General features: G+C 65.7%; 40 protein-coding genes, 1 tRNA gene and 3 pseudogenes (1 of these 44 running past the window's edge). 19 read left to right on the top strand and 25 right to left on the bottom strand.

Annotated features, from left to right (window positions below; all coding sequences use genetic code 11):
* The 15 genes from urtA to BZL41_RS12205 form a co-directional block, all read right to left on the bottom strand.
* Positions 1-926: the 5' portion of an urea ABC transporter substrate-binding protein gene (gene urtA / locus BZL41_RS12275; RefSeq protein WP_095599563.1), read on the bottom strand. Its footprint begins 343 nt before the window's first position; the window shows 926 of its 1,269 coding nt (coding positions 1-926); its start codon is at positions 924-926; the stop codon falls past the left edge of the window.
* 250 nt (positions 927-1,176) lie between these two features.
* Positions 1,177-1,776, bottom strand: coding sequence for a MarC family protein (locus BZL41_RS12270; RefSeq protein ID WP_095599562.1), 600 nt, complete (start codon positions 1,774-1,776; stop codon positions 1,177-1,179).
* A gap of 21 nt (positions 1,777-1,797) precedes the next feature.
* Complete coding sequence (locus tag BZL41_RS12265; protein WP_095599561.1) at positions 1,798-4,569, bottom strand: hybrid sensor histidine kinase/response regulator; 2,772 nt, start codon at positions 4,567-4,569, stop codon at positions 1,798-1,800.
* 117 nt (positions 4,570-4,686) lie between these two features.
* A complete protein-coding gene (purD, locus tag BZL41_RS12260) occupies positions 4,687-5,976 on the bottom strand; it encodes a phosphoribosylamine--glycine ligase (RefSeq protein ID WP_095599560.1) in 1,290 nt (429 codons plus the stop codon).
* A gap of 103 nt (positions 5,977-6,079) precedes the next feature.
* A complete protein-coding gene (gene purH / locus BZL41_RS12255) occupies positions 6,080-7,687 on the bottom strand; it encodes a bifunctional phosphoribosylaminoimidazolecarboxamide formyltransferase/IMP cyclohydrolase (protein ID WP_095599559.1) in 1,608 nt (535 codons plus the stop codon).
* 96 nt (positions 7,688-7,783) lie between these two features.
* The gene (gene fis, locus BZL41_RS12250) at positions 7,784-8,104 is read right to left on the bottom strand and encodes a DNA-binding transcriptional regulator Fis (protein WP_084338814.1); all 321 of its coding nucleotides are present in this window, start codon (positions 8,102-8,104) and stop codon (positions 7,784-7,786) included.
* On the bottom strand, positions 8,101-9,093 hold the full coding sequence (gene dusB, locus BZL41_RS12245) for a tRNA dihydrouridine synthase DusB (RefSeq protein ID WP_095599558.1): 993 nt from the start codon (positions 9,091-9,093) through the stop codon (positions 8,101-8,103). Before dusB ends, fis begins: the two co-directional genes overlap by 4 nt.
* Before the next feature lie 229 nt (positions 9,094-9,322).
* Positions 9,323-10,708 (bottom strand): DUF3426 domain-containing protein, encoded by a 1,386-nt coding sequence (locus tag BZL41_RS12240; RefSeq protein ID WP_095599557.1) that lies wholly within the window; start codon positions 10,706-10,708, stop codon positions 9,323-9,325.
* 123 nt (positions 10,709-10,831) lie between these two features.
* Positions 10,832-11,710 (bottom strand): 50S ribosomal protein L11 methyltransferase, encoded by an 879-nt coding sequence (gene prmA, locus BZL41_RS12235; RefSeq protein ID WP_095599556.1) that lies wholly within the window; start codon positions 11,708-11,710, stop codon positions 10,832-10,834.
* Between the two features lie 126 nt (positions 11,711-11,836).
* Complete coding sequence (gene accC, locus BZL41_RS12230) at positions 11,837-13,186, bottom strand: acetyl-CoA carboxylase biotin carboxylase subunit (protein WP_095599555.1); 1,350 nt, start codon at positions 13,184-13,186, stop codon at positions 11,837-11,839.
* A 17-nt stretch (positions 13,187-13,203) separates the two neighbouring features.
* Positions 13,204-13,668 carry an acetyl-CoA carboxylase biotin carboxyl carrier protein gene (gene accB / locus BZL41_RS12225; protein WP_095599554.1) on the bottom strand — a complete coding sequence of 155 codons (465 nt, stop codon included), beginning with the start codon at positions 13,666-13,668 and terminating at the stop codon, positions 13,204-13,206.
* A gap of 98 nt (positions 13,669-13,766) precedes the next feature.
* Positions 13,767-14,210 (bottom strand): type II 3-dehydroquinate dehydratase, encoded by a 444-nt coding sequence (gene aroQ, locus BZL41_RS12220; protein ID WP_084338826.1) that lies wholly within the window; start codon positions 14,208-14,210, stop codon positions 13,767-13,769.
* 141 nt (positions 14,211-14,351) lie between these two features.
* Positions 14,352-16,133, bottom strand: a complete 1,782-nt coding sequence (locus tag BZL41_RS12215; protein WP_371916516.1) for a protein-disulfide reductase DsbD — start codon at positions 16,131-16,133, stop codon at positions 14,352-14,354.
* Positions 16,134-16,244: 111 nt separating this feature from the next.
* Positions 16,245-17,288, bottom strand: a complete 1,044-nt coding sequence (locus BZL41_RS29430; RefSeq protein WP_371916520.1) for a methyl-accepting chemotaxis protein — start codon at positions 17,286-17,288, stop codon at positions 16,245-16,247.
* 1,031 nt (positions 17,289-18,319) lie between these two features.
* Positions 18,320-19,936, bottom strand: a complete 1,617-nt coding sequence (locus BZL41_RS12205; RefSeq protein WP_095599551.1) for a PleD family two-component system response regulator — start codon at positions 19,934-19,936, stop codon at positions 18,320-18,322.
* A 266-nt stretch (positions 19,937-20,202) separates the two neighbouring features.
* Here BZL41_RS12205 and BZL41_RS12200 point away from each other — a divergent pair, with 266 nt between their 5' ends.
* The 6 genes from BZL41_RS12200 (at position 20,203) to speA (ending at position 27,850) form a co-directional block, all read left to right on the top strand.
* The gene (locus BZL41_RS12200; protein WP_095599550.1) at positions 20,203-21,270 is read left to right on the top strand and encodes a DUF2333 family protein; all 1,068 of its coding nucleotides are present in this window, start codon (positions 20,203-20,205) and stop codon (positions 21,268-21,270) included.
* Positions 21,270-21,803, top strand: a complete 534-nt coding sequence (locus BZL41_RS12195) for an NUDIX hydrolase (protein ID WP_095599549.1) — start codon at positions 21,270-21,272, stop codon at positions 21,801-21,803. Before BZL41_RS12200 ends, BZL41_RS12195 begins: the two co-directional genes overlap by 1 nt.
* A gap of 256 nt (positions 21,804-22,059) precedes the next feature.
* Complete coding sequence (locus BZL41_RS12190; protein WP_095599548.1) at positions 22,060-23,379, top strand: right-handed parallel beta-helix repeat-containing protein; 1,320 nt, start codon at positions 22,060-22,062, stop codon at positions 23,377-23,379.
* A 352-nt stretch (positions 23,380-23,731) separates the two neighbouring features.
* Positions 23,732-25,066 carry a hypothetical protein gene (locus BZL41_RS12185; RefSeq protein WP_095599547.1) on the top strand — a complete coding sequence of 445 codons (1,335 nt, stop codon included), beginning with the start codon at positions 23,732-23,734 and terminating at the stop codon, positions 25,064-25,066.
* Positions 25,067-25,373: 307 nt separating this feature from the next.
* Positions 25,374-25,745, top strand: coding sequence for a translation initiation factor Sui1 (locus BZL41_RS12180; RefSeq protein ID WP_095599546.1), 372 nt, complete (start codon positions 25,374-25,376; stop codon positions 25,743-25,745).
* 191 nt (positions 25,746-25,936) lie between these two features.
* Positions 25,937-27,850, top strand: coding sequence for an arginine decarboxylase (gene speA / locus BZL41_RS12175; RefSeq protein ID WP_095599545.1), 1,914 nt, complete (start codon positions 25,937-25,939; stop codon positions 27,848-27,850).
* Positions 27,851-28,041: 191 nt separating this feature from the next.
* Here the strand turns inward: speA and BZL41_RS12170 are convergent, their stop codons facing one another.
* Together BZL41_RS12170 and BZL41_RS12165 are read right to left on the bottom strand one after the other, a co-directional pair.
* Positions 28,042-28,497, bottom strand: coding sequence for a DUF2214 family protein (locus BZL41_RS12170; RefSeq protein WP_095599544.1), 456 nt, complete (start codon positions 28,495-28,497; stop codon positions 28,042-28,044).
* 120 nt (positions 28,498-28,617) lie between these two features.
* A complete protein-coding gene (locus BZL41_RS12165) occupies positions 28,618-29,958 on the bottom strand; it encodes an MATE family efflux transporter (RefSeq protein ID WP_095599543.1) in 1,341 nt (446 codons plus the stop codon).
* A gap of 191 nt (positions 29,959-30,149) precedes the next feature.
* Here BZL41_RS12165 and BZL41_RS12160 point away from each other — a divergent pair, with 191 nt between their 5' ends.
* Positions 30,150-35,054: an alpha-2-macroglobulin gene (locus BZL41_RS12160; protein ID WP_095599542.1), complete on the top strand. Its 4,905-nt coding sequence runs from the start codon at positions 30,150-30,152 to the stop codon at positions 35,052-35,054.
* A 117-nt stretch (positions 35,055-35,171) separates the two neighbouring features.
* Here BZL41_RS12160 and BZL41_RS12155 read toward each other — a convergent pair whose 3' ends face one another.
* Together BZL41_RS12155 and BZL41_RS12150 are read right to left on the bottom strand one after the other, a co-directional pair.
* Positions 35,172-35,465: a hypothetical protein gene (locus BZL41_RS12155; RefSeq protein WP_095599541.1), complete on the bottom strand. Its 294-nt coding sequence runs from the start codon at positions 35,463-35,465 to the stop codon at positions 35,172-35,174.
* Between the two features lie 196 nt (positions 35,466-35,661).
* Positions 35,662-36,315, bottom strand: coding sequence for a hypothetical protein (locus BZL41_RS12150; protein ID WP_095599540.1), 654 nt, complete (start codon positions 36,313-36,315; stop codon positions 35,662-35,664).
* A gap of 179 nt (positions 36,316-36,494) precedes the next feature.
* On the opposite strand from BZL41_RS12150, the gene pbpC reads away from it, so the two are divergent.
* The 4 genes and pseudogenes from pbpC to BZL41_RS29420 all read left to right on the top strand — a co-directional run bounded on the left by pbpC (position 36,495) and on the right by BZL41_RS29420 (position 41,784).
* Positions 36,495-38,834 (top strand): peptidoglycan glycosyltransferase PbpC, encoded by a 2,340-nt coding sequence (gene pbpC / locus BZL41_RS12145; protein ID WP_256578146.1) that lies wholly within the window; start codon positions 36,495-36,497, stop codon positions 38,832-38,834.
* A gap of 100 nt (positions 38,835-38,934) precedes the next feature.
* Complete coding sequence (locus BZL41_RS12140; protein WP_095599539.1) at positions 38,935-39,705, top strand: ABC transporter substrate-binding protein; 771 nt, start codon at positions 38,935-38,937, stop codon at positions 39,703-39,705.
* 147 nt (positions 39,706-39,852) lie between these two features.
* Positions 39,853-40,920: pseudogene (locus tag BZL41_RS29425) on the top strand (cache domain-containing protein); the annotation flags it as partial.
* 126 nt (positions 40,921-41,046) lie between these two features.
* Positions 41,047-41,784, top strand: a complete 738-nt coding sequence (locus BZL41_RS29420) for a methyl-accepting chemotaxis protein (protein WP_371916518.1) — start codon at positions 41,047-41,049, stop codon at positions 41,782-41,784.
* A 229-nt stretch (positions 41,785-42,013) separates the two neighbouring features.
* Here the strand turns inward: BZL41_RS29420 and BZL41_RS12130 are convergent, their stop codons facing one another.
* From BZL41_RS12130 to BZL41_RS12120, 3 genes are all read right to left on the bottom strand, one after another.
* Positions 42,014-43,147 carry a GGDEF domain-containing protein gene (locus BZL41_RS12130; RefSeq protein ID WP_095599537.1) on the bottom strand — a complete coding sequence of 378 codons (1,134 nt, stop codon included), beginning with the start codon at positions 43,145-43,147 and terminating at the stop codon, positions 42,014-42,016.
* A gap of 146 nt (positions 43,148-43,293) precedes the next feature.
* Positions 43,294-44,139: a universal stress protein gene (locus BZL41_RS12125; RefSeq protein ID WP_095599536.1), complete on the bottom strand. Its 846-nt coding sequence runs from the start codon at positions 44,137-44,139 to the stop codon at positions 43,294-43,296.
* Between the two features lie 11 nt (positions 44,140-44,150).
* Positions 44,151-45,638: a SulP family inorganic anion transporter gene (locus BZL41_RS12120; protein WP_095599535.1), complete on the bottom strand. Its 1,488-nt coding sequence runs from the start codon at positions 45,636-45,638 to the stop codon at positions 44,151-44,153.
* Between the two features lie 355 nt (positions 45,639-45,993).
* On the opposite strand from BZL41_RS12120, the gene BZL41_RS12115 reads away from it, so the two are divergent.
* Positions 45,994-46,971, top strand: coding sequence for an SdiA-regulated domain-containing protein (locus tag BZL41_RS12115; protein WP_095599534.1), 978 nt, complete (start codon positions 45,994-45,996; stop codon positions 46,969-46,971).
* On the opposite strand, the pseudogene BZL41_RS12110 reads toward BZL41_RS12115, so the two are convergent.
* Positions 46,930-47,181, bottom strand: a pseudogene (locus BZL41_RS12110) (DMT family transporter); the annotation flags it as partial. The gene BZL41_RS12115 and the pseudogene BZL41_RS12110 overlap by 42 nt on opposite strands.
* Before the next feature lie 139 nt (positions 47,182-47,320).
* On the opposite strand from BZL41_RS12110, the gene fdnG reads away from it, so the two are divergent.
* From fdnG to BZL41_RS12070, 7 genes are all read left to right on the top strand, one after another.
* Positions 47,321-50,395, top strand: a complete 3,075-nt coding sequence (fdnG, locus tag BZL41_RS12100) for a formate dehydrogenase-N subunit alpha (RefSeq protein WP_143518074.1) — start codon at positions 47,321-47,323, stop codon at positions 50,393-50,395.
* 1 nt (position 50,396) lies between these two features.
* Positions 50,397-51,320 carry a formate dehydrogenase subunit beta gene (gene fdxH, locus BZL41_RS12095; RefSeq protein WP_095599532.1) on the top strand — a complete coding sequence of 308 codons (924 nt, stop codon included), beginning with the start codon at positions 50,397-50,399 and terminating at the stop codon, positions 51,318-51,320.
* Positions 51,321-51,488: 168 nt separating this feature from the next.
* Positions 51,489-52,112 carry a formate dehydrogenase subunit gamma gene (locus BZL41_RS12090; protein ID WP_095599531.1) on the top strand — a complete coding sequence of 208 codons (624 nt, stop codon included), beginning with the start codon at positions 51,489-51,491 and terminating at the stop codon, positions 52,110-52,112.
* 96 nt (positions 52,113-52,208) lie between these two features.
* Positions 52,209-53,129 (top strand): formate dehydrogenase accessory protein FdhE, encoded by a 921-nt coding sequence (fdhE, locus tag BZL41_RS12085; RefSeq protein ID WP_095599530.1) that lies wholly within the window; start codon positions 52,209-52,211, stop codon positions 53,127-53,129.
* The gene (gene selA / locus BZL41_RS12080; protein WP_095599529.1) at positions 53,126-54,532 is read left to right on the top strand and encodes an L-seryl-tRNA(Sec) selenium transferase; all 1,407 of its coding nucleotides are present in this window, start codon (positions 53,126-53,128) and stop codon (positions 54,530-54,532) included. The genes fdhE and selA overlap by 4 nt, the downstream gene beginning before the upstream one ends.
* A complete protein-coding gene (gene selB / locus BZL41_RS12075) occupies positions 54,529-56,442 on the top strand; it encodes a selenocysteine-specific translation elongation factor (protein ID WP_095599528.1) in 1,914 nt (637 codons plus the stop codon). The genes selA and selB overlap by 4 nt, the downstream gene beginning before the upstream one ends.
* An 18-nt stretch (positions 56,443-56,460) precedes the next feature.
* Positions 56,461-56,556 (top strand) — tRNA-Sec (locus tag BZL41_RS12070).
* Between the two features lie 26 nt (positions 56,557-56,582).
* Here BZL41_RS12070 and BZL41_RS12065 read toward each other — a convergent pair.
* Both BZL41_RS12065 and BZL41_RS12060 read right to left on the bottom strand, forming a co-directional pair.
* Positions 56,583-56,854, bottom strand: a pseudogene (locus BZL41_RS12065) (type II toxin-antitoxin system RelE/ParE family toxin).
* Positions 56,855-56,907: 53 nt separating this feature from the next.
* Positions 56,908-57,144: a type II toxin-antitoxin system ParD family antitoxin gene (locus BZL41_RS12060; protein ID WP_095599527.1), complete on the bottom strand. Its 237-nt coding sequence runs from the start codon at positions 57,142-57,144 to the stop codon at positions 56,908-56,910.
* Between the last annotated feature and the right edge of the window lie 527 nt (positions 57,145-57,671).

The raw sequence follows: 57,671 nt of genomic DNA, 5'->3' as shown, positions 1-57,671 counted from the left end.
TTGGCCTTGGCGTAGGCCTTCCACTTGTCGACGAATGCGGTGTTGACCGGGTTTTCCACCGACTGGAAGTAGTTCCAGGCAGCCAGGTGGCCGACCAGCGGCTTGGTGTCGATGCCGCGCAGTTCCTCTTCGCCCACGGAGAAGGCCACTACCGGCACGTCGGTGGCTTCCAGGCCCTGGTTGGCCAGCTCCTTGTAGAAGGGCACGTTGGAGTCGCCGTTGACGGTGGAGATCACCGCGGTCTTGCCGCCGGCGGAGAATTTCTTGATGTTGGCGACGATGGTCTGGTAGTCGCTGTGGCCGAAAGGGGTGTAGACCTCTTCGATGTCCTTCTCCGCCACGCCCTTGGAGATCAGGAAGGCGCGCAGGATTTTGTTGGTGGTGCGCGGGTAGACGTAGTCGGTGCCGAGCAGGAAGAAACGCTTGGCGCCGCCGCCGTCTTCGCTCATCAGGTACTCGACGGCCGGGATGGCCTGCTGGTTCGGTGCCGCGCCGGTATAGAAGACGTTCGGTGAGAGTTCTTCGCCTTCGTACTGCACCGGGTAGAACAGCAGCCCGTTGAGTTCTTCGTAGACCGGCAGCACGGACTTGCGCGATACCGAGGTCCAGCAGCCGAAGGTCACTGCCACCTTGTCCTGGGTCAGCAACTGGCGCGCCTTTTCGGCGAACAGCGGCCAGTTGGAGGCCGGGTCGACCACCACCGGTTCGAGTTGCTTGCCGAGCACGCCGCCCTTCGCGTTGATCTCGTCAATGGTCATCAGCGCCATGTCCTTGAGCGAGGTCTCGGAGATGGCCATGGTGCCCGACAGCGAGTGCAGGATGCCGACCTTGATGGTCTCGGCAGCCTGGATGCTGTACGGGAACAGGCCGCTGAGCAGCAGAGCGCTGACGGCCAGGGTGGATTTCAGAAGGGGACGGCGTTTCATGTGGCGGGCTCCAATCCATGCGCATCTTTTAGGGTGAGACCCTGCGGGTCACAGAGCCAATGGCAGCATCCGTGCCAAGCGATGCAAACGCCCGAGTTCAAGGGATTTGCGAAGAAGTGCAGGGAGCGTCTGCGAAATGCATCGCACTCGTTTGGTGCGAAGCGGGGGCGTGCGTCCGGTTGCCGCCAGCGGTTTGCCCTCGTTTGGGGCGTGGCCGTGCTGGCGGATGGCGATCGCGGAAACGGGAGGATCAGGGCGTGGCGAGGTAGTTCTTCACCCCGGTGAAGATGATCTGTGCGGCGAGGGCGCAGACGAACAGGCCCATCAGGCGGCTGACGATCTGCAGGCCCTGGTCGCCGAGCAGGCGTTCGAAGCGGTTTGACAGGTACAGCACCAGTCCGACGGTGACGCTGGCCAGGAGGATCGCCAGCACGGCGAGCAGCTTGTCGTCCCAGTGCGGCTGGCTGGCGCCCATCACCAGCAGCGCACCGATGGTGCCGGGGCCGACGGTGAGAGGGATAGTCAGCGGCACGATGGTAACGTCCTGCTGGACGTTGTCGCTCTGCACGGCGGACTTACCCTGGGCCATGCCCAGCGCGGAAATGAACAGCACGCTGCCGGCGCCGATGCGGAAGGCGTCGATGGTGATACCGAACAGCACGAAGATGTGCCGGCCGAACAGGTAGAGCAGGACGCTGGCGACCAGTACGCCGAGGGCGACCTTCCAGGCCAGTCGCTTGCGCTCCTTCACCGTGTAGCCGCGGCTGAGGCCGATGAAGCAGGACAGCACGAAGAACGGGCTGTAGAGCACCAGTAGTCTCAGGTAAAGGCTGAACAACTCGGAAAGCATAAAGGGCTCTTGTAAGGGGCGTCAGGGCAGCACGTGTTGGCGGCGCAATTCCTTTTCCGTCACCCAATGCTCGATGAGTTCGCGCAACTGCGACAGTTCCACCGGCTTGGCCATGTGGCCATCCATGCCGACCTGGCGGGCGCGCTCCTTGTGTTCGGCGAGGATATGCGCGGTGAGCGCCACCACCGGTGTGCGCGGGCGCTGCTCGCGGATTTCCCATTCCCGCAGTTGCTCGGTGGCAGAGAAGCCGTCGAGCACGGGCATTTCGCAGTCCATCAGCACCAGGTCGTACTGTTTGGCCTTCATCGCGCTGAGGGCTTCTTCGCCGTTGCTGGCGGTATCCGGCTGCAGGTTGAGCTTGCTCAGCATGCCGCGGATGACCTTGGTGGAGATGGTGTTGTCTTCGGCGACCAGGATGCGGAAGTCGCTGGGCACGGCGAGCGGCTCGCTGACCGGTGTCGGCGGCAGGCGCGTGCCGGCGCCTTTCTTGCGCTGGGCCAGTTCGTCGGCGAGGGTGGTCTTGAGCGTGTAGCCGGCCACCGGCTTGGCTAGGATGCGTTTGATGCCGGCGTTGCGGGCGATGATCTTGCTCGGCGCGTTGCTGATGCCGGTGAGCATGATCACCAGGATGTCATGGCTGAGGTTGGGGTCTTCCTTGATCTTCGCCGCCAGCTGCATGCCGGACATGCCGGGCATTTCCTGGTCGAGCAGGACCACGTCGAAGTATTCGCGCAGGTGCGCCTTGGTTCGCAGCAGGGCCAGCGCCTCCTTGCCGGACGGAACGGCGCTGACCGCCAGGCCCCAGGCGCTGCACTGCTGTACCAGCACCTTGCGACAGGTGTCGTTGTCGTCAACCACCAGAAGACGGGCGCCTTGCAGGGTGCTGTCCAGGTCGGTGACCGGCTGCTCCAGGCGCTCGGCGTCCAGCGGCAGGGTCAGCCAGAGGGTGTTGCCCTGTGTGCCGCCGCTCTGGATGCCGAACTGCCCGTCCATCAGGCCTACCAGTTGGCGGGCGATGATCAGGCCGAGGCGGCCGCCGAGCTTGGTGGCGGAGAGGAAATCCTTGCTGTGCAGCTCGGCGTTCAGCAGCGCTTCGCGTTCGCTGGCTTCCAGCGGTCGGCCGCTGTCCTGAACGGCGATGCGCAGGCGCGGGCTGTCGCCGCTACTGTCCAAGGCCACCACCAGCAGGATTTCGCCTTCGTCGGTCTGCTTGAAGGCATTGTCCAGCAGGCTCAGAAGGGTCTGGCGCAGGCGTGTCGGATCGCCGCTGATCACCCGTGGGACCTGCGGCTGCATGAAGCTGATTAGCTCCACCTTCTGCTGCTCGGCCTTGGCGCGGAAGATGTCGAGGCAGTCCTCGACCAGGGCGTTGAGGTCGAACTGGACGTCGTCCAGCTCGATCTGCCCGGACTCCAGCTTGGATATGTCGAGAATCTCGTTGATCAGGGTGAGCAGCTCGTTGCCGGCGCTGTGGATGGTCTGTACGTAGTCGCGCTGCTTGGCCGACAGCGGGGTACCCAGCAACAGCTCGGTCATGCCCAGCACGCCGTTCATCGGGGTGCGGATTTCATGACTGATCTTGGCGAGGAATTCGGCCTTGGCCTTCAGTTCGGCCGAACTGGCCGCCAGGGCGCGGCTGGCGGTGAACTTGTCCTGGACGATGCGCCGCTGGCGTTCCGCCAGAGCCAGGCTGAGCATCATGCCGCTGACCGTGGAAACGGCCAGCAGGCCATAGACCAGCCAATCCGACTTCACTTGCCAGTAGCCGAACAGCGCCGGCAGGGTGCCAATGAAGGCGAAGCAGAAGATCAGTACGGCCAGGGTGAACAGCCGGGCCGGCCGGTAGCCATGGGCCCAGTGGTAGGCGGACACCAGCAGGATGGTAAGCCCGGCCAGGGCGGAGAGCAGGTAGACCAGTTGGTTGAATTGCAGGTCCGTGGCGATCAGCAGAATCAGACAGATCAGGCCGATCGCCACGATTTCGCCGATCAGCAGGCCGGTGAGCGGCGTATTGGAGCAGACCCGGCGGAAGAAACTGGCGGTGAAGGCCAGCGCGCCGAGCATTGCCAGCAGCATGGAGAGGTTGGCGATCTGCGGCTGGGCGGTCTGCCATTCGCCGAGCCAGGGTGTGCTGATGCCCAGCAGGCTGAGCGCGGTACTGAGGATGGCGAGCTGGGTGCCGGCCAGCCACAGGCTGCTCAGGGCGTGGGTGTAGACGAAGCGCAGCAGGTTATACAGGACCAGCATGACCAGGCCGCCGACCAGCAGGCCTATGAGCAGCGGACGGTTATCGTCGGCGGCCATCATCGCGGCGGATTGCAGACTGACGGTGGGGCGCAGGGCATGTTCCGATGCCAGACGCAGATAGATATCCAGCGGCTCGTGGGCGATGGGCAGCGGCAGCAGGAAATCGCGGCTGGGCAGTGGGCGGTCGGCGAAGGGCAGGCGCGCGCCGGTGCGGGTATGGGTGAGCAGTTCGTCGCCGCGCATCACGTACAGGTCGAGATAGGCGAGGTAAGGCGCGAAGACCCGTATCAGTTGTTCGCTATCTTCCGGCTGCAGGCGATAGCGCAGCCAGAGGGCGTTGGGGCCGCCCGGGGTGTAGAGCTGGTCGAGTTCGACCGGAGTGAATTGCGAATGGTAGCGGGGGGAACGGATGTCGCCGAGCTGTAGCGTGGCGTCGTGGTCGATCAGCGCGAACCACTGCCCCTCCTGCGCCTGGGCAGGTAACTGACAGAGCAGGGTCAGCAGGAGGCTGACGAAGAGGGCTATGGCATTCCTGAGCCGACGCACGGCGAAGTCCCTTCGTGAGTAAGTGGCCCGATTATAGACAAGCGCCTGCTCCCGAGTAACGCACCGAAGTCAGACATAAGTCCGACTTCGACACGCTTTTTTCGCTTTTTCTGCGTTTTATTTCTCGCCACGCTCCCGGGCGATGGCACGATAGCCGATGTCCTTGCGATAGAAACTGCCGTTCCAGCGGATTTGCTCGGCCAGGCGGTAGGCCTGTTGCTGGGCGGACGACACGCTCGGGCCGATGGCGGTGGCGCACAGCACGCGGCCGCCAGCGGTGACGACCTGGCCGTCCTTCAGCGCGGTACCGGCGTGGAATACCTTGCCATCGATCCTGGCGGCGGCGTCCAGGCCCTCGATCACGTCACCCTTGGCATAGTCGCCCGGGTAGCCACCGGCGGCGATCACCACGCCCACTGTCGGACGCGGATCCCAGGTCGCCTCGACCTTATCCAGGGCCTTGGCCAGGGCGGCCTCGACCAGCAGCACCAGGGAGGATTCCAGACGCAGCATCACCGGTTGGGTTTCCGGGTCGCCGAAGCGGCAGTTGAACTCGATCACCTTGGGGGCGCCGGTCTTGTCGATCATCAGGCCGGCATAGAGGAATCCGGTGTAGACGTTGCCTTCCTCGGCCATGCCGCGCACGGTCGGCCAGATCACTTCGTCCATCACGCGCTGGTGTACGTCCGGAGTGACCACCGGGGCCGGGGAATAGGCACCCATGCCACCGGTGTTGGGGCCGCTATCGCCGTCGCCGACGCGCTTGTGATCCTGGCTGGTGGCCATCGGCAGGACGTTCTTGCCGTCGACCATGACGATGAAGCTGGCTTCCTCGCCTTCGAGGAACTCTTCGATCACCACCCGCGCCCCAGCGTCACCGAAGGCATTGCCGGAAAGCATGTCGCGCACGGCGGCTTCGGCTTCCTCGAGGGTCATGGCGACGATCACGCCCTTGCCCGCAGCCAGGCCGTCGGCCTTGATCACGATCGGTGCGCCCTGCTCGCGCAGATAGGCCAGTGCCGGCTCGACTTCGGTGAAGTTCCGGTAGGCGGCAGTGGGAATCTTGTGGCGGGCGAGGAAGTCCTTGGTGAAGGCCTTGGAGCCTTCCAGTTGGGCGGCGGCGGCGGTGGGGCCGAAGATCGCCAGGCCACGGCGGCGGAACAGGTCCACCACGCCGGCGACCAGCGGGGCCTCGGGGCCAACGATGGTCAGTTGCACGTTCTGCTCGGCGAAATCGGCCAGCTTGTCCAGCGCCAATACATCGATGGCGACGTTCTCGCACTTTGCCTCGGTGGCGGTACCGGCGTTGCCCGGCGCGACGAAGACCTTCTCGACGCGCGGGTCCTGGGCGACTTTCCAGGCCAGGGCGTGTTCACGGCCGCCGCTGCCGATGATCAATACGTTCATAAATCTCTCCTGCGGAGAGAGCGGCAAGCTTCAAGCCTCAAGCGACAAGTAAAAGCGGGTGGCTCTTGCTTGCAGCTCGAGGCTCGTGGCTTGCGGCTCGCTGTTAGTGGCGGAAGTGGCGCATACCCGTGAAGACCATGGCGATGCCGGCTTCGTCGGCGGCGGCGATGACTTCATTGTCGCGCATCGAGCCGCCCGGCTGGATCACCGCAGTGATACCGGCCGCCGCAGCGTTGTCGATGCCGTCGCGGAACGGGAAGAAGGCGTCGCTGGCCATCACCGCGCCTTTCACTTCCAGGCCGGCGTGCTCGGCCTTGATCGCGGCGATGCGGGCGGAATTCACGCGGCTCATCTGGCCGGCGCCGACACCGACGGTCTGGCGGTTCTTGGCGTAGACGATGGCATTGGATTTAACGAACTTGGCCACTTTCCAGGCGAACACCAGGTCATGGATTTCCTGCTCGGTGGGCGCGCGCTTGGTGACCACCTTGAGGTCGGACGCCTGGATCATGCCGATATCGCGGCTCTGCACCAGCAGGCCGCCGTTGACGCGCTTGAAGTCCCAGCCCGGTGCACGCTCGGCCGGCCACTCGCCGCACTCGAGCAGGCGTACGTTGGCCTTGGCGGCGACTACGTCGCGAGCGGCCTGGGAGACCTTGGGCGCAATGATTACCTCGACGAACTGGCGCTCGACGATGGCCTTGGCGGTTTCGCCGTCCAGTTCGCGGTTGAAGGCGATGATGCCGCCGAATGCGGATTCGGTGTCGGTGGCGTAGGCCAGGTCATAGGCCTTGCGGATGCCGCCTTCGTCTTCCGGCACTACGGCGACGCCGCAGGGGTTGGCGTGCTTGACGATGACGCAGGCCGGCTTGACGAAGCTCTTCACGCATTCCAGGGCAGCGTCGGTATCGGCGACGTTATTGAAGGAAAGTTCCTTGCCCTGCAGCTGGCGCGCGGTGGCGACGCTGGCCTCGGCCGGCTTGCTCTCGACGTAGAAGGCCGCGCTCTGGTGCGGGTTTTCGCCGTAGCGCATCTCCTGGGCCTTGATGAACTGGCTGTTGAAGGTGCGCGGGAAGGCGCCGCGGCTCTCGGTGGAGAGGGTGTCGCGACCCTGGTCGATGGTGCCCAGGTAGTTGGCGATCATGCCGTCGTACGCGGCGGTGTGCTCGAAGGCCTTCAGCGCCAGGTCGAAGCGCTGGGCGTAGGTCAGGCCGCCGGCCTTGAGGTTCTCGACGATACCGTCGTAGTCGCCGGCGTTGACCACGATGGCGACGTCCTTGTGGTTCTTCGCCGCGGAACGGACCATGGTCGGGCCGCCGATGTCGATGTTCTCGATGGCGGTGGGCAGGTCGCAATCGGGCTTGGCCACGGTGGCTTCGAAGGGGTAGAGGTTGACCGCCACCAGATCGATCGGCTTGATGCCGTGCTGCTCCATCACCGCTCCGTCGAGGTCGCGACGGCCGAGGATGCCGCCATGGATCTTCGGATGCAGCGTCTTGACCCGACCGTCCATCATTTCCGGGAAGCCGGTGTAGTCGGCGACTTCCACCGCGGCGATGCCGTTGTCCTTGAGCAGCTTGTAGGTCCCGCCGGTGGACAGGATTTCAACCCCGAGCGCGACGAGTTCGCGGGCGAAGTCAAGGATACCGGTCTTGTCGGAAACGCTGATCAGTGCGCGGCGGACGGGAAGGCGGGTGGTCTGGTCGGTCATAACGATTCCATCAGGTTTTTTTAGCTGCAAGCTACAAGTTGCAAGCTACAAGAAGAAAACGCCTCGACTTGAGGCCTGTGGCTTGCAACTCGAGGCTTAGAGAAGGTCGTACTGCTTGAGCTTCTTGCGCAGCGTGCCGCGGTTGAGGCCGAGCAGTTCGGAAGCCTTGGTCTGGTTACCTTTCACATAGTTCATGACGGTTTCCAGCAAGGGGGCTTCCACTTCGGAAAGCACCAGGTTGTAGACGTCGGTGACGGAGGCCCCTTCGAGGTGGGCGAAATAGTTGCGCAGCGCCTTCTCCACGCTGCCGCGCAGGGTCTGGCCCTCTTCGCTCGGCGTGGTCAGGTGCTGTTTCAGGTTGACGTTGTCGCTCACGGGTGCGGTTCCACTCACTAAAGTCTCGGTCATCGTCGTCATGCGGCCACCTCTTCTCCGTTCTGACGTTCGGCGAAGTACTGCCGAACGTTGGCGCATTGCGCGTCCGTATTGTCCAAACGATTGAAATGGGCGCGAAACTCCCTGGCGCCCGGCAGAGTTGCGAGATACCAGCCGACGTGCTTGCGGGCGATGCGTACGCCCATTTCCTCGCCATAGAAGGCGTGAAGCGCGGCCAAGTGCTCAAGCAGAATGCGTTCCACCTCGGTCAACGACGGCGGCGGCAGTTCGTTGCCGGTCGCCAGGTAATGCTCGATCTCGCGGAAGATCCACGGCTGCCCCTGGGCAGCCCGGCCGATCAACAGCGCATCGGCGCCGGTGCGTTCGAGCACCGTGCGGGCCTTGCGCGGCGAGTCGATGTCGCCATTGGCGAACACCGGCATCGACACCGCCTGCTTGATCTCGGCAATGGTGTCGTACTCGGCTTCGCCGGTGTACAGATCTGCGCGGGTACGGCCATGCACGGCCAGCGCGGCGATCCCGGCCTGCTCGGCGATCTTTGCCACGCGCAGGCCGTTCTTGTTCTGTCGGTCCCAGCCGGTGCGGATCTTCAGGGTCACCGGCACGTCCACCGCGGCGACCACTGCCTGAAGAATCGCATCGACCAGGCTTTCGTCTTTCATCAGGGCGGAGCCGGCGGCCTTGTTGCAGACCTTCTTGGCCGGACAGCCCATGTTGATATCGATGATCTGGGCGCCCAGCTCGACATTACGCCGGGCCGCTTCCGCGAGCATCTGCGGGTCACCTCCGGCGATCTGCACCGAGCGTGGCTCCGGGTCCCCTTCGTGCAGTAGGCGCAGGCGCGACTTGCGGCTGTTCCACAGGCGTACGTCGCTGGTGACCATCTCGGACACGACCAGGCCGGCGCCGAGGCGACGGCACAGCAGACGAAACGGTCTGTCGGTGACGCCTGCCATCGGGGCGAGGATCAACCGGTTGGGCAACGTGTAAGGGCCGATGCGTACCGCCATGTGTCTTCCCTGCTTGGAGACTGCGCTCAGGTTCGATCGGGGGACTATGAAAAAGGGTGGGCATGATACCCGCTCTCGATGACCGGATAAAGGCTGTTTTGTATATATTCTGAACAGTCTTTGCGCTGTTTTTGTATATATTCTGAACAGCTGTCGGCTTATCGCCAGCGGTTCGCTGGTGCTTAATAAATGGCGGAAATGATGGGGCTCGAAAGGCCGGACGAACGGCCTACTCGGGCGAGTGGAAGCTGAGGCTGTAGTTCACGGCCTTGGCACCCGGATCGAGGATATCCAGGGAAATGTGAATGGGCGTCTGCGGCGGCATTTCCGTCTGTCCGGCCAGCTCGCCGCCCAAGTATTCGCTCGGCTTGAACTGGCGACTGGCCAGGAGTTGACCGTTGAGGTCGGCGAAGCGCAGCTCCAGTAGCGGGAACGGCTGGGCGAAAGGCGCCCGATTGTAGAGGATGGCATCCACTACCAATGCGCCGGCGAATTGCGGATGGCTGCGGACCACCAGGTTGCTGCTCTTGACCTGGGCGATGTCCACTTTGGACGGCAGTGTGCAGCCGAGTTCCGGGCAGAGCTGCTCGAACCAGGGGCGGTAGCGGTCCTGGCGCGCCAGTTCGTCGAAGTGATACCAGATGTATTGCCCACTGAGTGCGAGCAGGGCCAGCAGGTTCAGCACACCCCAGCCGATCCAGCGACCCCAGGGTTTCTTCGGTCGTTGCCAGTCCAGTTGCAGCGGTTCGTCGGCCAGGTCGTAGAGGCTGTCGTCGCGCAACGCCGGCTCCTGGCGGGAGGGTTGCTGAGGTGCTTCGGGCTCGTCGTCATCCGTAGTGGGCGCTTCGGCGGTCACGTCGTCGAAGCCATAGAAATCGCCCAGCGGATCGTCGTCGCGGTCGGCCTTCAGTTTCAGGTCAACCCGTTCTTCGTCGTCCTCATTGGCGGGCAGCCTGGAAATCGAAGGTTCACTGCGTGGTTTGGCGCTCGCCGGAATCTCGGGGATTTCCTCGGACGCTGCGGCTACGGCCGGAGCGGAGAACTTCGGCGGCAACGAGGCTGGCGGTGGTGTCAGGCTGGCGGGGCGGCTCGGTGGCTCCTCGTTGAGCAGGGCTTCGGCCCAGGACTCATCGTGCCGGTTCGGCGTTTCTTCCTGGGGTTTCAGCAGGCTTTCCCCGGGCTTCGGCGCCTTTTCCAAGGCGAGGAACTCCTTCGACAGCAGCGCCTGCTCTTCCCGTTCCAGCTTCGCCAGTTCTTCGTCCAGGTCGAGACTGTCCAGGTCGAGGTCGTCGTGAATCCACAGTGTATCGCTGGCCGGCTTTCCGGCCGGAGGCGTCGGTAGCGGTCGAGGCGGTACAGCAGCCGGCGCTGCCTGGGCCGGTTGCGCCGGGGCTGGCGATGCCGTGACCGGCGGCGCAGAGGGCTTGGCGGGCGGCATGGGAGGTTGCGCCGGTTGTGCGGCGGCTGGTTGCGCGCCGAGCAGATGCCGGGCGGCATTGAAGACATGCAGACAGGCACCGCACCGTACTGCGCCATGGGCTGCGCCGAGCTGCGCGCGGTTGACGCGGAAGCTGGTCTGGCAATGGGGGCATTGGGTGACGAAGGTTTCGGTCATGCAAGGGTCCGGCGGCCGGCGGTCCGGCGAAAACAAGCGGCTAGTCTAACGCAAGCGCTCGCGGCTGCGGCAGTGGGGCTGCGGCGGAACTTGCCCGGCGTCACCGAAACGCCGGGCGGGGGTTCAACGGCGGCGTCCGCTGATGCGGACCCAGCCGTCCTTTTCTGCGGTCGGATCGAGTTCGAAGGCGTCCTGGTAGGCGGCGCGGACCTCGTCCGCCTGTTCGGCGAGTACGCCGGACAGCGCCAGGAGGCCACCGGGCCTGACCAGTCGGGTGATCTGCGGTGCCAGCGAAACCAGCGGGCCGGCGAGGATATTGGCGACCACCACGTCGGCCTGTTCGGTCGGCAGCGCTTCCGGCAGGTAGAGCGGGAAGCGTGCAGGGGCGATGCCATTACGCTCGGCATTGTCCCGCGAGGCCTCCAAGGCCTGGGGATCGATATCGGTGCCCACGGCGCGTTCGGCGCCGAGAAGCAGGGCGGCGATGGCGAGGATGCCCGAGCCGCAGCCGAAGTCCAGTAACTGGCGACCCGTGAGGTCCTGGCCATCCAGCCATTCCAGGCAGAGTGCGGTGGTCGGGTGGGTGCCGGTGCCGAAGGCCAGGCCCGGATCGAGCAGCAGGTTGACCGCATCGGGTTCCGGTGCGGCGTGCCAGCTCGGGACGATCCAAAGGCGGCGGCCGAAGCGCATTGGTTGGAAGTTGTCCATCCAACTGCGCTCCCAGTCCTGGTCTTCGATGCGTTCGATCTGGTGCTCCGGCAGCGGGCCGCCGGTGAGCAGCTCGAGGTGGGCGACCAGATTGGCAGGGTCCACATCGGCCTCGAACAGGGCGAGCAGATGGGTATGGGACCAGAGCGGCGTAGTGCCCAGGTCCGGTTCGAAGATCGGCTGGTCCTCTGCATCCATGAACGTCACCGACACGGCGCCGACGCCGAGCAGGGAATCTTCGTAGGTTTCGGCCTGTTCAGGGGTGATGGCGAGGCGGACTTGTAGCCACGGCATGGGAGGCTCCCTTTGGGGCAGCTTCAAGCTCTAAGCTGCAAGAAAAAAGAAGGAGCGGCCGAGGCCGCTCCCTTGAGGTGCATATCGTACAGCTTGCTGCTTGAAGCTGGCAGCTTGCCGCTCGATTTAGTGCTTATCCATACCCAGTTTCTTTTCCAGGTAGTGGATGTTGATGCCGCCTTTGCAGAAGCCCTTGTCGCGGACCAGGTCGCGGTGCAGCGGGATGTTGGTCTTGATCCCGTCCACCACGATCTCTTCCAGGGCGTTGCGCATGCGCGCCAGGGCCTCGTCACGGCTGGAGCCGTAGGCGATCAGCTTGCCGATCAGCGAGTCGTAGTTCGGCGGTACCGCGTAGCCGCTGTACAGGTGCGAGTCGACACGGATGCCGTTGCCGCCCGGTGCATGGAAGTACTGCACCTTGCCGGGGCAGGGCATGAAGTTGTCCGGGTCTTCCGCATTGATCCGGCACTCCAGCGCATGGCCGCGGATGACCACATCTTCCTGGCGGATCGACAGCTTCTCGCCGCCGGCGATGCGCAGCATCTCCTTGACGATGTCGATGCCGGTGACCATTTCGGTGACCGGGTGTTCCACCTGGACGCGGGTGTTCATCTCGATGAAGTAGAAACGGCCGTCTTCGTAGAGGAACTCGAAGGTGCCGGCGCCGCGGTAGCCGATCTCGACACAGGCGCGAACGCAGCGGTCGAGCACTTCGGCGCGTGCGCCTTCGTCGATATCCGGTGCCGGGGCTTCTTCCAGGACCTTCTGGTGACGGCGTTGCAGCGAGCAATCACGGTCGCCCAGGTGGATGGCGTTGCCCTGGCCGTCGGCCAGTACCTGGACTTCCACGTGACGCGGGTTCACCAGGAATTTTTCCAGGTAGACCATGCCGTTGCCGAACGCGGCCTCGGCCTCGGTGCGGGTCAGTCGCGCCGACTTGATCAGGTCCTCTTCCTTGTACACCACGCGCATGCCGCGACCGCCGCCGCCGCCGGCGGCCTTGATGATCACCGGGTAGCCGACCTCGCGGGCGATGGCCAGGGCGGTTTCCTCGTCTTCCGGCAGCGGGCCGTCGGAGCCCGGTACGGTGGGGACGCCGGCCTTCTTCATCGCGTCCTTGGCCGATACCTTGTCGCCCATCAGGCGGATCACGTCGGCGGTCGGGCCGACGAAGGCGAAGCCGGAGCGCTCGATCTGCTCGGCGAAGTCGGCGTTCTCGGCGAGGAAGCCGTAGCCCGGGTGGACCGCGGTCGCGCCGGTCACTTCGGCAGCAGCGATGATCGCCGGAATGTTCAGGTAGGACTGGGCGGCGGAGGCCGGCCCGATGCAGACGGTTTCGTCGGCCAGCGACAGGTGCATCAGTTCGCGGTCCGCCGTGGAGTGCACCGCCACCGTCTTGATGCCCAGCTCCTTGCAGGCGCGAAGGATGCGCAGGGCGATCTCGCCGCGGTTGGCGATCAGGACTTTTTCCAACATCGCAGGCTCTCCGCGGTTCAAACGATGGTGAACAGCGGCTGGTCGTATTCCACCGGCTGACCGTTTTCCACCAGGATGGATTCGATGACGCCGCTGGCTTCGGCCTCGATGTGGTTCATCATCTTCATGGCTTCGACGATGCAGAGGATGTCGCCTTTCTTGACGCTCTGGCCGATCTCGACGAAGGACGCGGCAGTCGGGGACGGTGAGCGGTAGAAAGTGCCGACCATCGGCGAGCGGACCACGTGGCCATTCAGCTTGGGCGCGGCCGGGGCAGCGGCTTCGGCGGCCGGGGCAGGCGCTGCCGCAGGGGCGGCGGCCATGGCGACCGGGGCGGGTGCGGCAGCGTAGACCTGCTGCGGAGCGACGGTCTTGCCGTGGCGGCTGATGCGCACGGACTCTTCGCCCTCGCGAATCTCCAGCTCGTCGATACCGGACTCTTCCAGCAGTTCGATCAGTTTCTTGACTTTACGGATATCCATTAAGGGTCGACTCCCAAGTGTGGTCAGGGGGTTCCGGCCGTTTCCCGACGCCTTCGCGTCTGTTTCCCGCCTTGCGTGCTTGGCGCTCGCGAGTGCGTTCAGGACGTGGCCAGTTGTTCCAGTGCCGCCTCCAGGGCCAGGCGATAGCCGGTGGCGCCGAGGCCGCAGATCACCCCTACCGCAACATCGGAGAAGTAGGAGTGATGACGAAAAGGTTCACGCTTATGCACGTTGGACAGGTGCACTTCGATGAATGGGATGCTCACCGCCAGCAGCGCGTCACGTAATGCGACGCTGGTATGTGTGAATGCGGCGGGATTGATCAGGATAAAGTCGACACCCTCGCCCCTGGCGGCATGAATGCGCTCGATCAGTTCGTACTCGGCATTGCTCTGCAGGTAGAGCAGGTGGTGGCCGGCCTCGCGGGCGCGGCGCTCCAGATCCTGGTTGATCTGGTCGAGGGTGACGGCGCCGTAGACGCCCGGCTCGCGGGTGCCGAGAAGATTCAGATTGGGGCCATGCAGGACCAGTAGGGTAGCCATGGTCGGTTACTTAATCCTTGTGCGGGTTCGCGGCTGGCGAGGACTATGCCGGAAAAGCGGAGTGACTGTCCAGTCATGGCTCGTTTGCAGTAAATGCCGGCACATTAGCCGGCATTTACTGCAGAAATATGAGAGAGGGCTTCAGCGCAGCGCTTTGCTGCGTTGCAGGCGTTCGGCGAAGTTCGCCGCATCGATTTCCCCGATTACCCGCAGCTCGGCGATTTCGTCGCCATTGCCGGCGAAGAAGAGAATGGCCGGAGGGCCGAACAGCCGGTAGCGATCGAGCAGGGCGCGCTGGGCCGGGTTGCTCTCGGTCATGTCGAAGCGGACGAGGCGGAAGGCGCCGAGTTGGCTGGTCACTTCCGGGGCGGTCAGGACTTCGCGCTCGATCACTTTGCAACTGATGCACCAGTCCGCATACCAGTCGAGCAGCAGCGGCTGGCCGGCCGCCTTGGCCTCGGCCAGGGCGGCATCCAGCTCGGTGGGTTGGGTGACGGTGCGCCATTCGCCGGCGCTGCTGGCCGTTAGAGCACTGCCGGCGAGCGGAGCACGGCCGAGCGGGCGCAGGGGATCGGACTGGCCTTGCAGCGCCCCGACCCAACTGGCCAGGGCGTAGACAAGCAGGGCGAGGCCGGCGAGCTGGGCGAGCTTCTGCCGGTGCGTCTTCGGCGTGAATTCCAGGGCGCCGAGCCAGAGCGCCACGCCGGCGGCGAGCAGGCCCCACAGAGCCAGAGTCAGCGGGCCCGGCAGCACCCGTTCTAGCAGCCACACGGCGACGGCGAGCAGCAGGACGCCGAAGGCGTTGCGCACCGACACCATCCAGATGCCGGATTTCGGCAGCAGTGCGCCTCCGCCCAGGGCGAACAGCACCAACGGGGTACCCATGCCGAGGCCGAGGGCGAACAACTTCAGCCCGCCGCCGAGCGCATCGCCGCTGGCGCTGATATAGAGCAGGGCACCGGCCAGCGGGGCGGACACGCAGGGGGAGACCAGCAGGCTGGACAGTACGCCGAGCAGCGCAGCGCCCCATAGCGAGCCGCCGCGGGTGTTGCCGGCCAAGCGATCGAGCGGCGCACTGATGAAATGCGGCAGGCGCATTTCAAAGACGCCGAACATGGCCAGGGCGAACAGACCGAAGAAGGCGGCGAAGGGTACCAGTACCCAGGGCGATTGCAGGCGTGCCTGGAGATTGAGTTCGGCCCCGAACACGCCCATCAGCGCGCCGAGCAGGGCGAAGCAGGCCGCCATCGGCAGCACGTAGGCCAGCGACAGGGCGAGGCCGCGCAGGCCGCCGATCTGTCCGCGCAGCACCACGCCGGAGAGGATCGGCAGCATAGGCAGGACACAGGGGGTAAAGGTCAGGCCGAGGCCGGCGAGGAAGAACAGCGCCAGGGCCTTCCAGTCCAGATCGCGGGGTTGGCTGGCGGCTTCGCTGGCGCTTGGGGCTGGGGCGCCGCTCGGAAGGTCGCCGATGGCGATGCGTTCGGTTTCCGGTGGATAGCAGAGCCCCTTGTCGGCGCAGCCCTGGTAGGTGACTTCCAGGGCGAAAGGTCGCTGCTGCGGGTTGTCCACCGGCAGGTCGATGTCCAACACACCGTAGTAGACCTCGACGTCGCCGAAGTAGTCATCGGTCTTGGCTTCGCCGGCCGGCAACCGGGGTTGGCCCAGGGCGATGTCCGCCGGGTCGGCGCGGAAGGCGAAACGGTGCCGGTAGAGGTAATAGCCTTCGGCGGCGACGAAGCGCAGTTTCACCGACTCGGGGCCGCTCTCCACCAGGCTCAGGCGGAAGGCTTCACGCACCGGCAGGAAGTCGCTGCTGTTATTCAGCGGTGCGCCGAGAGTGGAGCTGGGGCGGCTGTCGAAGAGGCCCGCGGCGGCGGGGAGGGCGACCAGGAACAGCAACAGGGTCAGCAGGCGGGGCATGGGCATCTCGCTAAACCGTAACCCGCGCATGATAGCGGAGTGAGGCGCTTGGCTGCAGGTCCGGGCTGTAAACGGGATTGTCCGAATGTCGACTGTGTCTGCCGCTACCTGTTAAACACGAAACGCCTGGACGGCGGTATGCAGCCGGCCGCCCAGTTCGAGCAGTTGTTCGCCTTGGTGTCGACCTTCGCCGATGCGCTGCAGGTTGTCGCTGCCGAGGCTGTGGATGCGCTCGCTGTGATCGCGGATCTCACTCACCGCGCCGCTCTGCTGGGCGGTGGCTTCGGCGATTCGCTCGGCCATGCTGGCGATGGTACGGATCGCCTCGACCACTTCCACCAGTGCGCCATCGGCGGCTTCGGCCTGGCGGGCGGTGTCCTGTGCATGTTCGACCTGGGCGCGCATGGCCTCCACCGACTGGCGGGCGGCCTGTTGCAGGCGGGCGATCAGTTGCTGAATTTCCTCGGTGGCGCCGGTGGTGCGCTGGGCCAGGGAACGGACTTCCTCGGCGACCACGGCGAAGCCGCGTCCCTGCTCGCCGGCACGGGCGGCCTCGATGGCGGCGTTCAGTGCCAGCAGGTTGGTCTGCTCGGCGATGGCGCGGATCACGGTCAGTACGTTGCCGATGGTGGCGGTTTCCTCGGCCAGGCGTTCGATGGCCTGGGCATTGTCCTGGACTTCGCTGACCAGCCCGTGCAGACCCGCCAGGCTCTGGTCGATGACCGTCTGCCCCTGTTCCACCGAGCGCCCGGCCTGGCGGCTGGCGTCGGCGGCTTGGCTAGCATCGTTGGCAACCTGCTGGATGGTGGCCTCCAGTTCGCCCAGGGCGTCGCGGATCAGCGCGGTGTCGCCCGCCTGGCGTTCGGCGCCGCTGTGCAGGCCGCTGCTCAGCCCGGCCAGGGTGCGGCTGCTGCCGGCAACCTGCTCGGCATGCCGGCGGATGGTGCCGACCAGATCGACCAGATAGGCGCGCAGGTGATTGAGAGAGTCTTCGATGTCGCGCAGTTCGCGGGTGCGTGCGTCGAGGCGGATATCCGTCGCGAAATCGCCGGCGGCCCAGGCCGACAATGCTGGAACCAGGCGCCCGAGGACACGGGTCAGGCGGCGCTGGATGGTGTCGATGGTCAGGGCGATGAGCAGGATCAGCACGATCATCAGCCCCTGGATCAGGCGAACCTCGCCCTGGATGCGGCCATGTTCGGCCCGCACAGCGGGCTCCAGCGCGGCCAGGGCCTGCTGCAGGGCGGCCAGTTTCTGGCGCGTGGTATTGGCCAGTTCGGCGCGGTGCTGGACCAGTTCCCGGGTGCGGGCCAGCTCGCCCGGATAGCGCTTGATCAGGCTGTTCAGCTCGCGCTTGAGGGCGATCCCCCGGTCTTCGGCCTGCTGTTCCTCGGTCTCGCTGTCCAGGCCGAGCAGTGCGGCGAACGCGTTGCCATCGGAGGAGTTCAGCTCTTCCACGCCGAGCAGGGGCAGGGCGTCCAGGCGTTCGGCCTGGAGTTGGAGGGCAGCGAGTTCCCGCTCGACATCCGCCGCCAGTTCGGTGCGCCCGCTGGCCACCAGCTTGTCGCGGGCATGGGCAAGGCGCTGCAAGTGCCGGGCGATCTGGAACAGCGGAAGGCGATAGTCGGCGGTAGCTGCTTGAGTGCTGCTGTCGGCGTACTGGGCCAGTTGATCGAGGAGCCCGCCGATTTCCCGCTCCGCCTGCAATAGCAGGCCCTGCGGATCGCCGGCCAGTTTCCCGGCGGCCAGCAGATCGCTGGCGACGAAGTCGCGCAGTTCGCTAAAGGTCGGCCGCAGCGAATCGGCCAACGGCTCCGGCAGGCTATCCAACTCCCGTTCCAGTTCATCGATGGCCTGGCTGGCGGCGCTATGGCGCAGGGCATCGCCGCTGGCGAGGTAGTCGTGGATGCTTTGCGCCACGTCGTTCTGGAATTGCTGCGACAGGCTCAGGTAGTTCGCCATCAACAGGTAGGGGCGCTCCAGAGCACGTTGCGACCACCAGAGGGTGGCGCCCAGGGCGAGGCAGACGGTGACCAGGAGCAGGGTGTTGAGGTTGGTGAGCAGCTTGAGGCGCATCTGGGCAATACCGGGGAGCGGCGGTAGCCAGACGTTATTGCGGTTTGGTTGCAGGATGATGACAAAAGTGGCGCAAGGCCACTATTTGGCCTTGCGAGTTGTCCCTGGTGTCAGCCGGAGAAGATCACCGTACGGTTCCGGCCGCCGTGCTTGGCTTGGTAGAGGGCTTGGTCGGCCTGCTTGGACAGCATCTTGCTGTCCACGCCCTCAGACCATTCGGCGACGCCGCAACTGAAGGTGCAGGCCAGGTCCTGCGGTTTGGCCGGGTAGTGGATTTCGGCGAACCGCTGGCGAATTTCTTCCAGCACCCGGAAGGCGGAGGCGGCGTCGGTGTCGGGCAGGATCACGGCGAATTCTTCACCGCCATAGCGGCCGATGTGGTCGGTCTTGCGCAGGCGCTGCTTGAGGAACAGGGCCAGGCTCTTGATCACCCGGTCGCCCATGGGATGCCCGTAGGTGTCGTTGACCCGCTTGAAATGGTCGATGTCGAGCATGGCGAAAGTCAGCGGCTGGCTGTCGCGGCGGGCACGGAAGGTGGCGTCCTCCAGCAGTTGCAGGGTATGGGTGTGGTTGTACAGACCGGTGAGGCTGTCGCGCACCATGCGGGCCTTCAGGTTGCGCGCGCGGGCGGCGCGGTTGCGTACGGTGGCGATCAGGTGGCGCGGCTTGATCGGCTTGGTCAGGAAGTCGTCGCCGCCCTCGCTCATGGCATCCAGTTGCTTGTCGAGATCGTCCTCGGCGGAGAGGTAGATGATCGGCACACTGACATAGCGGTCATTGTGGCGGATCACCTTGGCCAGCTCGGTGCCGTTGCACTCCGGCATGTACATGTCGAGGATGATCAGGTCGGGCTGGAAGTCGGCCAGGTGAGCCATTGCCTGGATCGGCTCGATGAGGGTGCGGGTGACGATGCCGGCACTGTTGAGCACACGCTCGGTATGGGTCGCCTGGGCCCGCGAGTCGTCGATGATCAGGACCTTGTACGGGTCGTATTGGGTGACGTGGGTCAGCTCCTCGATACGTTCGAGCAGGCTGGAGGCGTCCAGGGTCCCGGTGAAGAATTCCTCGCCTCCCGCACGCACTGCGGCGAGCCGGGTCGGGGTGTCGGTGTCCTCGTGGCTGAAGAACAGGATGGGCAGCTTCTGCTCCAGATCCTGCTGGATTTCCGCAGCCAACCGCAGCCCGCATCCGGCGCCGGAAAAATCGATTTCCATGACGATCGCCGCCGGATGGCGCTCGGCCATGGCGCTGCGAAAGGCGCTGGCATCGCCCAGTGCCTGCGCGTTGACGCCGAAGAACTCGAGCTGCTGGCCCAGGCGTTCGGCGCGCTCGACGTCCTGGAGCGCCAGATAGACCGGCTTGCGCAGCGGCGGCAGGAAGGTTTGTTCGAGACGGTCGCGGTGGCGCAGGCCGGTGCGCGACAGGCGCTGCATCAGCAGGTTGAGTTCGCTGATCAGCGCGCTAGTGATGCGCCCATGGTTGGCTTCGATGGCGTTCAGGCAGTGTGCGATGCCGTGGGCGAGCTGGGCGTGCCCGGCCTGCTCGAAACGCTCGGCATAGCGCAGCAGCCGTTCGTTGGCCTCGGCCAGTTCGGCCATGTGCGGGGCGGTCCATTCGCTCGACTGCAGCCGCTGCCAGACCTCCAGCACATGCCGCGCCTGATGGATCACGCGCTGGGCGAAATGATGCTTGAGGCGGTCGCGGCTGGGATCTTCTTGATCGATCATGGCCTGGCTTCGTGTAGGGGCCGTGGTTCGGCTTCTGATGGTGGCCTCATGCTATCACTTGTTCGCATGATCTGCGCATATCGATGTGTTATTGACGCCAGCGGTTCGGCGCCGTTCGTCGGCTGTTTCCCTGCCGCAGCCCGCTCTTAGTTTGCGGTGTCGCGCTGCGCCGACCGGCAGACTTCACTTATAGTGCAGCCTCTGGCCGCAACCCGTCCGCGGCGTTGCGGTCAGAACCCTGCCTGACTGATCGAAAGGACATTGCCATGCTGGACTGGAAGAACCGCGCCGGCCGTCTGCGCGACCGCGTCGACGACTCGGTGGATGATGTGCGCAGCTACTTCGGCGGTTTCTGGCTGAGTCGCGCCCTGGGGTTGCTGCTCGGTCTTTATCTGCTGATCACCCTGGTGCTCGGCTGGTACTGGAGCCAGGAGCCCGGTTTCTTCCCGGTCCAGCAGAATGCCCAGGCCGCGGCTGAGCGTGCGCAGCGGCAACTTGTGGGTGGCTACACCACGGTGGAAACCCTGAAGAAAGTCGCCAGCACCCTGCTGGACAAGCCGGGCGGCTACCTGTCCAACGACCTGGCGCCGCCCGGCCTCTGGCTGGACAACATGCCGAGTTGGGAATACGGCGTGCTGGTCCAGGTCCGCGACCTGTCGCGCGCGCTGCGCAAGGACTTCGCCCGCTCGCAGTCGCAGTCCACCGAGGACGCCGACCTGGCTCGCGCCGAGCCGCGTTTCAACTTCGACAACAAGAGCTGGGCGCTGCCCGCTTCCGAATCCGAATACCGCGAAGGGCTGCGGGCGCTGGATCGCTACCTGGCCAAGCTGGCCGACCCGAACCAGCCCAAGGCGCAGTTCTATACCCGTGCCGATAACCTCAACAACTGGCTGGGCGACGTCGCCACCCGTCTCGGCTCGCTGTCCCAGCGCCTGTCCGCCAGCGTCGGCCGGGTGCGTTTGAACACCGACGCGAAACCCGAGGAAGTGAAGCCCGGAGAAGTGCCGCGGGTGAGCGAAGAAACCGTGGAGACGCCCTGGCTGCAAATCGACAACGTGTTCTACGAGGCGCGTGGGCAGGCCTGGGCGCTGTCGCACCTGCTGCGCGCCATCGAGGTGGATTTCGCTGATGTGCTGGCGAAGAAGAACGCCACCATCAGTGTGCGCCAGATCATCCGTGAGCTGGAGGCGGCGCAGGAGCCGTTGTGGAGCCCGATGGTGCTGAACGGCAGCGGCTACGGCGTGCTGGCCAACCACTCGCTGGTGATGGCCAATTACATCTCCCGTGCCAACGCAGCGATCATCGACCTGCGCAACCTGCTCGAGCAGGGCTGATGAACGCCTGGAGCGAGCGCGAGGCGGCCCACCGGGCGGCCTCCGACGCCGAGCTTATCGCCTGGGTCGACGAACAGGACCGCCCGCTCGGCGGTTTGCCGCGCGCCGAGTTGCGCCAGCGGGGGCTGGTCGGCCGGGGCACCTTCATCCTCCTGTTCAACTCCGCCGGGCTGCTTTGCGTGCACCGGCGGACCCTCAGCAAAGCACTCTATCCCGGCTACTGGGACGTAGCCGCCGGCGGCATGGTGCTGGCGGGGGAGACGTACCTTGAGTCCGCCACCCGCGAGCTGGAAGAGGAGTTGGGCGTCAGCGGCGTCGAATTGCACGAGCACGGCCGCTTCTTCTTCGACCAGCCGGACAACCGCCTGTGGTGCGCGGTGTTCTCCGCGGTATCCGACCAACCCCTGGTCTTGCAGCCCGAGGAAGTGCTGGAGGCCCGTTTCACTGCTCCCCGCAATGTGCTCGTGGAAGCCTGTGACAAGCCCTTCTGCCCGGATTCCCTGGAGGCCCTGAGACGTTACCTCGGGGCGTAACCGCCGAGTCGGCAGGTTCTGGTACAAGCCCGCGCGCTCCATCTCTAGTGGGTCGCTGATCGTGGGTGACATGGTTTGCGCTCTGGGAAAGATCGCGGGTCGGTCTTCGGAGAATGGCGGCAATGTCACATCACGCTGGATTTCCCTTCCTTTAGTGTCCAAGGCGTACCGTTTGTCGGGGCTTCCTTTGCTCAGGGAAGTGTCATGGCCAGGGGGATATGCGGTCGCTTCTTTTTTATGGAGTTGGAAGTGAATCATGAGTCGATTTGAATCGTTGTCCCGTCGCTGGGGCGGTGCGGTCTGTGCACTGGGCGCCCTGGCTTTGCTGTCGCCGCTCGCGGCCATGGCGAAAAGCAATACGCCGGTGGGGTTCGGCTATCAGGTGACCGGTGGCGGCAATAACGCGACCGTCTACGAGGTTTCCACTGCGGAACAATTGGAAAAAGCGCTCTGCGACCCCAATAAGCTGTCCACCGATAAGCGAGTGTGCAAGGACACCACTCCGAAGATCATCAAGATCACCGGCATCATCGATTACAACGCCCCAGAACTTCGGCAGATGAAGACCGAGGGCGGGTGTTATTACTCCGACGAAAAAGTCTGTACCGCCAAGGGCGTACCGGCCGCGAAATGGGATCGTCTGGTTGCCACTACGGCTTCCTATAACGGCCATTGTGAAGGGCATACCGGGGTCAGCGTCACCTATAACCTGCTTGGCCTGAAACCATTGGCGGTCGGCTCGAATACCACGCTGATGGGCGTGGGCAAGAACTCGGGTATCAAGGGCCGGGGGCTGATCATCCGTAGCGCCAAGAACGTGATCGTGCGCAACCTGTCGATCACCGACATCAACGAACGTGTCGTTTTCGCTGGCGACGGGATTTCCATCGAGGACTCGGACGGTGTCTGGATCGACCAGAACCGCTTCACCCGGATCGGCCGCCAGTGGCTCGCCACCCACTTGGGCAAGACCACCCATATCACCATTTCCAATAACGATTTCGACGGCACCAGCGATACCGGCCAAAACTGCGACGGTGATCATTACTACGGGCTGCTTCTGGACGGTGCGAACGAGAGCATCACGATGATCGGCAACTGGTTCCACAACTTCCGTGGGCGGACGCCGAAAATCTTCCCGCCGAAGGCCGACGGCGCGCTGCCCATCGTGCACCTGGTGAACAACTACTTCCAGAGTGGCTCCTGGCATGCGCTGGACGCTCATCAGCCGGCCCGGGTACTGGTGGAGGGCAACTACTTCGACAACGTCGATACGCCCATCATAAAAAGGGCAAAGGCCAGCGATACGGGTTATCTCTTTGCGCCACTCGTCACGGTCAAGGAGCAGTGCCAGGGGTTGCTCGGCCGGGTTTGCACCGCGAATGTGATCAAGGGGGCCAACCCGAAGCCCAGCACGCTGCCGGTGAATGAGGCCTGTACCTTCGACATGACCGTGCTGGACATCATGAAGAAGACGGTCGCAGCCAGTGCTGGCGGCGATGTGAAGCCTTATCCGGCCAAGAACGTACCGCGTCGGGTCATGGCTGAAGCCGGTCCCCAGGACTGGGTTCGCTGATCCTTCGCAACACTTGCATTTGGTTGTTCGACAGAACGCCACCGATTGCATCGGTGGCGTTTCTTCTTTCGGGGGCAAAGCCGAAGCGGTCAGCCAGCAGCCTGCCGAACAGGAGCGGAGCACCGGCACTTTCTCTCCTTCCATGGGGCGAGCGGGTCATGAGGTCAGGGTGACATGGTTTTCAGTTTTTAAAGCAAGGCCGACCTTTATCGAAGAACCGCGTCAACCTCACATATGTCGCTGTTTCCCATCCATTAGCGTCCCTCCGTGACCAGCCTGCGCGGCATCTTCTGTTGGGGAGGAGACGCCCAAAAAAGCGCAGCGGTCTTCCACAATAACGATGGGGTAGAACATGAGTCGATATGATGCGTTGTCACGACGCTGGAGCGGTGTCGTTGGTATCGGTACGCTGAGTGCGCTGGCCTTGATGTCGCCGCTGGCGCTTGCGGCAAAAAGCGATGTACCGCCGGGGTTCGGTTACCAGACCACGGGTGGCAAGGGGGCCCAGCCCATCGAGGTTTCTACCGCGGCGGAATTGGAAAAGGCGTTGTGCGATCCGAAGAAACTGTCCGGCGATGGGCGGGTGTGCTACGACACGACGCCGAAGATCATCAAGATCAAGGGCATCATCGACTACAACGCCAAGGGCCTCGCGAAGATGGCGAACGGGGTCGGTTGTTATTACTCCGACGAGAAGGTATGCACCGCCAAGGGCGTGCCGCCTTCGAAATGGAGCCGCCTGCTCTCGGATAACAACTCCTACAGGGGCCATTGCAGCGGGCATACGAACGCCGGCCCCATTACCTTTAACTCATGGGGCCTGAATTCCCTGGCGATCGGCTCCAACACCACGGTGATGGGTGTGGGCAAGAATTCCGGGATCAAGGGGCGTGGCTTTGCGGTCCGCCTGGCGTCGAACGTCGTTATCCGCAACCTGTCGATCACCGATATCAACGAAAACATCGTCTTCGCCGGTGACGGCATCGAAGTGCAGGATGCGGACAAGGTCTGGATCGACCAGATCCGCTTCGCCCGCATCGGCCGCCAGTGGATCACCGTCGGTTGGGGCAAGGCCACCAATGTCACCATCTCCAACAATGACTTCGACGGCACCAGCAACATGGGCCAATACTGCGACGGTACGCATTATTTCGGTCTGATCATTTCTGCGAGAAACCAGAACGTTTCCCTCGTGGGCAACTGGTTCCGCCATTTCCGCGGTCGTTCGCCGGATATCGCACCGCCAGAGGCTGCCGGTCAGGCGCCGATCGTGCATATGCTGAACAACTACTTCCAGCACGGCACCTGGCACGGACTGGCTGCTGTCAAGCCGGCGCGGGTTCTGGTGGAAGGCAACTACTACGAGAACGTCGATACGCCGATCCTTCGTTACGGCAGCGGCGATGCGGCGAAGAATGCCGGCTATGTCTTCGCGCCGTTGGCCACGGTCACGAGCCAGTGCCAGGGCCAGCTCGGCCGGGTCTGTACCGCCAACCTGGTGTTTGGCGAGAACCCGCGCCCCAGCAGCTTGCCGAAGGCCCAGGCCTTTACCCAGGACCTGACCGTATTGGACGCCATGAAGAAAGCGGTAGCGGCCAGTCGTGGTGGCAATCTGAAGCCCTTCCCGGCGAAGAATGTGCCGCGGCGAGTCATGGCTGAAGCCGGTCCGCAGGACTGGTTGCGCTGATGCCGACACGGTAAGCGCCGGATGGCGGGTGCGCCTCGCCATCCGAATCTGCCGATACGAGCGCCGCCGCCGGGGCGGCGTTTCTATCCCACCCCGGCACCTGCCGGTGGCTCGTTGCTTGCGGTGTCGCCAATCCAATGCAGATTGGCGCAATTCTGTACTTAGCATTCGTCGCCAATGCCGGTAAACTTCGCCGCCTTTTCAAGCCGAGCCGCCCGGCTCGGTTGCGCTGCTCCTGCCTGAGTGGGGCTTCGCGGTCGGCTTTTGCTGGCCAGTCGCTATCCTGACCCCTACGAGGAAACGCCCGGTGGTCAAGAAAGCTTCGTCCTTCGCTGCCCTTGGCGGTCTGGTGTATTCCACCGACAGCGGCCGGCATTGTCCGGAATGCCGCCAGCCCATCGATGCCTGTATCTGCAAGCAAACGGCCGTTCCCGCTGGCGACGGTATCGCCCGCGTACGCCGCGAGACTAAGGGCCGGGGCGGCAAGACGGTGACCACGGTGAGCGGCGTGCCGCTGGCCGAGGATGCGCTCAAGGAGCTGGCCAGTGCGCTCAAGCGCCGCTGCGGCACCGGTGGCGCCTTGAAGGACGGTGTCATCGAGATCCAGGGCGACCACGTCGAGCTGTTGCTCGAAGAACTCGCTAAGCGCGGTTTCAAGGCCAAGAAGTCCGGCGGCTGAGTCGCCCCGGAAAACCCTCCGTTCCCGTATGCGATCGCCTTGTCGAAGGGGCGGTGGCACCGTGAGGCCCGGGTGGGTTCTAAACTCTCGGACGAGGTGCCGGTCCACACCTCACAAACGTCATTTCCCGTAATTAACCTTGTCCCGCCCACGGCATGGCGGGGCCATTCTCATCTCGACAGGGGGAACCGATGTCCGCACGACGCACGCGTAAGGACGATGGCAGCAGCTGGACAGTGGCCGACAGCCGCAGTGTCTATGGCATCCGGCACTGGGGAGCCGGCTATTTCGCCATCAACGACGCGGGACGCGTGGAGGTTCGCCCGAACCGCCAGGCGGACCAGCCGATCGATCTCTATTCGATACTCGACGAACTCCGCTCCAGCGGCCTGTCGCTGCCGCTGCTGGTGCGTTTCCCGGACATCCTGCAGGACCGAGTTCGCCAACTGACCGGGGCGTTCGACGCCAACATCGCGCGCCTGGAATACCAGAGCCGCTACACCGCGCTGTACCCGATCAAGGTCAACCAGCAGGAAGCGGTGGTGGAAAACATCATCGCCACCCAGAACGTCTCCATCGGCCTGGAGGCCGGTTCCAAACCCGAGCTTCTGGCGGTTCTGGCGCTGGCGCCGAAGGGGGGCACCATCGTCTGCAATGGCTACAAGGACCGTGAATTCATCCGCCTGGCGCTGATGGGGCAGAAGCTCGGCCACAACGTCTTCATCGTCATCGAGAAGGAGTCCGAGGTACAGCTGGTGATCGAGGAGTCGGCCGATCTCAAGGTCGCGCCTCAGGTCGGTCTGCGCGTGCGCCTGTCCTCCCTGGCCTCCTCGAAGTGGGCCGATACCGGTGGCGAGAAATCCAAGTTCGGCCTGTCCGCCGCGCAACTGATCTCGGTGGTCGAGCGCTTCCGCGCCGCCGGCCTGGACCAGGGCATCCGCCTGCTGCACTTCCACATGGGCTCGCAGATCGCCAACCTGGCCGACTATCAGCACGGCTTCAAGGAAGCCATCCGCTACTACGCCGAACTGCGTGCGCTCGGCCTGCCGGTGGACCACGTGGACGTCGGCGGCGGCCTGGGTGTCGACTACGACGGCACCCACTCGCGCAACGCCAGCTCGATCAACTACGACATGGACGACTATGCCGGTACCGTGGTCGGCATGCTCAAGGAGTTCTGCGACGCCCAGGGCCTGCCGCACCCGCACATCTTCTCCGAGAGCGGCCGTTCGCTCACCGCGCACCATGCGGTGCTGGTGATGCAGGTCACCGACGTGGAGAAGCACAACGACGCCATCCCGGTGATCGAGGACAAGGAAAGCCTGGCGGAGCCGGTGCGCTGGCTGGCCGAGCTGCTCGGCCCGACCGACATCGAGATGGTCACCGAGACCTACTGGCGTGCGACCCACTACATGAGCGACGTCGCCACCCAGTACGCCGAAGGCAAGCTGAGCCTGTCCGACAAGGCCCTGGCCGAGCAGTGCTACTTCGCCCTTTGCCGCCGCCTGCACAACTCGCTGAAGGCCCGCCAGCGCTCGCACCGCCAGGTACTGGACGAACTCAACGACAAGCTCGCCGACAAGTACATCTGCAACTTCTCGGTGTTCCAGAGCCTGCCGGACACCTGGGCCATCGGCCAGGTGCTGCCGATCCTGCCGCTGCACCGCCTGGACGAGGAACCGCTGCGCCGTGCCGTGTTGCAGGACCTCACCTGCGACTCCGACGGCAAGATCAAGCAGTACGTCGACGAGCAGAGCATCGAGACCAGCCTGCCGGTGCACGAGGTGCGTGACGGCGAGGAGTACCTGCTCGGCGTGTTCCTGGTCGGCGCCTACCAGGAAATCCTCGGCGACATGCACAACCTGTTCGGTGACACGGATTCGGTGAACATCTACCAGCGCGACGACGGCAGTGTCTATCACGCCGGCATCGAGACCCACGACACCATCGAGGACATGCTGCGCTACGTGCACCTGTCGCCGGAAGAGCTGATGACCTACTACCGCGACAAGGTAGCCGGCGCCCGCCTCAGCGTCCGCGAGCGTACCCAGTACCTGGACGCGCTGCGCCTGGGGCTGACCCGTTCGTCCTACCTGTCGTCGTAAGCCCCACCCTCGCCGGGCGACCCCATTCGCCCGGCGAGGGGCAAGGCGAATCTGGCTTTTGTAGGAGCGAGCTCGCGAACGGGGGTTACGCAAAAGCTTCGCCAGCAGAGCTGGCTCCTACGAAAAAGCGGGGTCGTCGTAGGGGCCAATGAGTTCGCCCCTATGAGGAAGCTCGGACGTTGTAACAGTCCTCAGCTACCCATCCCGAATCCCCGTGCCATGAACACCGCCATCAGCGGCATCATCAGCAGCAGCAAAAGCTCCAAGCGGATGAACATGATGACCATCTTCCCGCGCGCCGCGCTGATCTCCGGAACCTGGCCGGCCTTCAGGGCGTTGCGCCAGTTGAGGATGGTGAAGGTCGGCAGGATCGACAGCAGCGCGATCAGGATGAACAGGCTGACCTTGGCGTGGAAGAAGCCGTTCTTCAGGTAGAACTCCAGACCCTTGCCCTGCCAGAAGATGCGCAGCAGGCCGGTCGCCAGGACCACGCCGGCTGTGATGCCGAAGGCGATATCGGTGATGTACAGGCTGCGGGCGCGCGGCAGGTCCATGGGCAGCTTGAACTGCACGTGTTCCATGGTCAGCAGGGCGAACAGGACGAAGATCGACAGGTAATGCAGATAGGCGGCGATGGCGTTGGCCATGGGGCATTCCTTTTGCGTGGGTCGGTATTCGGAAGTCGGGGGCCGATCACGGCCGGGCGTCAGCACGGTACAGCGCTTGGCCGGCGCATGCCAGTACCATGAGGCAATGGAACTCTCTATTCAGGGCGAGGCGCCGAACCAGGCATCGCGCCTATTCAAACGCCAAGCCAGCAGGCCGAGGCAGATCCCGCGCAGCAGCATGAAGGTCAGGAAGGCCAGCCACAGGCCATGGTTGCCCAACCCGCTCAGGGCCCAGCCCAAGGGTGCCGCCAGGGCCAAGGCGACCAGCATCGCATCGCGCATCTCACGGGCGCGGGTGGCCCCGATGAACAGGCCATCGAGCAGGTAGCTCCACACCGCCAGCAGCGGCAGCAGGGCCAGGTACGGCAGATAGACGAAGGCCACTGCGCGCACCTCGGCGATGTCCGTCTGCAGGCGGACGAAACTCTGCCCGGCGAACAGAAAGAACAGGGCGAACGCGGCGCTGGCCAGCAGCGACCAGCCGCCCGCGACTACCAGCGAGCGGCGCAGTGCCGTACGGTCGCGAGCGCCGATGGCATGTCCGCAGAGCGCTTCCACCGCATGGGCCAGGCCATCCAGGGCGTGGGCGGTCAGCAGCAGCCCGTTGAGCAGCAGGGCATTGGCGGCGACCGTCGCTTCCCCCAGGCGAGTGCCTTGCAGGGTGACGAGGAAGAACACCAGCTCCAGCGCTAGGGTGCGGATGAAAATGTCGCGGTTCACTGCCAGCAGCGGCCGCCAACTGGCGAGGCGTCCCAGGCTGTGCCAGTCCGGACGGCCCGGATGCTCGCGCAGGGCATGGTGGGTCAGCGCCAGGCCGAGCAGGGCGCCGCTCCACTCGGCGATCACCGAGGCGCGGGCCGCGCCGGCCACACCCCAGTCGAGGCCGAGCACGAACCAGAGGTCCAGCGCGACGTTGAGGAGGTTGGTGGTCAGCAGGATCGCCAGCGGTGCGCGGGCGTTCTGCGTACCGAGGAACCAGCCGATCAGCGCGTAGCTGGCCAGCGCCGCCGGCAGGCCGAGCAGGCGGGTATGGAAATAGTCGCGGGTCAGCTCGTCGAGCGCCGCCGAAGGGCGCATCAGGTCGAGGGCGAACCCGCTGAAGGGAATCGCCAGCAGCCCGAGCAGCAGGGCGAAGCCCAGGGCCAGCAGCAACCCTTGCAGCAATACCTGGCGCAGCGCTCCGCCGTCCTCGCGGCCGCTGGCTTGGGCGGTGAATCCGGTGGTGCCCATGCGCAGGAAGCCCATCAGCCAGACCAGTAGCGTGTACAGGCTGCCACCCACCGCCACAGCGCCCAGTTGATGGGCATGGGGCAGGTGGCCGATGACCGTGCTGTCGACCAGCGCGACCAACGGCACGGACAGGTTGGACAGGATCATGGGGGCGGCCAGCGCCCAGACCTTGCGATGGGTCGGGGCGTGCCGCCAGGCGTCGTACAGCATCGTGTTTCCGTTTGAGCCCGTGTCGAGTGAGGCGAGGGCGCAACATTACAGGAGCCGGCGTCGTGGCAGAAATGGGAACGACGTCGCGTTCCGTGAGCGACCGCCCGCTTCCCGCAGCCGGCTGTCGCTGCTCTGCTGGCGCTCGGCTATAGTGTGGAACCTTTTGCACAACCCCCTTCCGGGAGCCTGCCATGCCGAAGAAAGGATTGCTTCTGGCCCTCGCCCTGAGCCTGCTCAGCGGCTGCGATTCTTCCACCCCCGAACCCTCTTCCTCCGCGCCGCCCGATGCCGTCGTCGAACAGGCCAAGCCCAAGCCGGCCCAGGACCTTGCCGCCCTCGGCAAGCGCTATGCCGGTCGCGAGCTGAGCGTGGTGGATGTGTCCGAGGTCCAGTTGGACGGCGCCAGCGCCCTGTCCGTGACCTTCTCGGTGCCGTTGGATCCGGAGCAGAAGTTCGCCGACAAACTGCACCTGGTCGACAGCAAGGCTGGCAAGGTCGATGGCGCCTGGGAGCTTTCCGACAACCTCATGGAATTGCGCCTGCGCCACCTGGAGCCTCAGCGCAAGCTGGTACTGACGGTGGATGCCGGGCTGCGAGCGGTGAACGGGGCCAAACTCGCCGCCGAGCACGTCAGCCGCCTGGAAACCCGCGACCTGCAAGCGACCGTCGGCTTCGCCAGTCGAGGCTCGCTGCTGCCGACCCGGCTGGCCGAAGGCTTGCCGGTGATCGCCCTGAACGTGGACAAGGTCAACGTCGAATTCTTCCGCATCAAGGACGAGGCGCTGCCGAAGTTCCTCAGCCGCTGGGGGCGCAGCAGCAACCTGGACAACTGGGAATCGCGCGAGCTGCTGCCGATGGCCGAGCTGGTCTATGGCGGTCGTTTCGACCTGAACCCGGCACGCAACACCCGCGAGACCCTGCTCCTGCCCATCGCCGGGCTGGAGCCGTTCAAGCAGCCGGGCGTTTATCTGGCGGTGATGCGCGAGGCCGGCACCTATAACTATTCGCAGCCTGCGACCCTTTTCAGTCTCAGCGATATCGGTCTGTCCGCCCACCGCTACCGCGATCGCCTGGATGTCTTCACCCAGGCGCTGGACGGCGGCAAGGCGCTGGACAAGGTGAGCCTGGAACTGCTCGATGGCGACGGCCGCGTCCTGGCCAGCGGCGAGACGGACGGCAAAGGCCACGCACAATTGCCGCTGACGGAAAAGGCCGACGTGCTGCTGGCCCGCCAGGGCGAACAGACCAGCCTGCTGCGCCTCGCCGGTGCGGCGCTCGACCTGGCCGAATTCCAGATCGACGGACCGCAGGCGCACCCGCTGCAATTCTTCATCTTCGGCCCGCGCGATCTTTATCGGCCGGGCGAGACCGTGCTGCTCAACGCCCTGCTGCGCGATGCCGACGGCCGCGCGGCGAAGGCCCAGCCGGTGACGGTCGAAGTGCGCCGGCCGGACGAACAGGTCAGCCGCCGCTTCGTCTGGGAGGCCGACGAAAACGGCCTGTACCAGTACCAACTGCAATTGGCGGCGGAAGCGCCGACCGGGCGCTGGCAACTGGTCTACGACCTGGGCGACGGCAAGCCGCAGCTCTACGAATTCCTCGTCGAGGATTTCCTGCCGGAGCGCCTCGCTCTGGAACTGAAAGGCAGCGATACGCCGCTCCAGCCGGGCGTGGACGCGCAATTCGCGGTCAACGGCCGTTACCTCTATGGCGCTCCCGCGGCCGGCAACCGCCTGACCGGACAGGTCTATGTCCGTCCGCTGCGCGACGCCGTCGCGGCCCTGCCCGGCTACCAGTTCGGCTCGGTCACCGAAGAAGAATTGACCCAGGACCTGGAACTGGACGAGACCACCCTGGACGCCGAGGGCAACGCCACGCTCTCGGTGGAATCCCGCTGGGCCGACGCGAAGTCGCCGCTCAAGCTGATCCTCCAGGCCAGCCTGCAGGAGTCCGGCGGTCGTCCCATCACCCGCCGTCTGGTCCAGCCGGTCTGGCCGGCCGAGCGCCTGCCGGGCGTGCGCGGGCTGTTCGACGGGGAAGAGGTGGACGCCGACAGCCTCGCCGAATTCGACGTGCTGGTGGCCGATCCAGAAGGCAACAAGCTCGCCGCGAACGGCCTGAAAGTGCGTCTGATCCGCGAGCGGCGCGACTACTACTGGAACTTCTCCGACAGTGACGGCTGGAGTTACCACTACAACGAGAAGTACCTGAACCTCAGCGAGGAAACCCTCGATCTGGCTGCCGGCGCGACGGCCAAGGTTGCCTTCCCGGTCGAATGGGGCTCCTACCGCGTCGAGGTGGAAGACCCGCAGACCGGCCTGCTCAGCAGCCTGCGCTTCTGGGCTGGCTGGCGCTGGCAGGACAACGCCGAGGGCGGCGCGGTACGCCCGGACCAGGTCAAGCTGGCGCTGGACAAACCCGCCTATGCCGATGGCGACACCGCCAAGGTCACCGTGACCCCGCCATCGGCCGGCAGCGGATACCTCATGGTGGAATCCAGCGACGGTCCGCTGTGGTGGCAGGCCATCGAGGTGCCGGCGGAAGGCAAGGCGTTCGACATCCCCATCGCCAAGGACTGGGCGCGCCACGACCTGTACGTCAGCGCCCTGGTGATCCGCCCGGGCGAGAAGGCGGCCAAGGCCACGCCCAAGCGCGCCGTCGGCCTGCTGCACCTGCCCCTGGATCGCGCCCCGCGCAAGCTGTCGCTGAGTCTGGAAGCCCCCGAGAAGATGCGGCCGAAGCAGGCGCTGACGGTCAAGGTGAAGGCGCGCAACGCCGATGGCAGCGTGCCGAAGCAGGCCCACGTGCTGGTCGCTGCGGTGGACGTCGGCATTCTCAACATCACCGAATACCCGACGCCCGATCCGTTCGTCGCGTTGTTCGGCCGCAAGGCCTACGGTGCCGACCAACTGGACGTCTACGGGCAACTGATCGAAGCCGGCCAGGGCCGCATCGCCAAACTCGCCTATGGTGGTGATGCTGCCCTGGCGGCCGGTGGCAAGCGGCCGGACACCAGCGTGCTGATCGTCGTCCGGCAGAGCCAGCCGCTGGCGCTGAATGCCGAAGGGGAGGGCGAAGTCAGCCTGGACATCCCCGACTTCAACGGCGAACTGCGTCTGATGGCCCAGGTCTGGACCGACGAGCGCTATGGCATGGCCGAGGCCAAGACCGTGGTCGCCGCGCCGCTGGTGGCCGAACTGTCGGCGCCGCGCTTCCTCGCCGGCGGTGACCAGACCACCCTGGCGCTGGACCTGACCAATTTGTCCGGCAAGGCGCAGCAGTTGAACGTGCAACTGACGGCCGAGGGCCAATTGAGCCTGGACGGCGTCGCCGCCAGCCAGCGCCTCGACTTGGCCGAAGGCCAGCGCAGCACCCTGCGTATCCCGGTTCGAGCCCTGGGCGGGTTCGGCCAAGGGCGCGTGAAGGTCGCGGTCGATGGCCTCGACCTGCCGGGCGAGAGCCTGCCGCCGTTCACCCGCGAGTGGACCCTGGGCGTGCGCCCGGCCTATCCGGCGCTGCTCAAGCAATTCCGCGCGGTACTCAAGGACGAAGCCTGGAGCCTGCCGGAAGGCACCCTGGCGCAGTTCGAGCCGGCCGGCCGCGAGGCGCTGCTAAGTTTGTCCAGCCGTCCGCCGCTCAACCTCGGCGAGCACATCCAGGCGCTCAAGGCCTATCCCTACGGCTGCCTGGAGCAGACCACCAGTGGCCTGTACCCGTCGCTCTACGCCGACGAGGCGACGCTCAAGCGCCTCGGTCTGGAAGGCGAGCCGGACGCCGAACGGCGCAAGAAGATCGAGCTGGGCATCGAGCGCCTGCTCGGCATGCAGCGCTACAACGGCGGTTTCGGCCTCTGGGGGCCGGACAGTGAGGAAGAATACTGGCTGACCGCCTATGTCACCGACTTCCTCCAGCGTGCCCGCGAGCAGGGCTTTGCCGTGCCGCCGGAGCCGCTGAAGAAGGCCAGCGAACGCCTGCTGCGCTACCTGCAGGAGCGCAGCCTGATCGAGGTGGGCTACAGCGGCAATTCCGAGCACACCCGCTTCGCGGTGCAGGCCTATGCTGGCTACGTCCTGGCGCGCAGCCAGCAGGCGCCGCTCGGTGCGTTGCGCACTCTGTACGAGCGCCGCAGCGAGGCCCGCTCCGGCTTGCCGATGGTGCAACTGGCGGTGGCCCTGCAACGGATGGGCGACCAGCCGCGCGCCGATGAAGCGCTGTACGCCGGCCTGAACATGCACCGCAACGAGCGGGACTGGTGGCTGGCCGACTATGGCAGCGAGCTGCGCGACCAGGCGCTGATCTACGCCCTGCTGGAAGAGCACGACCTGGCGAAAGGGCAGCGGGAAGAGCGGCTGTTCGCCCTGTCGGACGCGCTGGCCGGCCAGCGCTGGCTGTCCACCCAGGAGCGCAACGCACTGTTCCTCGCTGGTCGCGGCCTGCTCGACAAGCCCGAAGGTAACTGGCGCGCCGAGCTGAACGTCGCTGGCCAGACTCGCGAGATCAATCCTCAGCAACCGGGCCTCAAGCTGGACGGTGCGGCGCTCGCCGAGCCGCTGACCCTGCGCAACCCGGGCAGCGAGCCGCTCTACCAGCGCCTGAGCGTTTCCGGCTACCCGGTGGAGGCGCCTGCCGCGCACGGCAACAACCTGCACATCTTCCGCGAATACCTCGGCCTGGACGGCAAGCCGCTGAACCTCAACGGCCTGGAGAGCGGCGAACTGGTGCTGGTGCACCTCGTCGTCGAGGCCAACGAGCGAGTGCCCGATGCTCTGGTGGTGGATTTGCTGCCGGCCGGCCTGGAACTGGAAAACCAGAACCTGGCGAACAGTTCGGCCAGCCTGGAAGACGCCGGCAGCCAGGTGAAGGAGTGGGCGAACAACATGCAGAACGCCCGCCTGCGGCACCAGGAGTTCCGCGACGACCGCTACGTCGCCGCTCTGGACCTGGACGGCTACGGCAGCACGCACCTGCTCTACCTGGCCCGCGCGGTGACGCCTGGCCGCTACCGCGTACCTCCGCCCCAGGCGGAGTCCATGTACCGGCCGGAATGGCAGGCCCTGGGCGACGCGCCGCCGGTGCTGGTGGTCAAGCCACGCTGAGAGGAAAGGGGGCTACGTCCGACGTAGCCCGAATAAGCGAAGCGCAATCCGGGGAATAGCCGGATTGCGCACGACGGGGTGTAACCGCTGAAAGCGCGTACCGTCCCGGTTGGGCGGTCAGCTGACCACCAGGCTCAGGACCCAGAGGGCGAGCAGCAGCCAGATCAGACCGAACACGATGGACTTGCGCATGAAGGCGCGGAATGCGGCGAAGAGCAGCAGCAGCCCGATGATCAGGACGATGATGCCGAGCAGCGACGGGCTCATGCCCAGCGCCTTGGAAAGGCCGTTGATGAAGCTGCTGCCCGCATCGGCGAGCAGCGAGAAGAAGCCGCGCAGCCCCTCGACGATGAAGCGGATGAACGACCCCAGCACTTGGCCGAGCCATTCGAAAAAGCCTTCTACCTGCATCTGCATATCCTTCTGGACCTGACGGCGCCCATGGGTTTCACGGCGCGGCTACTGTACCGCAAGCGGAGCGCATGGCGGTGTGCGGTGCGGATGATGCTTGGAGAGCGGAGAAGGGGCGTGGGTTCAAAAGCGAACCGGGGAGCGCGACGCGGCAAGGAGCACCGCCCGGACGAATCCGGGCGGCACGACAGCGGGATCAGCAGCCGGCGCCGGCGTAGTAGAGGTCTACGTCCTGGCGAATCGCTGGTTCATCGTAGGGGCCACCTTTCGGTCCGTAGCCGCTCGGGTCGTCGGCGAGCTTGGCGTGTTTCTCGGCGATCTTGGAAATGATGCAGCCGCGCTTCTTGCCGGAGGCGGATTTGTACAGGGGCACGCTGTTGATATAGGCGTTGGCGACCGCCGGCGGGGCGGGGTATTCCACCGTCAGCATGAGGAATTCGACGGTCTCGGTATCGACCCCGGTATCGTTGCCGTGCTTCACGGTCACCAGCAGGGTGTAGCTGCCGGGTGCCGGTACGCTCCAGTTGAAGCCATAGGGTGCCGGGCAAAGCTGTGTCGAATTGTTGATCGGGTCGCTGGACGAGGTATGGATGGTGGTCGCCGGGTCGTCGCCGTGTTGTGCATTCACCGTGATCGATTTGATGCCGTTGGTGATGCAGTTGTTGTTGCTCGTGTTGAACACCGAGAGATTCAGGGTGACGTTCACGCTGGCCGGGAAGCCGGCGACATAGTGGATGCCGCTGGGCTCGGTGATCTCCACTGTCGGGGTGAAGGCGAACGCGCAGGGGATAGAAAGTGCCGAGAGGAACGCGGTGCCGAGCAGGTTCCGGCGAAAGCGGTACATGTCCATGTGTGTCTCCAGAAGGGACGGTTCGAGCCGAAAATGAAATGGGCGCGCCACTGACCGTGGATCGGCTGATTCCAGTGATGTCAGTTTGATATCTGTTTAGGGTGTGCAACAGAGGCTGTAAAGGTGGCGGAACCGCTGTTGGCAATGATTCGACAAAATTCCGACGAATGGATGGTTAAGTGCCGAAATATTGGCGGTCGTTGATTTGGCACCCCTGGCTGCTCTGGCCGCTGCTCGCGCTGGCTGTGCTGTGGAGCGCCGACCGGATGTTTCCGCTGCCGCTGCCCGGGGACGATCTGGCGCGGGTCGTACTGGCCGAGGACGGCACGCCGCTCTGGCGTTTCGCCGACCGTGACGGCGTCTGGCGCTATCCGGTGAGCGCGGCGCAGGTGTCGCCTTATTACCTTGAAGCGCTGCTGACCTACGAAGACCGCTGGTTCTACCGCCACCCCGGTGTCAACCCGCTGGCCCTGGCCCGTGCCGCCTGGCAGAACCTGCGCGGAGGACGCGTGCTGTCCGGTGGCAGCACGCTGTCGATGCAGGTAGCGCGCCTGCTCGATCCCCACGAGCGCAGTCTCGGCGGCAAGCTCCGCCAGCTCTGGCGGACCCTGCAGCTCGAATGGCACCTGTCCAAGGACGAGATTCTCCACCTCTACCTCGACCGCGCGCCATTCGGCGGCACGTTGCAAGGCGTGGCGGCGGCCAGTTGGGCCTACCTGGGCAAGCCGCCCAGCCAGCTCACCCGCGCCGAGGCGGCGCTGCTCGCGGTGCTGCCCCAGGCGCCCAGCCGGCTGCGTCCGGATCGCCATCCCGAACGGGCGCAGGCGGCGCGGGACAAGGTGCTGCGGCGTCTGGCCGAATTCCAGGTCTGGCCACAGGGCGCGGTCGCGGAGGCCCTCGAAGAGCCGGTGTTCCTCGCTCCGCGCCAGGAGCCCCGGCTGGCACCCTTGTTGGCGCGGCGGCTGAACGTGTCCGGCAGCCCGCCGCTGATCCGCACCACGGTCGATGCGGCGCTGCAACGCCGTCTGGAAGAGCTGCTGATGGGGTGGCGGGCGCGCCTGCCGGAACGCACCTCGGCGGCGATCCTGGTGGTCGAGCACGAGAGCATGAAGGTGCGCGCCTACCTGGGTTCGGTGGATATCGGTGATCCTCGCCGCTTCGGCCATGTCGACATGATCGCCGCCTCGCGCTCGCCGGGTTCGACGCTCAAGCCGTTCCTCTATGGCTTGGCGTTGGACGAGGGGCTGATCCATTCGGAATCGCTGCTGCAGGACGTCCCGCGCCGCTACGGGGACTACCGGCCGGGCAATTTCGCCGCCGGCTTCACCGGGCCGGTGTCGGCCAGCGAAGCCCTGGCCACCTCGCTCAACCTGCCGGCGGTGCAATTGCTGGAGGCCTACGGGCCCAAGCGCTTTGCCGGCGAACTGCGCAACGCCGGCGTGCCGCTGGCCCTGCCGCCGTTGGCCGAGCCCAACCTGGCGATGATCCTCGGCGGGGCGGGTAGCCGCCTGGAGGATCTGGTCGTCGGCTACAGTGCGTTCGCCCGGCAGGGCCGCGCGGCCCGCCTGCGTTTCCATCCCGAGGATGCCCTGTACGAACGACGCCTGCTGTCGCCCGGCGCGGCCTGGATCATCCGGCGCATCCTTAGCGGCCAGGCGCGCCCGGACCGCGATCCCCGTGCCCAACTGGTGCAGCGCCCGAGCCTGGCCTGGAAGACCGGCACCAGTTACGGCTTCCGCGATGCCTGGGCCATCGGCGTCGGCCCGCGGCACCTGATCGGCATCTGGATCGGCCGGCCGGACGGCACCCCGGTGCCCGGTCAGTTCGGCTTGGCCTCGGCTGCGCCCTTGCTGCTGCAAGTGCACGACCTGCTGGTCAACCGCGACAGCCAGCGCGGTATCGGCGTGCCGGTGGAGCCGGTGCCGAGCAGCATCGGTGTGGCCGCGATCTGCTGGCCGCTCGGCCAACCCATGGCCCGGAACGATCCGAACTGCCGCCGCCAGCGCTTCGCCTGGACACTCGACGGCACCACACCGCCGACCCTGCTGGCTGCGGATCAACCGTTGGGGCTCGGCCTGCGCCAGACGATCTGGATCAATGCCAAGGGTCTACAGGTGGACAGTGGCTGCCCCGGCGCCACGGCGTCCGAGCGGGTGTTCTGGCCGGCGCCGCTGGAGCCCTGGCTGCCGCGTCGCGAACGGCGCCGTGCGCGCCTGCCGGGCAGCGATCCGCAGTGTCCGCCCCGGCAGGCGCCGGTGGCCGCGCCGTTATCCATCGTCGGCGTGCGTGAAGGCGACAACCTGCGCCGTCCGGCGGGCAGCACCGAGCCCCTGCGGCTGAGCCTCTCGGCGCTCGGCGGCAGCGGCCGGTACTGGTGGTTCCTGAACGGCGTCCCGTTGGCGGAACGCGCCTCCGGGCAGCCGTTCGACCAGGCGTTCGGCCGCGCCGGGCGCTACCAGCTCAGCGTGCTCGATGAAGAGGGACAGACCGCCCGGGTGGAGTTCGAGGTGGCCGATTGACCCTGGTCATCGGACGACCGGCATGGGTAAACCGGCACTGGAGTGCCATTATTTTGATGGCCTCACTGACCGGGCCGGGGACGTACGAGTGGTGAGAACAATGGCAGCGTGGTGGTTGCGTCTGATGATGGTTTTGCTGCTCTGTACCGATGTGCGTGCGGCGGAACTGCTGCTGTATACGGAAGAGAACCCGCCAATCAACTTCAGCCACGACGGTGTGCCCGACGGTATGGCGGTCGCCGTGGTGAAAGAGCTCGTACGCCGCACCGAGACCCGGGCGGAGATCAAGGTCGTGCCCTGGGCGCGCGGCTACAAGATGGCCACCACCCAGCCCAACGTCGGCCTGTTCGTGACCGTCCGCACGCCGGACCGGGAAACCCTGTTCCGCTGGGTCGGGCCGATTGTCAGCACCAGCACCAGCCTCTATGCGCGCAAGGGTGAGCCCCTGCCGGTCTCCAGCCTGGAGGAGGCGCGGCAACTGAACCATATCGCCGTGCCGCGCGAGTGGTATTCGCATCAGGTTCTGGTGCGGCTGGGCTTTACCAACCTGGAGCTGGTGCCCAAGCCGCATGAAATGGTGCGCATGACCTTGCTCGGCCGGGTCCCGCTGATGGTCTACGAGGACCAGTTGCTGCCGGGCTTGCTGAAAGAAGTCGGCGCGCCGCCGGATGCACTCCAGCCTGTACACACTTTCATGCGCACCAGCAGCTACATCGCCTTTTCCCTGGAGACCGACAAGGCGCTGGTGCGGCGCTGGCAGGCGGCTCTCGACGACATGAAGCGCGACGGTAGCTTCGCGCACATTCACTCTCAGTGGTTTCCCGACAGCCCTCCGGCCGGGTTGAAAGCCGACCAGGACCTGCTGCCTTGAGCGACAGGTGGTGACCGCACGTCCGGACAGGATGACTTTCTCTCATGTGGCCCGGCGATCTGCCGATACGGCTTTCATCGGCCTTGCTTGTAATATTGTGTACATGTTTTGTATACAGTGTTGGCCGCCAGAATCCGGAGATCCCACATGCGCCTTTGGCAACGCAGTATTCAATGGCAGCTGATCCTCAGCATGGGCACCGCCCTGCTGGCCAGTATCCTCATCGTGGTCGGCATCTATTCGGCGGTATCCAATCGCCTGGCCGAGCGCTACCTGATCGAGGAAGCTCTGCCGGCCAGCATCCTGGCGATCCGCAACGATCTCGAGCGGGTACTCGCCGAGCCGCTCACCGCCGCCCAGGGTATCGCCGGCAACAGCCTAGTGGCGGACTGGCTGGCCAACGGCGAGGATGCCAGTGCCCAAGGCAGCTTCAGCCGCTACCTAGCCGGCGTACAGACGCGGCAGAAGGCGCTGATCACTTTCATCGTCGCCCTCGACAGCGGCCACTACTTCACCGGCAAGGGCCTCGACCGCACCCTCAGCCGCGGACCGAAGGAAAACGCCTGGTTCTATGGGTTCGTCGATTCCGGCAAGGACCGTTCCCTGGAGATTGATATCGACCAGGGCACACGCCAGCCGACGTTGTTCATCAACCAGCGCATCGCCGCCGAGGGGAAGACGCTCGGGGTGGCCGGGCTCGGCTTCAGCCTAGGTGCCATGTCCGACATGATCCGCGACTTCCGCTTTGGCCAGGCCGGGCGCGTCTATCTGGTGAGCGCCGACGGTCGGGTGAAGGTGCATCCGCAGGCGGAATTCAACGACAGCCGCGAGCTGGAGCAACTGGTGGGTGCCGATGCCGCCAGGAAGTTGCTCGGCGCATCGAGCAAGGCCGTGTCGTTCGAGCGCGACGGCGAGGCGTTCCTCGCCATCGCCCAGCCGCTGCAGGCCCTCGACTGGGTGCTGGTCAGCGAGGTGCCGGAATCGGAGGTCTATGCCGAGGCCCGCCAGGCGCTATGGATGACCAGCCTGATCGGCGTGGCGGTGGCGCTGCTGTTCCTCGGCCTGGTGGTGTTGCTGGCACGCGGGCTGGTGCGGCCGATCCGCCAGGTCACGGCGGCGCTGGTGGAAATCGGTGGCGGCGGTGGTGACCTGACCCGCCGGCTGCGCGAAGACCGTGCCGACGAACTGGGCGATCTGGCGCGTGGCTTCAACCGCTTCCTGGAAAGCCAACGCAGCCTGATCGGCGAGGTGCTGGCCACCAGCGAGCGTCTGCGCTCGGCGGTGGGGCAGGTGGCGCAGGTGGTGGAGAACACCGCCGGCCGCGCCGGTCGCCAGCAGGAAATGACCGACATGGTGGCTACCGCCGTCCATGAAATGGGCCTGACCGTGCAGGAGATCGCCCGCAACGCCAGCGCCGCTGCCCAGGCATCGCAGACGGCACGCAGCGAGGCCAGCGGCGCGCGGCAGGTGGTCGGCCAGTCGGTGGCGCTGATCGAGCGGATGTCCGGGGAGATCGGCAGCGCCTCCGAGGCGGTCGCCGAGCTGGCGGAGCAGGTGGCCTCCATCGACCAGGTGCTGGCGGTGATCCGCGGCATTTCCGAGCAGACCAACCTGCTCGCCCTGAATGCCGCCATCGAAGCGGCCCGGGCCGGGGAGATGGGCCGCGGTTTCGCCGTGGTTGCCGACGAAGTGCGGACCCTGGCCAGCCGAACCCAGTCCTCCACCGATGAAATACAGCAGATGATCCAGCGCCTGAAGCAGGGCGCCGACACCGCGGTCAGCTCGATGCACGCCGGACAGTCGGCCACCGGCACCGGCGTCGAAGCGAGCCAGCGCACCGGCCATTCGCTTGGCGCGATTACCGACCAGGTGGAGCGGATCAGCGACATGAACACCCAGGTGGCGGCGGCCACCGAGGAGCAGACCACGGTCACCGAGGAGATCAACCGCAACGTCCAGGGCATCGCCGACCTGGCCCACGCCACCGCCGACGAAGTCCGCGCCTGCCGCGAGGATTGCCGCACCCTCAGCCGCCTGGCCGAAGACCTGGCGCGGCAGATGGGTAATTTCCGGCTCTGAGCGAGGGCACGGGGCTTTGTCTGTAGGAGGAGCTTGTTCGCGATGGGCGACATAGAGCTTCGCCAGCAGAGCTGGCTCCTACGAAAGAGAAGCGTGGCGAGCAACCTGTAGGAGCGAATTCATTCGCGATTGGCGAAGCACCTTCGTCACTTCATCGCGAATGAATTCGCTCCCACAAGGGCCCGGTGTAGGGGTGAATTCATTCGCCCACGAGGCTCCGCCGGTGACCCTACTGGGCCGAGGCATAACTGGCCAGGACCATGCGGTCGCGACCGGTGGCCTTGGCCTTGTACAACGCGTCGTCGACGCGCTTGAAGAACGACTCCGCACTGTCCCGGCTGGGGTCGAAGCAGCCCACGCCGAGGCTGGCGGTCAGCGGCAGGGTGCGTCCCTGCACCTCGAAACCCTGGTGGATCAGGTTCTGCCGGAAACTTTCGGCCAGCGTTTGGGCCTGTTCCAGGCTGGTGTCCGGCATCAGCACGCCGAATTCCTCGCCGCCCAGGCGCAGCAGGGCGTCGCTGTCGCGACGGAACACCTGGCGCATGCGTTCGGCGAAGTGTTGCAGGCAGAGGTCGCCGGTGGTGTGGCCAAAGTTGTCGTTGACGTGCTTGAAGTAATCGATATCCAGCAGCACCAGCGCCAGCGAGCCGCGCTGGCGCTGGGCCGCGGCGACCATGGAGGGGAACAGGTTGTTGAACTGGTAGCGGTTACCCAACTGAGTGAGGCTGTCGGTACGGCTGAGGGCGTCGAGGCGGTCGCGCTGCTCGATCAACTGCAACTCCAGCGCAAGGTTGCCATGGTAGTCCTTGTGGCTGCGGTTGAGCGCCAGCAACAGGTAGCTGAAGTAGAAGGTCAGGGTCACCAGCTCGCCGAGGTTCTCCATGCCTCGGCTCAGGCTGATCAGCCCGGGCAGGTACAACAACAGGATGGCCAGGGCGCAGCAGCGGCGGTTCATGGCGAAGGTGGAGACCATCGCCGTGCTGAAGGCGATGGTGCTGAGCGTGGCGATCAGCCGCGTGTCCCGGTAGGCCTCGTCGAGCAGCACCCAGGCCTGGACCAGCCCCCAGGCCAGCGAGGTGAAGTGGATCAGCTGCCAGCGGCGCTTCATCCAATGTCGCAGCAGATCGGGATCGTGGCTCGCCGGCAGGTCGTGCAGCCAGCGCAGGGCCAGGGTCAGGCCGAACAACAGGCCGAGTCCGAGGCCCGCTGGCCAGTTCTCCATGGGCGCCGCGCTGAATCCCCAGACCAGCAGCCAGGCGAACAGGTAATAGAAGCCGCCCACGCGTGAGCGTGAACGCATGTCCACGGCTTCCCGCCACAGGGTAAAGGCGTCCAACTGACGGGGAATCTCGGCGTCGGTCATCGGAAAGTTGTGATCACAGAACGGCAGGATTGAGCATAGGCGCTTTGTATCACGCTAGATGCAAATTGCCACCATGTCATTTATCCGAAAGTGTCACGCGCACCGGGGCCCGACGCAGAGCACCGCGCCCAGTGCGGGAATCTGTATCAGCGCAGCAACAGAAGCGGTGTTCGGCTGGTGCGCAACATGCTGGCGGTGGTGCTGCCAACCAGGAACTGGCGGATGCGTGAGTGCCCATAAGCTCCCATCACCAGCAGGTCGAGCCCCTGCTCGGCCTGGTAGGCGTGCAGGGTCGGCTCGACCTCGCCGGCGCGGATTGCCGATTGCGCTGCGAGCCCGGCGTTGCGCAGCCGCTTGCAGGCGGCTTCGAGCTGTTCGTGGGCGTCATGTGTAGCCGCTCCGACCAGCAGCAGATGCACCGGCATGCTCTTGAACAGCGGGCTGTCGGCGATGGTCTCGACGCCCTTGCGGCAGGTGGCACTGCCGTCGAATGCCAGCAACAGGCTTTGCGGTGCCTGGAAGCTGTTCGGTGTCACCAGGATCGGTCGATGCAAAGTGCGGATGACGCTTTCCAGATGGCTGCCGATCTGCTCGCCGAGGCTGGCCTCGCCCTGGCGGCCCATTACCAGCAGGCGCATGGTGCCCTCCAACTCGCGCAGACTGTCCACCAGGTTGCCGTGGCGCTGGCGCAGGTGTGGTTCGGCCACGCCATCGGCCCGGACACGCTCCTTGGCAGCTTCCAGCATCAACCGACCCTGCTCCTGGGCCAGCTTGCTGCGCTGTTCGTCGAGTGCGGCGAGCTGTTCCAGCAAATGTTCGCGGCTGCCCAGGCCGATGTTGCCGGACAGGTCGGCCTTGTTCGGGTACTGGTTCTGATCCAGCACGTGGAGCAGCGTCAGCGGCGCGTCGAGCCGCAGGCTGGCCCAGGCGGCGTAGTCGCAAACCGCCGGGGAGGATTGCGATCCATCGATACAGGCGATTACGTCGGTCATCTGCGTTCTCCTTAGTGGCCCATGAGCTGATCGGCGGCGTCCGGTTTGTCATGCACGGCGAAGCGGTCGACGATGGTGGCGCTGGCCTCGTTGAGGCCGATCACCTCCACCTGGGTGCCCTCGCGACGCAGCTTGAGCACCACCTTGTCCAGCGCGGCGACGGCGGTGACGTCCCAGAAATGCGCACGGGACAGGTCGATGACGACGCTGCCCACCGCCTCCTTGAAGTCGAAAGCGCCGACGAACTTGTCCGCCGAGGCGAAGAACACCTGGCCGACCACCTTGTAGGTGCGCCGGGTGCCGTCGGCATCGGTATCCGAGCCGATATACAGGAAATGGCCGATCTTGTTGGCGAAGAACATCGCCGCCAGCAGCACGCCGACGAAAACCCCGTAGGCCAGGTTGTGGGTGTACACCACCACGGCGACCGTGGCGATCATCACGAGGTTGGTGGAGAGCGGGTAACGCTTGAGGTTGCGCAGCGAATCCCAGCTGAAGGTGCCGATGGAAACCATGATCATCACCGCCACCAGCGCGGCCATGGGGATCTGCCGTACCCAGTCGCTGAGAAACACCACCAGCACCAGCAGCACGGAACCGGCCACCAGGGTGGACAGCCGGCCGCGTCCGCCGGATTTCACGTTGATCACCGACTGGCCGATCATCGCGCAGCCGGCCATGCCGCCGAGCAGGCCGGCGGCGATGTTGGCGACGCCCTGACCCTTGCACTCGCGGTTCTTGTCGCTGGGGGTGTCGGTCAGGTCGTCGACGATGGTCGCCGTCATCATCGATTCCAGCAGGCCGACCACGGCCAGGGCCGCCGAGTAGGGGAAGACGATCGCCAGGGTCTCGAAGGTCAGCGGTACGTCCGGCCAGAGGAACACCGGCAGGGTGTCCGGCAGCTCGCCCATGTCGCCGACGGTGCGGATATCCAGGCCGAGGGCGATGGACACGGCAGTCATCGACAGGATGCAGACCAGCGGCGAGGGAATCACCTTGCCGATCACCGGCACGTAGGGAAACAGGTAGATGATGCCCAGACCGGCGGCAGTCATGGCGTAGACGTGCCAGGTAACGTTGGTCAGCTCGGGCAACTGGGCCATGAAGATCAGGATCGCCAGGGCATTGACGAAGCCAGTGACCACCGAGCGCGAGACGAAGCGCATCAGCGAGCCCAGCCGCAGGTAACCCGCGCCGATCTGCAACACCCCGCAGAGCAGGCTGGCGGCCAGCAGGTATTCGAGGCCGTGGTTCTTCACCAGCGTCACCATCAGCAGCGCCATGGCGCCAGTGGCGGCGGAAATCATCCCCGGACGGCCGCCGACGAAGGCAATCACCACCGCGATACAGAAGGAGGCATAGAGACCAACCTTCGGGTCGACCCCGGCGATGATGGAAAAGGCGATGGCCTCCGGGATCAGCGCCAGGGCGACCACCAGGCCGGCGAGCACATCGCCGCGGACGTTGAAAAACCAGGTCTGCTTGAGGGACTGGAGCATGGGTATTCCTATTCGAATGAAGCGCAGACCGACTCGGGAGCGATCAGGCTTCGGCAATCAGTTGTAAGAGTCGACACGCAAGGGCGCGCCCATCGCAGGGACAGGCGCAGGGGCGACCTGCACGGCGGCAGGTGTGCGGAGGGGGCGGAGCGCTATGGCGGCGTGGGCAGCCAGCTGAGGGAATGCACGGTCATCGCGACGCGTCTTGAACCGGTGTTTGCAAGAGGGGGCGAACCTTAGCACAGGCGGGCGCGGCCTGACGACCGACGATCCGCCGCGTCGGCCGGTATCGGTCGCTCGTCAGGCTGAAACATTTCTCGGAGAGACTGCCTGTCATTCCAATCGGGAATCGCCAATGTCCGCTATCGCCAAGGGGCTGCTGGGAAAGCTGCCTGCTCTCGGTCCATGGAAATGGGCGCTGCTGCTCTTCAGTCTGCTGTCGTTCTATCAGGTGCGTCTCCTGCACCTCGACGAGCGGGTCTACTTCTGGCTGAAAACCGCCTGGCATCCGGGCACTGAGACGTTACGCGGCCTGCGCCTGCCGGAATACCGGGTACTCACCGAGGCGCTGGCGGTGGAGACGGTGGACAAGAACCTTTCCGGGCTGGCCTATGACGAGCGGCGCGACCGGTTCTGGGCGGTGGTGAACAACCCGGAGGAACTGATCGCCCTGGGCAAGGAAGGCGAGTTCCTCGGACGCTATCCGCTCAGTGGCTTCGCCGATGTCGAAGACCTCGCCTACCTGGGCGACGACCTGCTGCTGGTGATCGAGGAGCGCAGCCAGGCGCTGCTGGCGATTCCCGTTCCTGAACGCCCCGGCCCGCTGTTCCGCAGCGATGCTCGCAGCCTGACGCTGAGTCTCGGCGAGGTCGACAACAACGGCTTCGAGGGCGTCGGCTACGACCGTGCCGGCGACCGCCTGTTCGTGGCCAAGGAGCATTCGCCGATCAAGCTCTACGAGATACGCGGGCTCAAGGCCAGCCTCGACGGTGCGTTCGGCCTACAGGTGATCGATCGCGAGGCATGGGTGAGGGACCTGCCGGCCCGCGACCTGTCGGCGGTGCATTTCGACGCGGGCAGCGGGCATCTGGTGCTGCTCAGCGACGAATCGAAGCTGTTGATGGAGCTGGACCGCAACGGCCGCCTGATTGGCCTGCGCTCGTTGTTCGGTGGGTTCGCCGGGCTCGACAGCGGCGTGCCGCAGGCCGAAGGCATGACCTTCGACGAGCGAGGCAACCTCTATCTGGTCAGCGAGCCCAACCTGTTCTATGCGTTCGGCCGTGGCGGACGATCAGCCGCGGCGGATCAGCCAGATACCGGCGACGATCAGTAGCACCCCGGCGACCTTGCCCACGCTGATCGGTGTCTCGCGGTAGCCGGCCCAGCCGAAGTGATCGAGCAGCAGTGCCATGCCCAACTGACCGGCGAGCACCAGAACCATTAGCAGCAGGGCGCCGATGCGCGGCCCGGCGAAGGCGGCGGTGGCGATGAAGAAGGCACCGAGAAAACCGCCCGCCCAGTGCCACCAGCTCAACCCCTTCAATATGCCTCACTCCGGTGCCAATCGATCCCATCGGCCCGCCCCGCGCGGATGGCGATTTGCCAATTCCCTTGTCTTGGCTAGGGTTATGGATTGAGCGGGCTCGCTTGTACCGCTCCAAGCCTGATGCAGGAGAACAACGATGGATATGAACCGTCGGCAATTCTTCAAGGTCTGTGCGGTCGGCCTTGGGGGATCGAGCATGGCGGCGCTGGGCATGGCTCCACCGGCTGCCTTCGCCGACCAGGTTCGCCACTTCAAACTGGCGAGCACTCGTGAGACGCGCAACACCTGCCCTTATTGCTCCGTCGGCTGCGGGCTGATCATGTACAGCCAGGGCGACGGCGGCAAGAACGTGGTCCAGGAGATCATCCACATCGAGGGCGACGCCGACCATCCGGTCAACCGCGGTACCCTCTGCCCGAAAGGCGCCGGTCTGCTGGACTTCGTGCACAGCCCCAACCGGCTGAAGTACCCGCAGATCCGCGAACCCGGCTCCAACGAATGGAAGCGCCTGGAGTGGGACGACGCCCTGGACCGCATCGCCAAGCTGATGAAAGAGGACCGCGACGCCAACTTCATCGAGCGCAACGAGCAGGGCCAGACGGTCAACCGCTGGCTGACCACCGGATTCCTCGCCGCCTCGGCATCCTCGAACGAGGCGGGGTACATCACCCACAAGGTGGTGCGTTCCCTCGGCATACTGGGATTCGATAACCAAGCGCGTGTCTGACACGGCCCGACGGTGGCAAGTCTTGCCCCGACGTTTGGCCGTGGCGCCATGACCAACCACTGGGCCGACATCCAGAATGCCGACCTCGTGCTGATCATGGGCGGCAACGCCGCCGAAGCCCACCCCTGCGGCTTCAAGTGGGTCACCGAAGCCAAGGCGCACAACAAGGCCCGGCTGATCGTGGTCGATCCGCGCTTCAACCGTTCCGCCTCGGTGGCGGACCTGTACGCGCCGATCCGCACCGGGACGGACATCGCCTTCCTCGGCGGGCTGATCAACCACCTGATCGCCAACGACAAGATCCAGCACGAGTACGTGCGCAACTACACCGATGCGTCGTTCATCGTGCGCGAAGGCTTCACCTTCGAGAACGGCCTGTTCAGCGGCTACGACGCCAGCCTGCGGCGCTACGGCGACAAGTCCGCCTGGGGCTACGAGATCGGCGAGGACGGCTTCGCCGTGGTCGACCCGACGCTCAGCCACCCGCGCTGCGTGTTCAACCTGCTCAAGCAGCACTACAGCCGCTACACCCCCGAGGTGGTCAGCAGCATCTGCGGCACGCCGAAGGAGCTGATGCTCCAGGTCTGGAACACCATCGCCGAGGCCTCCGCCCCGGACAAGGTGATGACCATCATGTACGCCCTCGGCTGGACCCAGCACTCCACGGGCTCGCAGATGATCCGCACCGGCGCCATGGTCCAGTTGCTGCTCGGCAACATCGGCATGCCCGGTGGCGGTATGAACGCTCTGCGTGGACATTCCAACATCCAGGGGCTGACCGACCTGGGCCTGCTCTCCAACCTGCTGCCGGGCTACCTGACCCTGCCCGGAGACGCCGAACAGGACTATGCCGCCTACATTGCCAAGCGCACGCAGAAACCGCTGCGGCCGGGGCAGCTCTCCTACTGGCAGAACTACGAGAAATTCCACGTCAGCCTGATGAAGGCCTGGTACGGCAAGAACGCCACCGCCGAAAACAACTGGGGCTACGACTGGCTGCCCAAGCTGGACATCCCCGGCTACGACGTACTCAAGGTCTTCGACCTGATGTATCAGGGCAAGGTCAACGGCTACTTCTGCCAGGGCTTCAACCCCATCGCCTCGTTCCCCAACAAGGCCAAGGTCGGCGCCGCGCTGGCCAAGCTCAAGTACTTGGTGGTGATGGACCCGCTGGCTACCGAGACCTCCGAGTTCTGGCGCAACGCCGGCGACTACAACGACGTCGACACGGCGGCGATCCAGACCACGGTGATCCGCCTGCCCACCACCTGCTTCGCCGAGGAAGACGGCTCCCTGGTCAACAGCGGGCGCTGGCTGCAGTGGCACTGGAAGGGCGCCGAGCCGCCCGGCCAGGCGCGCACCGACATCGCCATCATGGGCGGGCTGTTCCATCGCCTGCGCGAGCTGTACCGCAAGGAAGGCGGCGCCTTCCCCGACCCGATCCTCAACATCGACTGGAGCTACCTGCGCCCGGACGAGCCGGGGCCGGATGAAATCGCCCGCGAATTCAACGGCAAGGCCCTGGCCGACGTCACCGACCCGGCCACCGGCGCCGTGCTGGCCAAGGCCGGCGAGCAACTGGCGGGCTTCGCCCAGCTCCGTGCCGACGGCTCCACCGCCAGCGGCTGCTGGATCTTCTGCGGCTCCTGGACCCAGCAGGGCAACCAGATGGCGCGGCGCGACAACGCCGACCCCTATGGCATGGGCCAGACCCTCGGCTGGGCCTGGGCCTGGCCGGCCAACCGGCGCATCCTCTACAACCGCGCCTCGGCCGACCCCGCGGGCAAGCCCTGGGACCCACGGAAGAAGCGCCTGGTGTGGTGGAGCGGTACGGCCTGGGGCGGCACCGACGTCCCGGACTTCAAACCCGACTCGCCGCCGGAAGCGGGCATGAATCCGTTCATCATGAACCCCGAAGGCGTGGCGCGGCTGTTCGCCGTGGACAAGATGGCAGAAGGCCCGTTCCCCGAGCACTACGAGCCGTTCGAAACCCCCATCGGCCGCAACCCGCTGCACCCGGACAAACCCGGCGTGACCAGCAACCCGGCGGCGCGGGTGTTCCAGAACGACCTCGAACTGTTCGGCAAGGCCGACGAGTTCCCCTACGCGGCGACCACCTACCGGCTGACCGAGCACTTCCACTTCTGGACCAAGCACAGCCGCCTCAACGCCATCACCCAGCCGGAGCAGTTCGTCGAGATCGGCGAGGCGCTGGCCAAGGAGCTCGGCATCCAGGCCGGACAGCGGGTCAAGGTGTCCTCCAACCGTGGCTTCATCAAGGCCGTGGCGGTGGTCACCAAGCGCCTCAAGCCGCTGACCGTGGACGGCAAGACCGTGCACCAGGTGGGCATCCCGCTGCACTGGGGCTTCACCGGCGTGGCCAGGAACGGCTACCTGACCAACACCCTGACCCCCTTCGTCGGCGACGCCAACACCCAGACGCCGGAGTTCAAGTCGTTCCTGGTGAACGTGGAGAAGGTGTGACATGGCCACTCAAGACATCATCGCCCGTTCCGCCACCACCACACCGATGCCCTCGGTGCGCCAGGTCGGCGAGGTGGCCAAGCTGATCGACACCTCCAAGTGCATCGGCTGCAAGGCCTGCCAGGTCGCCTGCTCGGAATGGAACGACCTGCGCGACGACGTGGGCCCCAACCTGGGTGTCTACGACAACCCCATCGACCTCACCGCCGACTCCTGGACCGTAATGCGCTTCGCCGAGTACGAAAACCCGGCCGGCAACCTCGAATGGCTGATCCGCAAGGACGGCTGCATGCACTGCGAGGACCCGGGCTGCCTCAAGGCCTGCCCGAGCCCCGGCGCGATCGTCAAGTACGCCAACGGCATCGTCGACTTCAACCAGGACAAGTGCATCGGCTGCGGCTACTGCATCACCGGCTGTCCGTTCAACATCCCGCGCATCTCGCAGAAGGATCACAAGGCCTACAAGTGCACCCTCTGCTCCGACCGCGTGGCGGTGGGCCTGGAGCCGGCCTGCGTGAAAACCTGCCCGACCGGCGCCATCGTCTTCGGCAGCAAGGAAGACATGATCGAGCACGCCGACGGCCGCATCGCCGACCTCAGGGAACGCGGCTTCGAGCACGCCGGCCTGTACGACCCGGCCGGCGTCGGCGGCACCCACGTCATGTACGTGCTGCACCACGCCGACCAGCCCTCGCTCTACAGCAACCTGCCGGACGAGCCGGCCGTCAGCCCGCTGGTGAGCCTGTGGAAAGGCGTGACCAAACCCCTGGCCCTGTTCGCCATGGGCGCCGCCGTGCTGGCCGGCTTCTTCCACTACGTGCGCGTCGGCCCGAACCGCGTCGAGGAAGGCCCGGAGCCGGGAGAACCCATCGTCCACGAGGTCGATCCATCGGTGCATGTGGTGGACCCGAAGGGGAGGGAGTGAAGAGTAGAGGGGTGAGGAGTGAGGGGCGTGTCCGGGTCGACACCTGCTCAGTCCGCTCCCTCTCCCATTCATGGGAGAGGGTTGGGGAGAGGGCAAACGGACCAGCGCCCAGCGCATGGAGCAAGGCCGGAACCAGGCCCAACAGCCTGAACGATTCGGGAGACCGCAATGAACGACGACATCGAACGCTACACCCCCTCCGAACGGAGCAACCACTGGGCCGTGGCGGTTCTCTTCATCCTCGCCGGCCTGTCCGGGCTGGCGCTTTTTCACCCGGCGCTGTTCGGCCTCTCTGCCCTGTTCGGCGGCGGCACTTGGACGCGCATCCTGCACCCGTTCCTCGGCCTGGTGATGTTCCTGCTATTCCTCTGGCTGGCGATCCGCTTCGCCGGGCACAACCGCATGAACGACAGGGACGCCCGCTGGCTGCGGCAATGGCGCGACGTGGTCGGCAACCGCGAAGACCGCCTGCCGGAAGTCGACCGCTACAACGCCGGGCAGAAACTGCTGTTCTGGGTGCTGGTACTGAGCATGCTGGTGCTGGTGGTCAGCGGCGTGATCATCTGGCGGCAGTACTTCAGCGCAATGTTCGGCATCGAGACCCTGCGCTGGGCCAGCCTGCTGCATGCGGCGGCGGCCTTCGTGCTCATCCTCGGCATCATCGTCCACATCTACGCCGCCATCTGGGTCAAGGGCTCGGTGGGCGCCATGCTCTATGGGCGGGTAAGCCGCGCCTGGGCGCGCAAGCATCACCCCGGCTGGTACAAAACGGTGGTGCGCGAACGCAAGTGAACGGGGCGGCGCGACACCGGGTCGCGCCCGCCATCGAGCGGAACGGCGAATCGGCGTCTACGCTTTAGCCGGGGTGCATGAAGTAAGGAGTCCTGCGTGTCAGGCACCATTCTCGAGCCGGGCCAGATCGAAGCCGCGGCCAGCAAGCCGCCTTTCGTCCAACTGCCGCCGCGCAACCTCTTCGAGCTGCGCGCCGCGTGCCTGGAAACGCTCGCCCAGAACCACCCGCTTACCGCCTACCTGACCCTGGCCGCCGCGATCTGCCGGGCCCAGCAAGCCGTGCTCGATGCCCCGCCGGATGTCCCCGCACCGAACGCCCACCGCATCCGCGAATCCCTGGTCCACGGCCTGCCGCCCCTGGCCGCCGACACCCTGGTGCGCGACGATGGCTGGCCAGTGTTCCTCGATGCCCTGCTGCGTGCCTTCATCCCACCGGTCGCCAACCCGGCCCTGGATGGCGCCCTCGACCACCTGCGCAAGGCCGGATCGAGCCAGCGCAAGGCGTGGGGCGTGGCCCTGGTCAGCGGCCAGTACGATTTGCTGCCGGCCGCGCTGGTGCCCTTCATCGGCGCCGGCCTGCAAACCGCCTGGAGCCACTGGCTGCTCGGCCTCGACCTCGGCGAACTGCGCGAGCGCGAAGACCAGGCCTACTGCCCCTGCTGCGGCGCGCCGCCCATGGCCGGGGTGATCCGCCATCGCGGCCAGGTCAACGGCCTGCGCTACCTGGTCTGCTCCCTGTGCAGCGGCGAATGGCACTACGTGCGCCTGAAATGCAGCCACTGCCAGAGCACCAAGCGCCTCGACTACCTGCACCTCGACGACTCGCCCCACGGCGTGCGCGCCGAGGCCTGCCCGAGCTGCAAGACCTACCTCAAGCAGCTCTACCTGGAACACGCCCCCGACGGCGAATGCCTCTCCGCCGACCTCGCCAGCCTCGACCTCGACCTGCTGCTGGCCGAACAGGGCTACCTGCGCCGCGCACCCAACCTGCTGCTGGCGCCGGGAGGGGAGGGATGACCAGCGCCCGCCTGCCCTCGGTGGACCGCCTGCTGCGCGCGCCGGCCTGCGCCCCGTTGCAACAGCGCTACGGCCGCGAAGCCCTGCTCGCCACCCTGCGCGGCTTGCTCGACGAGCTGCGCGAGCCGGCGCGCCAGGGCCAACTGGCCAGCCTGGAACTCTCCGAAGCCGTGCTCGCCGGGCGCGCCGGCGAACGCCTCGCCGCCCAACACCGCAGCCGCGTGCGGCGGGTGTTCAACCTCACCGGCACCGTGCTGCACACCAACCTCGGCCGCGCCCTGCTGCCGGAAGAAGCGGTGGACGCGATCTGCACGGCGGCGCGCTACCCGCTCAACCTCGAATTCGACCTCGCCACCGGCAAGCGCGGCGACCGCGACGACCTCATCGCCGGGCTCATCCGCGAACTGACCGGCGCCGAAGCCGTCACCGTGGTCAACAACAACGCCGCCGCCGTGCTGCTCGCCCTCAACAGCCTCGGCGCACGCAAGGAAGGCATCATCTCCCGCGGCGAACTGATCGAAATCGGCGGCGCCTTCCGCATCCCCGACATCATGGCCCGCGCCGGGGTGAAACTGGTCGAAGTCGGCACCACCAACCGCACCCACCCGCGCGACTACGAGGCCGCCATCGGCCCGCGCAGCGGCCTGCTGATGCGCGTCCACACCAGCAACTACAGCGTGCAGGGCTTTACCGCCAGCGTCGCCACCGCCGATCTCGCCGCCATCGCCCACGCCCACGGCCTGCCCCTGCTGGAAGACCTCGGCAGCGGCAGCCTGATCGACCTCAGCCGCTGGGGCCTTCCCAAGGAACCCACCGTGCAGGAGGCCCTGCGCGACGGCGCCGACCTCGTCACCTTCAGCGGCGACAAGCTGCTCGGTGGGCCCCAGGCCGGCCTCATCGTCGGCCGCAAGGACCTCATCGAACGGATCAAGAAAAACCCGCTCAAGCGCGCCCTGCGGGTGGACAAACTGACCCTCGCCGCCCTGGAAGCCGTGCTCGGCCTCTACCGCGACCCCGACCGCCTCGGCCAGCGCCTCACCAGCCTGCGCCTGCTCAGCCGGCCGCAGGCGGACATCCGCGCCCAGGCCGAACGCCTCGCCCCAGCCCTCGCCGCCGTGCTGGGCGACACCTGGGGCGTCAGCGTCGAAGACGCCCTCGGCATGATCGGCAGCGGCGCCCAGCCGGTGGCGCGCCTGCCCAGTGCCGCCCTCTGCCTGCGCCCGCAACAGCCCAGGCGCCTGCGCGGCCGCTCCCTGCGCCAACTGGAAGAAACCCTGCGCCTGCTGCCCATCCCGGTGCTCGGCCGCCTCGACGACGACGCCCTCTGGCTCGACCTGCGCCAGCTCGACGACGAACCGGCGTTCCTGGCGCAACTCGCCGACCTCCGCAGGGAGGTACCGTGATCGTCGGAACCGCCGGCCATATCGACCACGGCAAGACCGCCCTCCTGCGGGCCCTCACCGGCCAGGAGGGCGACCGCCGCCCGGCCGAGCGCGAACGCGGCATTACCATCGACCTCGGCTACCTCTACGCCACCCTCGGCGGCGACGAGCCCATCGGCTTCATCGACGTCCCCGGTCACGAACGCTTCGTCCACAACATGCTCGCCGGCGCCTGCGGCATCGACCTCGTCCTGCTGGTGGTGGCCGCCGACGACGGTGTGATGCCGCAAACCCACGAACACCTGGCCATCGTCGAACTGCTCGGCATCCGCCGCGCCCTGGTCGCCCTCACCAAGATCGACCGGGCGGACGCGGCGCGCCTCGCCGACGTCCGCGCCGAGATTGCCGCACTGCTGGCGCCGGGGCCGTTGCACGGTAGCTCGATCCATGCCGTCTCCAGCCTGAGCGGGGAGGGCATCGACACCCTGCGCCAAGCCCTCATCGACGAAGCCGGCGCCTGCCGCCAGCGCAGCGACAACGGCTACTTTCGCCTGCCCATCGACCGCGCCTTCAGCCTCACCGGCGCCGGCGTGGTGGTCACCGGCACCGCCTTCGCCGGGCGCGTGCGGGTGGGGGATGAGCTGGTCATGAGCCCGTCCGGCCGCTCCGTGCGGGTGCGTGGCCTGCACGCGCAGAACCGCGAGGCGAACGAAGCCCGCGCCGGCCAGCGGGTGGCCCTCAACCTCGCCGGCGAGCGCCTCGCCGTGGAACAGATCCACCGTGGCGACTGGCTGCTGCATCCCGCGCTCCATGCCCCCACCAGCCGCATCGACTGCCTGCTGCAGCTGCTCCCCGGCGAATCCCGCGACCTCAAACACTGGACCCCGCTGCACCTGCACCTCGGTGCCCAGGACCTGACCGGCCGCGTCGCCCTGCTGGAAGGCGAAAGCCTTGCACCGGGCGGGGGCATGCTCGCGCAACTGCTGCTCAACGCCCCAGTGCACGCGGTACACGGCGACCGCCTGGTGATCCGCGACCAGTCCGCCCAACGCACCCTCGGCGGCGGTGTGGTCCTCGACCCCTTCGCCCCCAGCCGCGGCCGTCGCGCGGAAAACCGCCTCGGCCAACTGCGTGCCCTGATCGACGCCAGCCTGGAAAACGCCCTGCCAACCCTGCTCGCCGAAGCCGAAAGCGGCCTCGACCCGGCCCTGCTGGAGCGCCAGTTCAACCGCCCACGCGCCGGCTGGCACCTGCCGGACGGCCTGCTGGAAATCCCCACTCGCCTCGGGCCGCGCCTATTCGGCCAAGCGCGCTGGCAAGCGCTGAGCGACCACCTGGTGGCGCGGCTGGAACACTTCCACAGCGAACAACCCGACGAACTCGGCCCCGACCGCGACCGCCTGCGCCGCTACGCCCTGCCGCAACTGGAACGCCCCGTCTTCATCGCCCTGCTGGACTCCGCCATGGCCGCCAGCCGCATCGAAGCCAGCGGCCCCTGGCTGCACCGCCCGGACCACCGCGTGCGCCTCAGCGACGCAGAAGAAGCGATCAGGGAACGCCTCTGGCCCCTGCTCGAAGCGGGCGGCTTCGACCCACCCTGGGTCCGCGACCTCGCCCGCGAACTCGGCCAGGACGAAGCCGCCGTGCGCCTGCTTCTGCGCAAACTCGCCCGGCTCGGCCTGCTGCAACAAGTGGTGAGAGACCTGTTCTACCCGGATACGACCATCCGCCAACTGGCCAGCGAAGTCCTGCGCCTGGAGGATCAGGCCGGCGTCATCCGCGCCGCCGCCTTTCGCGACCGCATCCACCTGGGCCGCAAACGCAGCATCCAGATACTCGAACACTTCGACCGCATCGGCCTTACCCGCCGCTTCGGCAACGAACGCAAAGTCCGCCGCGACAATGCCCTGGCCCACCCGGCCCCGGCCTGACGCAGCGGCACGAACAAAGGAAGGCACTCGCGCCCGGTGGCGCGGCCGGGCTTCAAACCCGGTGGGGGACGGCAGCCGTTCCCGGGTGGGTTCGACTCCCACTGCCTTCCGCCAGTATTGGGGCTCGCCCCTGCGCTGCCTCAGTGGGCAGAGGCTTCACCCAGCCAGGCAGGAATATCCCGCGCTCCATGAAGGATGCGCCATACGTCGATGTGATCGTCGCGCTCCACGTAGAACACCAGATACGGGTAGCGTGCCAGCGGCCAACAGCGCAGGCCCGGCAGGTCGAGTTCGAAGGCGTAGCGGGTGGAACCGGCGGAGGGGTGACGGCTTATATGGGCGTAGGCTTTTTCCAGCGCATCGATGAAGCCAAGAACGCCTGTTCGGCGTCTTCGCTCAGGTAGTGGTAAATCGTATCGTCTACATCCTATCTGGCCAGTGCCCTGGGGATAACGGCTTTGGCCTTCATCCCCGAGCGTTCCATACCTTGGCTCGCAGCGACTCGAAGTAGCTGCCATCGACAGGCGCAGTGGACGCGGATTCCGCCCCAGTCAGGAGCAGGCCACGCAAGTGTTGCCGATCCTGATCCTTGCGAATCAGCTCGCGAATGTACTCGCTGCTGGTGTTGTAGCCACGCTGACCGACCTGCTCATCGACAAAGCTTTTCAAAGCCTCGGGTAGGGAGATGTTCATGGTGCTCATGACGGAATCCGGCTTGGAAAAATTTGGCAAGGAGCCTACAACCTACCGCTAATGTGGGGGCCGAAGAAGTATGAAGTCGCTGTGCCATAAAGCATCGCCTGCCAGCGAACAAAAATCCCTCCACGGCAACGCCCTTGGCCATACGTCCTCGGCCTGACTCGGCTGCACGGACAAGACAAGGCAGGCGCGGCCGGGCTTCAAACCCCTGGTTCTCTCTCGCTATCCCTTGCAATGACTTCGACACTTGCTGCAGCTTTCTATTTCACCTTAAGGATGATCTGAAAAAGCCAGTCCTTGAAAAATACGCCCCAGCAACCATGCGGGTTACAGAGCGGCTGCTTCGCAAATTCAGGGCTTTTTCAGAGTTTTCTTAACTGCAGTGGCGGCACATTGATGCTGGTAGAGATTTCACTATTGCTATGGATGTACTGGCGGCCGCAAAAACTGAGTGCAACACCTGACCTTTCCGGTACGGTGCTGCCCCTATGTCTTATTCCGAACTCAGCGTCGAAGAGCGCGCCACCATT

The sequence above is a fragment of the Pseudomonas sp. PIC25 genome, from assembly GCF_002286785.1.
In the GTDB taxonomy this organism is placed as follows: Bacteria; Pseudomonadota; Gammaproteobacteria; order Pseudomonadales; family Pseudomonadaceae; genus Pseudomonas_M.
The sequence above is the reverse complement of the archived record's forward strand: the minus strand, read 5'-3'. Positions and strand labels throughout refer to the sequence as shown.

What these genes read in the sequence shown, in the direction of transcription:
- BZL41_RS12270 (WP_095599562.1), bottom strand. Translation starts at nt 1,776, where the DNA reads ATGCTTTCCGAGTTGTTCAGCCTTTACCTGAGACTACTGGTGCTCTAC.
- purD (WP_095599560.1), bottom strand. Translation starts at nt 5,976, where the DNA reads ATGAACGTATTGATCATCGGCAGCGGCGGCCGTGAACACGCCCTGGCC.
- purH (WP_095599559.1), bottom strand. Translation starts at nt 7,687, where the DNA reads ATGACCGACCAGACCACCCGCCTTCCCGTCCGCCGCGCACTGATCAGC.
- fis (WP_084338814.1), bottom strand. Translation starts at nt 8,104, where the DNA reads ATGACGACGATGACCGAGACTTTAGTGAGTGGAACCGCACCCGTGAGC.
- dusB (WP_095599558.1), bottom strand. Translation starts at nt 9,093, where the DNA reads ATGGCGGTACGCATCGGCCCTTACACGTTGCCCAACCGGTTGATCCTC.
- BZL41_RS12240 (WP_095599557.1), bottom strand. Translation starts at nt 10,708, where the DNA reads ATGACCGAAACCTTCGTCACCCAATGCCCCCATTGCCAGACCAGCTTC.
- prmA (WP_095599556.1), bottom strand. Translation starts at nt 11,710, where the DNA reads ATGCCGTGGCTACAAGTCCGCCTCGCCATCACCCCTGAACAGGCCGAA.
- accC (WP_095599555.1), bottom strand. Translation starts at nt 13,186, where the DNA reads ATGTTGGAAAAAGTCCTGATCGCCAACCGCGGCGAGATCGCCCTGCGC.
- accB (WP_095599554.1), bottom strand. Translation starts at nt 13,668, where the DNA reads ATGGATATCCGTAAAGTCAAGAAACTGATCGAACTGCTGGAAGAGTCC.
- aroQ (WP_084338826.1), bottom strand. Translation starts at nt 14,210, where the DNA reads ATGGCTACCCTACTGGTCCTGCATGGCCCCAATCTGAATCTTCTCGGC.
- BZL41_RS12215 (WP_371916516.1), bottom strand. Translation starts at nt 16,133, where the DNA reads ATGCCCCGCCTGCTGACCCTGTTGCTGTTCCTGGTCGCCCTCCCCGCC.
- BZL41_RS29430 (WP_371916520.1), bottom strand. Translation starts at nt 17,288, where the DNA reads ATGATCGTGCTGATCCTGCTCATCGCCCTGACCATCGACACCATCCAG.
- BZL41_RS12205 (WP_095599551.1), bottom strand. Translation starts at nt 19,936, where the DNA reads ATGATCGATCAAGAAGATCCCAGCCGCGACCGCCTCAAGCATCATTTC.
- BZL41_RS12200 (WP_095599550.1), top strand. Translation starts at nt 20,203, where the DNA reads ATGCTGGACTGGAAGAACCGCGCCGGCCGTCTGCGCGACCGCGTCGAC.
- BZL41_RS12195 (WP_095599549.1), top strand. Translation starts at nt 21,270, where the DNA reads ATGAACGCCTGGAGCGAGCGCGAGGCGGCCCACCGGGCGGCCTCCGAC.
- BZL41_RS12190 (WP_095599548.1), top strand. Translation starts at nt 22,060, where the DNA reads ATGAGTCGATTTGAATCGTTGTCCCGTCGCTGGGGCGGTGCGGTCTGT.
- BZL41_RS12185 (WP_095599547.1), top strand. Translation starts at nt 23,732, where the DNA reads ATGAGTCGATATGATGCGTTGTCACGACGCTGGAGCGGTGTCGTTGGT.
- speA (WP_095599545.1), top strand. Translation starts at nt 25,937, where the DNA reads ATGTCCGCACGACGCACGCGTAAGGACGATGGCAGCAGCTGGACAGTG.
- BZL41_RS12170 (WP_095599544.1), bottom strand. Translation starts at nt 28,497, where the DNA reads ATGGCCAACGCCATCGCCGCCTATCTGCATTACCTGTCGATCTTCGTC.
- BZL41_RS12165 (WP_095599543.1), bottom strand. Translation starts at nt 29,958, where the DNA reads ATGCTGTACGACGCCTGGCGGCACGCCCCGACCCATCGCAAGGTCTGG.
- BZL41_RS12160 (WP_095599542.1), top strand. Translation starts at nt 30,150, where the DNA reads ATGCCGAAGAAAGGATTGCTTCTGGCCCTCGCCCTGAGCCTGCTCAGC.
- BZL41_RS12155 (WP_095599541.1), bottom strand. Translation starts at nt 35,465, where the DNA reads ATGCAGGTAGAAGGCTTTTTCGAATGGCTCGGCCAAGTGCTGGGGTCG.
- BZL41_RS12150 (WP_095599540.1), bottom strand. Translation starts at nt 36,315, where the DNA reads ATGGACATGTACCGCTTTCGCCGGAACCTGCTCGGCACCGCGTTCCTC.
- BZL41_RS12140 (WP_095599539.1), top strand. Translation starts at nt 38,935, where the DNA reads ATGGCAGCGTGGTGGTTGCGTCTGATGATGGTTTTGCTGCTCTGTACC.
- BZL41_RS29420 (WP_371916518.1), top strand. Translation starts at nt 41,047, where the DNA reads ATGACCGACATGGTGGCTACCGCCGTCCATGAAATGGGCCTGACCGTG.
- BZL41_RS12130 (WP_095599537.1), bottom strand. Translation starts at nt 43,147, where the DNA reads ATGACCGACGCCGAGATTCCCCGTCAGTTGGACGCCTTTACCCTGTGG.
- BZL41_RS12125 (WP_095599536.1), bottom strand. Translation starts at nt 44,139, where the DNA reads ATGACCGACGTAATCGCCTGTATCGATGGATCGCAATCCTCCCCGGCG.
- BZL41_RS12120 (WP_095599535.1), bottom strand. Translation starts at nt 45,638, where the DNA reads ATGCTCCAGTCCCTCAAGCAGACCTGGTTTTTCAACGTCCGCGGCGAT.
- BZL41_RS12115 (WP_095599534.1), top strand. Translation starts at nt 45,994, where the DNA reads ATGTCCGCTATCGCCAAGGGGCTGCTGGGAAAGCTGCCTGCTCTCGGT.
- fdxH (WP_095599532.1), top strand. Translation starts at nt 50,397, where the DNA reads ATGGCCACTCAAGACATCATCGCCCGTTCCGCCACCACCACACCGATG.
- BZL41_RS12090 (WP_095599531.1), top strand. Translation starts at nt 51,489, where the DNA reads ATGAACGACGACATCGAACGCTACACCCCCTCCGAACGGAGCAACCAC.
- selA (WP_095599529.1), top strand. Translation starts at nt 53,126, where the DNA reads ATGACCAGCGCCCGCCTGCCCTCGGTGGACCGCCTGCTGCGCGCGCCG.
- BZL41_RS12060 (WP_095599527.1), bottom strand. Translation starts at nt 57,144, where the DNA reads ATGAGCACCATGAACATCTCCCTACCCGAGGCTTTGAAAAGCTTTGTC.